The 46,799-nt window shown below is 62.7% G+C and carries 43 protein-coding genes and 1 pseudogene (1 of these 44 cut by a window edge); 24 read left to right on the plus strand and 20 right to left on the minus strand.

The window, feature by feature from the left end:
* On the plus strand, positions 1-1,315 hold the 3' portion of the coding sequence (locus QTH90_RS28960; RefSeq protein ID WP_286668026.1) for a TonB-dependent receptor. The gene continues 761 nt to the left of window position 1, outside the view; the window shows 1,315 of its 2,076 coding nt (coding positions 762-2,076); the start codon falls outside the window, past its left edge; its stop codon occupies positions 1,313-1,315.
* Between the two features lie 296 nt (positions 1,316-1,611).
* Positions 1,612-1,827 (plus strand): hypothetical protein, encoded by a 216-nt coding sequence (locus QTH90_RS28965; RefSeq protein ID WP_286668027.1) that lies wholly within the window; start codon positions 1,612-1,614, stop codon positions 1,825-1,827.
* Positions 1,828-1,877: 50 nt separating this feature from the next.
* Here QTH90_RS28965 and pstS read toward each other — a convergent pair whose 3' ends face one another.
* On the minus strand, positions 1,878-2,915 hold the full coding sequence (pstS, locus tag QTH90_RS28970; RefSeq protein ID WP_286668066.1) for a phosphate ABC transporter substrate-binding protein PstS: 1,038 nt from the start codon (positions 2,913-2,915) through the stop codon (positions 1,878-1,880).
* A 308-nt stretch (positions 2,916-3,223) separates the two neighbouring features.
* On the opposite strand from pstS, the gene QTH90_RS28975 reads away from it, so the two are divergent.
* Entirely contained in the window at positions 3,224-3,673 is a 450-nt protein-coding gene (locus QTH90_RS28975; protein WP_286668028.1) for an ester cyclase, read from the plus strand.
* Between the two features lie 65 nt (positions 3,674-3,738).
* Positions 3,739-4,056, plus strand: a complete 318-nt coding sequence (locus QTH90_RS28980; protein WP_286668029.1) for a hypothetical protein — start codon at positions 3,739-3,741, stop codon at positions 4,054-4,056.
* Here QTH90_RS28980 and QTH90_RS28985 read toward each other — a convergent pair.
* Positions 4,053-5,204 (minus strand): cytochrome-c peroxidase, encoded by a 1,152-nt coding sequence (locus QTH90_RS28985; protein WP_286668030.1) that lies wholly within the window; start codon positions 5,202-5,204, stop codon positions 4,053-4,055. The two genes, QTH90_RS28980 and QTH90_RS28985, sit on opposite strands and share 4 nt — an antisense overlap.
* 205 nt (positions 5,205-5,409) lie before the next feature.
* On the minus strand, positions 5,410-6,765 hold the full coding sequence (locus QTH90_RS28990; RefSeq protein WP_286668031.1) for an alkaline phosphatase family protein: 1,356 nt from the start codon (positions 6,763-6,765) through the stop codon (positions 5,410-5,412).
* A gap of 307 nt (positions 6,766-7,072) precedes the next feature.
* On the opposite strand from QTH90_RS28990, the gene QTH90_RS28995 reads away from it, so the two are divergent.
* The 3 genes from QTH90_RS28995 to QTH90_RS29005 all read left to right on the plus strand — a co-directional run bounded on the left by QTH90_RS28995 (position 7,073) and on the right by QTH90_RS29005 (position 9,005).
* The gene (locus QTH90_RS28995; RefSeq protein WP_286668032.1) at positions 7,073-7,306 is read left to right on the plus strand and encodes a hypothetical protein; all 234 of its coding nucleotides are present in this window, start codon (positions 7,073-7,075) and stop codon (positions 7,304-7,306) included.
* A 198-nt stretch (positions 7,307-7,504) separates the two neighbouring features.
* Complete coding sequence (locus QTH90_RS29000) at positions 7,505-7,810, plus strand: hypothetical protein (protein ID WP_286668033.1); 306 nt, start codon at positions 7,505-7,507, stop codon at positions 7,808-7,810.
* Between the two features lie 115 nt (positions 7,811-7,925).
* A complete protein-coding gene (locus QTH90_RS29005; RefSeq protein ID WP_286668034.1) occupies positions 7,926-9,005 on the plus strand; it encodes a flavodoxin family protein in 1,080 nt (359 codons plus the stop codon).
* A gap of 228 nt (positions 9,006-9,233) precedes the next feature.
* Here QTH90_RS29005 and QTH90_RS29010 read toward each other — a convergent pair whose 3' ends face one another.
* The 5 genes from QTH90_RS29010 to QTH90_RS29030 form a co-directional block, all read right to left on the minus strand.
* Entirely contained in the window at positions 9,234-11,894 is a 2,661-nt protein-coding gene (locus QTH90_RS29010; RefSeq protein ID WP_286668035.1) for an excinuclease ABC subunit UvrA, read from the minus strand.
* 367 nt (positions 11,895-12,261) lie between these two features.
* On the minus strand, positions 12,262-12,660 hold the full coding sequence (locus tag QTH90_RS29015) for a VOC family protein (RefSeq protein WP_286668036.1): 399 nt from the start codon (positions 12,658-12,660) through the stop codon (positions 12,262-12,264).
* A gap of 1,242 nt (positions 12,661-13,902) precedes the next feature.
* The gene (locus QTH90_RS29020; RefSeq protein WP_286668037.1) at positions 13,903-14,358 is read right to left on the minus strand and encodes a hypothetical protein; all 456 of its coding nucleotides are present in this window, start codon (positions 14,356-14,358) and stop codon (positions 13,903-13,905) included.
* 939 nt (positions 14,359-15,297) lie between these two features.
* Complete coding sequence (locus tag QTH90_RS29025) at positions 15,298-17,325, minus strand: AsmA family protein (protein WP_286668038.1); 2,028 nt, start codon at positions 17,323-17,325, stop codon at positions 15,298-15,300.
* Positions 17,326-17,542: 217 nt separating this feature from the next.
* Positions 17,543-18,154: a low affinity iron permease family protein gene (locus QTH90_RS29030; protein ID WP_444814777.1), complete on the minus strand. Its 612-nt coding sequence runs from the start codon at positions 18,152-18,154 to the stop codon at positions 17,543-17,545.
* Positions 18,155-18,648: 494 nt separating this feature from the next.
* Here QTH90_RS29030 and QTH90_RS29035 point away from each other — a divergent pair, with 494 nt between their 5' ends.
* Entirely contained in the window at positions 18,649-21,984 is a 3,336-nt protein-coding gene (locus QTH90_RS29035) for a PAS domain-containing protein (protein ID WP_286668068.1), read from the plus strand.
* Between the two features lie 295 nt (positions 21,985-22,279).
* Here QTH90_RS29035 and QTH90_RS29040 read toward each other — a convergent pair whose 3' ends face one another.
* The gene (locus QTH90_RS29040; protein ID WP_286668039.1) at positions 22,280-22,885 is read right to left on the minus strand and encodes a chemotaxis protein CheB; all 606 of its coding nucleotides are present in this window, start codon (positions 22,883-22,885) and stop codon (positions 22,280-22,282) included.
* A 97-nt stretch (positions 22,886-22,982) separates the two neighbouring features.
* Entirely contained in the window at positions 22,983-23,210 is a 228-nt protein-coding gene (locus QTH90_RS29045) for a DUF3606 domain-containing protein (RefSeq protein WP_286668040.1), read from the minus strand.
* 261 nt (positions 23,211-23,471) lie between these two features.
* Here QTH90_RS29045 and QTH90_RS29050 point away from each other — a divergent pair, with 261 nt between their 5' ends.
* The 10 genes from QTH90_RS29050 to QTH90_RS29095 all read left to right on the plus strand — a co-directional run bounded on the left by QTH90_RS29050 (position 23,472) and on the right by QTH90_RS29095 (position 32,092).
* Positions 23,472-23,966: a PA2169 family four-helix-bundle protein gene (locus QTH90_RS29050; protein WP_286668041.1), complete on the plus strand. Its 495-nt coding sequence runs from the start codon at positions 23,472-23,474 to the stop codon at positions 23,964-23,966.
* A gap of 77 nt (positions 23,967-24,043) precedes the next feature.
* On the plus strand, positions 24,044-24,223 hold the full coding sequence (locus tag QTH90_RS29055) for a DUF3606 domain-containing protein (RefSeq protein ID WP_286668042.1): 180 nt from the start codon (positions 24,044-24,046) through the stop codon (positions 24,221-24,223).
* Between the two features lies 1 nt (position 24,224).
* Positions 24,225-25,112 (plus strand): non-homologous end joining protein Ku, encoded by an 888-nt coding sequence (ku, locus tag QTH90_RS29060; protein ID WP_286668043.1) that lies wholly within the window; start codon positions 24,225-24,227, stop codon positions 25,110-25,112.
* Positions 25,113-25,136: 24 nt separating this feature from the next.
* Positions 25,137-25,484 carry a hypothetical protein gene (locus tag QTH90_RS29065; protein ID WP_286668044.1) on the plus strand — a complete coding sequence of 116 codons (348 nt, stop codon included), beginning with the start codon at positions 25,137-25,139 and terminating at the stop codon, positions 25,482-25,484.
* Positions 25,485-25,735: 251 nt separating this feature from the next.
* On the plus strand, positions 25,736-27,082 hold the full coding sequence (locus tag QTH90_RS29070) for a sensor histidine kinase (protein WP_286668045.1): 1,347 nt from the start codon (positions 25,736-25,738) through the stop codon (positions 27,080-27,082).
* Positions 27,083-27,667: 585 nt separating this feature from the next.
* Positions 27,668-28,069 carry a DUF3597 domain-containing protein gene (locus QTH90_RS29075; RefSeq protein WP_286668069.1) on the plus strand — a complete coding sequence of 134 codons (402 nt, stop codon included), beginning with the start codon at positions 27,668-27,670 and terminating at the stop codon, positions 28,067-28,069.
* A 188-nt stretch (positions 28,070-28,257) separates the two neighbouring features.
* The gene (locus tag QTH90_RS29080; RefSeq protein ID WP_286668046.1) at positions 28,258-29,136 is read left to right on the plus strand and encodes a YihY/virulence factor BrkB family protein; all 879 of its coding nucleotides are present in this window, start codon (positions 28,258-28,260) and stop codon (positions 29,134-29,136) included.
* Positions 29,137-29,257: 121 nt separating this feature from the next.
* A complete protein-coding gene (locus QTH90_RS29085; RefSeq protein WP_286668047.1) occupies positions 29,258-30,232 on the plus strand; it encodes a hypothetical protein in 975 nt (324 codons plus the stop codon).
* A 189-nt stretch (positions 30,233-30,421) separates the two neighbouring features.
* On the plus strand, positions 30,422-31,189 hold the full coding sequence (locus tag QTH90_RS29090; RefSeq protein WP_286668048.1) for a histidine phosphatase family protein: 768 nt from the start codon (positions 30,422-30,424) through the stop codon (positions 31,187-31,189).
* A gap of 6 nt (positions 31,190-31,195) precedes the next feature.
* Positions 31,196-32,092, plus strand: coding sequence for an NAD(P)H-hydrate dehydratase (locus QTH90_RS29095; RefSeq protein WP_286668049.1), 897 nt, complete (start codon positions 31,196-31,198; stop codon positions 32,090-32,092).
* A 330-nt stretch (positions 32,093-32,422) separates the two neighbouring features.
* Here QTH90_RS29095 and QTH90_RS29100 read toward each other — a convergent pair whose 3' ends face one another.
* The 3 genes from QTH90_RS29100 to ligD all read right to left on the minus strand — a co-directional run bounded on the left by QTH90_RS29100 (position 32,423) and on the right by ligD (position 37,006).
* The gene (locus QTH90_RS29100; protein WP_286668050.1) at positions 32,423-33,265 is read right to left on the minus strand and encodes a tetratricopeptide repeat protein; all 843 of its coding nucleotides are present in this window, start codon (positions 33,263-33,265) and stop codon (positions 32,423-32,425) included.
* Positions 33,266-33,274: 9 nt separating this feature from the next.
* Positions 33,275-34,210, minus strand: coding sequence for a non-homologous end joining protein Ku (gene ku, locus QTH90_RS29105; protein WP_286668051.1), 936 nt, complete (start codon positions 34,208-34,210; stop codon positions 33,275-33,277).
* Positions 34,211-34,387: 177 nt separating this feature from the next.
* Entirely contained in the window at positions 34,388-37,006 is a 2,619-nt protein-coding gene (gene ligD / locus QTH90_RS29110) for a DNA ligase D (protein WP_286668052.1), read from the minus strand.
* A 198-nt stretch (positions 37,007-37,204) separates the two neighbouring features.
* On the opposite strand from ligD, the gene QTH90_RS29115 reads away from it, so the two are divergent.
* Positions 37,205-37,978 (plus strand): exodeoxyribonuclease III, encoded by a 774-nt coding sequence (locus tag QTH90_RS29115; protein WP_286668053.1) that lies wholly within the window; start codon positions 37,205-37,207, stop codon positions 37,976-37,978.
* 12 nt (positions 37,979-37,990) lie between these two features.
* Here QTH90_RS29115 and QTH90_RS29120 read toward each other — a convergent pair whose 3' ends face one another.
* The 4 genes from QTH90_RS29120 to QTH90_RS29135 form a co-directional block, all read right to left on the minus strand.
* The gene (locus QTH90_RS29120; RefSeq protein ID WP_286668054.1) at positions 37,991-38,743 is read right to left on the minus strand and encodes an alpha/beta hydrolase family protein; all 753 of its coding nucleotides are present in this window, start codon (positions 38,741-38,743) and stop codon (positions 37,991-37,993) included.
* A complete protein-coding gene (locus QTH90_RS29125) occupies positions 38,740-39,186 on the minus strand; it encodes a hypothetical protein (protein ID WP_286668055.1) in 447 nt (148 codons plus the stop codon). Before QTH90_RS29125 ends, QTH90_RS29120 begins: the two co-directional genes overlap by 4 nt.
* Positions 39,179-39,559 carry a phage holin family protein gene (locus tag QTH90_RS29130; RefSeq protein ID WP_286668056.1) on the minus strand — a complete coding sequence of 127 codons (381 nt, stop codon included), beginning with the start codon at positions 39,557-39,559 and terminating at the stop codon, positions 39,179-39,181. Before QTH90_RS29130 ends, QTH90_RS29125 begins: the two co-directional genes overlap by 8 nt.
* A 206-nt stretch (positions 39,560-39,765) precedes the next feature.
* Positions 39,766-40,452: a hypothetical protein gene (locus QTH90_RS29135; RefSeq protein WP_286668057.1), complete on the minus strand. Its 687-nt coding sequence runs from the start codon at positions 40,450-40,452 to the stop codon at positions 39,766-39,768.
* Positions 40,453-40,823: 371 nt separating this feature from the next.
* On the opposite strand from QTH90_RS29135, the gene QTH90_RS29140 reads away from it, so the two are divergent.
* A complete protein-coding gene (locus QTH90_RS29140; RefSeq protein WP_286668058.1) occupies positions 40,824-43,259 on the plus strand; it encodes a catalase in 2,436 nt (811 codons plus the stop codon).
* Between the two features lie 52 nt (positions 43,260-43,311).
* Here QTH90_RS29140 and QTH90_RS29145 read toward each other — a convergent pair whose 3' ends face one another.
* Positions 43,312-43,524 carry a hypothetical protein gene (locus QTH90_RS29145; protein ID WP_286668059.1) on the minus strand — a complete coding sequence of 71 codons (213 nt, stop codon included), beginning with the start codon at positions 43,522-43,524 and terminating at the stop codon, positions 43,312-43,314.
* A gap of 73 nt (positions 43,525-43,597) precedes the next feature.
* Between QTH90_RS29145 and QTH90_RS29150 the strand changes: the two genes are divergently transcribed.
* The 3 genes from QTH90_RS29150 to QTH90_RS29160 all read left to right on the plus strand — a co-directional run bounded on the left by QTH90_RS29150 (position 43,598) and on the right by QTH90_RS29160 (position 44,779).
* A complete protein-coding gene (locus QTH90_RS29150) occupies positions 43,598-44,101 on the plus strand; it encodes an SHOCT domain-containing protein (protein ID WP_286668060.1) in 504 nt (167 codons plus the stop codon).
* Positions 44,101-44,400 carry a hypothetical protein gene (locus QTH90_RS29155; RefSeq protein ID WP_286668061.1) on the plus strand — a complete coding sequence of 100 codons (300 nt, stop codon included), beginning with the start codon at positions 44,101-44,103 and terminating at the stop codon, positions 44,398-44,400. Before QTH90_RS29150 ends, QTH90_RS29155 begins: the two co-directional genes overlap by 1 nt.
* Before the next feature lie 97 nt (positions 44,401-44,497).
* On the plus strand, positions 44,498-44,779 hold the full coding sequence (locus QTH90_RS29160) for a hypothetical protein (protein ID WP_286668062.1): 282 nt from the start codon (positions 44,498-44,500) through the stop codon (positions 44,777-44,779).
* A gap of 77 nt (positions 44,780-44,856) precedes the next feature.
* Here QTH90_RS29160 and QTH90_RS29165 read toward each other — a convergent pair whose 3' ends face one another.
* On the minus strand, positions 44,857-45,255 hold the full coding sequence (locus QTH90_RS29165; protein ID WP_353506647.1) for an alpha-ketoglutarate-dependent dioxygenase AlkB: 399 nt from the start codon (positions 45,253-45,255) through the stop codon (positions 44,857-44,859).
* Positions 45,256-46,007: 752 nt separating this feature from the next.
* Here QTH90_RS29165 and QTH90_RS29170 point away from each other — a divergent pair.
* A complete protein-coding gene (locus QTH90_RS29170; protein ID WP_286668063.1) occupies positions 46,008-46,430 on the plus strand; it encodes a hypothetical protein in 423 nt (140 codons plus the stop codon).
* A gap of 179 nt (positions 46,431-46,609) precedes the next feature.
* Here the strand turns inward: QTH90_RS29170 and QTH90_RS29175 are convergent.
* A pseudogene (locus tag QTH90_RS29175) lies at positions 46,610-46,799 on the minus strand (hypothetical protein); the annotation flags it as partial.

Here is a 46,799-nt window from a genome sequence, read left to right on the forward strand (position 1 = left end):
CGAGCTGTCGCGCTTTGGCTCGCTCAACCCGACCGATGGGGGCGAGTCGCAACGCGTGAGCCTTTCGGGCAAGTGGTTCGACAAGAGCGCGGACGGCGAAACCCAGGTCAATGCGTACGCCATCGGCTATCGCTTCGACCTCTTCTCGGACTTCACCTATTTTCTCAACGATCCGGTCAATGGCGACCAGTTCGAGCAGACCGATCGGCGCAACGTGTTCGGCGCGCAAGCCTCGCACACGCGGCCCGACAAGATCGGCGGACTCGACGGCGCGCTGAGTTTCGGTGCGCAATGGCGCGGCGATCGAATCAACGAGGTGGGTCTCTACGACACACTGGCGCGCGAGCGCCTCGCCACCGTGCGCAACGACAAGGTGTCGCAAGACCTCTTCTCCGTCTACGCTCAACAGCTCGTCTATTTCAATGATCGCTGGCGCGGATACGTCGGCCTGCGCGGCGACGTGCTGCTCTACGACGTGCAGGGTCGCGAACCGGTCTACGGTGCGCTCAACAGCGGCAGCGGCCACGACACGCTCGTGAGCCCGAAGGCAGGGCTGGCTTTCACGCTGACACCCGCGAACGAGTTCTACCTCAACGCGGGCGGCGGCTTTCACAGCAACGACGTGCGGGGAGCGACCATCACGGTCGACCCGCAGACTGGCTTGCCGGCCGATCGCGTGCCGGCACTCGCCAAGGGCAAAGGCGCGGAACTGGGTTGGCGATTCCAGCCCAACGACGACCTGACGACCACGATCGCGCTGTGGGGCCTCAGGCTCGATTCCGAAGTGGTCTTCGTCGGCGATGCCGGCACGACGGAACCCGGCCGTGGCAGCGATCGCCGCGGCATCGAGGCGACGCTGCGATGGAAGATCAACGACGCGCTGCGCCTCGACGTGGACGCCGCCTTGTCCCGCGCGCGCTTCCGGGGCATTCCGCCGGAAGGGGAGGGGAACTATGTCGACAACGCCGTCGAACGCGTGATTGCCGCAGGCGTGACCTACATCGAAGGGCCGTGGACCGCATCACTGTGGCTGCGCCATCTTGGTCCTCGGGCGCTGGACACGCTCAACACCGTGCGTTCGAGTGCCAATACGCTGCTCAATCTTGGTGCGCGCTACGCGGTCAACAAGCACCTGACTCTCGGTCTGGACGTCTTCAACCTCGCGGGCAAGAAGGGGAACGACATCGAGTACTTCTATGCCTCCTGCACCGCCCGCGAAGTCGTCGCCGGCACATGCGGGGCAGGCATCGAGGACCGACATATTCACCCCATGGAGCCTCGGAGCGCGCGGTTCAGCGCGAAGTGGACTTTCTAGAACCGGCGGCTACTGCATGTGCGCCAGGTCGCGGACTTCCGACCGTATCGCGGCCGGATCCGCGCCATGCGGAGGAGGGCGCGCTGGCCAAGGGAGTTGCGACTCGAAACAAGGATCACCACGAAGCGCTTTGCGACCATTGAGAACTGTTTGAAACGAATGACAAGCGGTAGCGTAGAGGGGAGGAGGGCATCTCCGCAAGAGCGCTACAGCCTGAATGACAAGGAGACGCAAAGCTCAACGGTTCAGGCGGCTCGGCCGTCTTCCATCATGGACATTCGCCAGGGGAACATTCGATGAGCAAGGAATTGGACAGGCTGAAGCATCTCGTCGCCAAGATGCAGGTGCGCTACGGTGAAATCGATCCCGACGTGCAGCAGCTGGTCGAGGATGTGAATGCGCTCGAACAGCATGAAGCGCGGGAACACCGGGCTTTCGAAAATCAGGCGTCGCCGCCCCTAGGCAGCCGGGAACAGCGTTCGGGCATCGGCGCGGGCTCCTGGAGGAATTGATCAGGCCGGCGCTCGCATCCCGTACAGGCACCGGTCGTGCTTACTCTCAGCTACTTGTGAGCTACCGCCTTGCCCGAAGCGTCCTTGATCTCGCCCCATGAAGTCGCGATCACGCCCTTGACCTTGTCGGGCATCGGTACGTAATCGAGGTCGGCGGCGGTCTTGTCGCCGTTCCTGTATGCCCAGTCGAAGAACCTGAGCGTGGTAGTCGCTTGTGCAGGCTTGTCTTGCGCCTTGTGCATCAGGATGAACGTGGCGCCAGTGATCGGCCATGAATCTTTGCCCGGCTGGTCGGTTAGCACCTGGTAGAAGCTTTTCGACCAGTCAGCGCCTGCCGCGGCGGCCTTGAATGCTTCGTCGTCGGGAGAGACGAAGTTGCCGTCCTTGTTCTGCATCTGCGCGTAGGTCATCTTGTTCTGCTTCACGTAGGCGTATTCGACGTAGCCGATCGAGTTCGGCAGTCGGTTCACGAAGGCTGCGACGCCCTCATTGCCCTTGCCGCCGGCGCCTGCGGGCCAATTGACCGCGGTGCCGTCGCCGACCCTGCTTTTCCACTCGGGATTTGCCTTGCTCAGGAAGTTCGTGAACAGGAAGGTCGTGCCTGAACCGTCGGCGCGGCGCACTGGCGCGATGGTGGCATCCGGAAGTGCGAGCGAGCTGTTGAGGGCCTTGATCGCCGGGTCGTTCCACTTAGTGATCTTGCCGAGGTAGATGTCGCCGAGGACCGTACCGCTCAGCTTCAGTTCGCCGGGTTTGATGCCCTGGATGTTGACCACCGGGACCACGCCGCCGATGACAGTCGGGAACTGCATCAGGCCCTTGGCCTTCAGTTCGTCGTCGGTCAGGGGCATGTCGGAAGCGCCGAAGTCCACTGTCTTCGCCTCGATCTGCTTGATGCCCGCGCCGGAGCCGACGGACTGGTAGTTGATCTTGGCGCCGGAGGCCTTGTTGAAGTCCGAAGCCCACTTGGAGTACAGCGGTGCCGGGAAGCTGGCGCCAGCGCCGGTGGCTTCCTGAGCCAAGGCTGGAACTTGAATCAGAGCCGAGACGAAAATCGCCGCAGCTGTTGACTTGGTAAACGAAATCATGGTGGCTCCCTTTCGACGTGCTGATTCCGTATTCTTCAGCGCGCCTGTGGCAGAACTATGACGCTGTCGAGACCCCGCGAATTCCAAGGTCGGCGACCAGCATCGCATCCTGCGGCGACGTCAGTTCATTCTTCGTCGTGATCGCAGTCCAGGAACGTAGGGCGATCCCCGGAGTTCCAGTCCTTGCGATCGAATTTGGCTTTCGCTGATTGCGCTGTCGAGGGGATTCGGACGCAAGAACCGGAGTGCGCTTCTGATGCCCCCCGCCTAACGTTCGCCTTACCACTCTCGACACAAGGAGCTTTTCCATGACCATTGAGCAAGACAACAAGGCCATCGTCGGCCGCTGGTTCACCAACTTCTGGGGCAAGACCTGTGACCTCGGCATCGTCGACGAAATCGCCGCGCCCGACATGCTCTTGCACTATTCGCTGCATGAGCCGCGTCGCGGCCGCGAGGACATCAAGGCCTTCATGACGGATTTCCGCAAGGCATTTCCCGACCTCAACTTCTGGGGTGCCGCGGACCTGATTGCCGAAGGTGACTGCGTGGTCGGCCGCTGGGAGGGGGGCGGCACTCACACCGGCCCCGCGTTTGGCGACTTCCTGGTTGGCGGCCTGCCGGCGGCCACGGGCCGGAAGATGCATTTCACGGGAACGACGGTGCTGCGCTTGAAGGACGGAAAGATCGTCGAAGAGATCGGCCTGGATGACGGCGTCAAGGCGCTGACTCAGCTCGGCCTCATAAAGGCCGTCTGAAAAGGGAGGGGGGCGTGCGCCGCACTGCGGGCGGCCGTTACGTGTCCGCTCACAAGGAGCAAGAGATGTCCATCAATACGACCCAAACCAGTGCCTATGCGAAACTCGGCAACGCGTGGCTTCGCGATCAGACTGATCGACTCCACCAGAGGCATTTGCAGTTCCGGCGACACTTCCGTCTGGATTTCGACGTCCTTTTGGCGCGAGCAGCCAACCCGACCCAAGCGCCTCGACCGACCGAGTCGGTGACCGTGCGTCAGCGCGAGTCGAGAGATCCGATTCGGCGCACGAAGATCGAGGCCATCGATCACTGTGCGCAACTCGAGGCTCGTTACTCCGATCGCGTCGTAGAGGTACTCGCAGCGAGCCCTGCACCGGCTTAGGGTGCACGACGATGCTTGCCCATGCCCAACCGGGCCGGCTGCGCATCTTCGTCGCTGAGCGTGCTCAGAAAGGCGACGATAGCCTGCACCTCCGACTCGGTCAGAGCCGGCGCTTCGCCAGGCTTGCGGTCCATCGGCGGAGTGAGTTGATCGACATTGCCGCGATGTTCTGGCGGCAGGTCATCAAATCGCTCGACGCCTTTACCTTTGCTCGGATACCAGCGGGCCGCGTGCACGTCGCGTCCAGCATAGAAGCGCACGGCATCTGCCAAGTTCTCGAACACGCCGTTGTGCATGAACGTTGATCGCGTGGCCACATTGCGCAGGCTGGGCGTCTTGAACATGCCGCAGTATTTCTCGTCCGAACCTAGGCTGCCTGGCTTTCGCAGCGGGCCGCACAGGCCTTCGTCAAAAAAGTTCGGATCCGCATTCGCGGCCAGCTTGCGGTTGCGCGGCACGCCCAAGGCGGCAAAGGAATAGTCGGTGAGCAGCGGCGGCGCGCCATTGGCGCCCGGTGCCACGGTGTGGCACGAAGCGCAGTTCCCCTTTGCCGGATCGACGAATACGCGCAGGCCCCGTGCTTCTTGCTCACTCAATCGGGCTCGCCCTTTGAGGTAGTTGTCGAACTTGCTGGTGTAGGGCGCGAAGCTGGGATCGTCCAACTCGAAGCGTTCGAGCGCCGCTGCCAGTCCATCGACGGCTTTTACATCGTCCGCCAGCGCCGCAGCGCCGAACACGCGAGCGAACTGGTCCGCATAGGGCGCGGCGCGCAGCCGCGCGGCTAGTGCCGCATCGTCGCGATTGGCCATCTCTGCCGGATCGAACAATGGCGCGCGCGCCTGCTCGCGCAAGTTGTCGAAACGACCGTCGCGGGCAAACCCGCCAGTCGGGACCGAGTCGATCTCGATGGCGCGTTCAATCGGGTCGCGCTGATGTTCCTTGTACCAGACCGACGTGCGCGGCAGCACGTAGCGCAGCGAGGGAACGGTACGCAGGCCTAGGCGGTCCATGGACTCGCCGCCCGGCTGTATCGGACGACCGTCCGGCGGGCCATAGGCGTGCTCAGGGCTGTGGCAGCTGGCGCAAGACTGGCGTCCCGACGCGGAAAGAGATGCATCGACAAACATCTGGCGGCCCAGCGCGGCCATGGCCGCTCGGTCCTCTGCAGATGCTGGCCGTGTGGACTGCGGCTGTGCTTGTGCCGGCATCTGTGGTTGCGCCTGCGCCGCGGGTGGTGGCGAGGCGGGCTGCGGGGTCGGGCCGCAGGCAGCCAGGGCAATGAAAAGCGCCGCGCATGGCGCGGCGCTCAAAGCGAGTTGCTTTATCTTCAAGAGCGAATCACCGATCAGTCGGTCAGTTGGCGAAAACCTCGGGCGTGGCAAAGGAAGCCAAACCCGGCTGGTTCGCGTAGCCGAGGTACTCGGGCAGGTTGAAGATCTGCTCGATGCTGCGCAGCAGCGAGTAGTGATTGTGCGGTGTGTCGACCACCGTGCCGGCCTTGATGAACGGCGAGATCATCACCGCGCCGGTGCGGCCACCGCCCTGGGCAGGGAAGACCAGGTCGTATTGAGCCGTCGCCGAGACCGGGAACGTTTGCGTGTACGGATAGCTAACGTTCGGGCCGGCCGGCTGGCTGCAGCAGGCCTCGTCGCCGAAATTCACCGTGTAGTGCATCTTGCCGTCGCCGTCCGTGGTCACGACCACACCGCTGGCGGCGTTCTCGTCGAAGTTGATGATCAACAGGCCGTCCTTCTTGAACGCCGCGGATTCCATGATCTTCGGGACCCACACCTTCAGGAACGCGTCGATCTGCGTCAAGCCGCCCGGATTGCCATCGGCGCAGCGATGGGTGCCGTCCGAGGCGCCAACGCCGGTGCCATCGCCGTCGTGTCCGTCGTTGCAGACATTGGGCGTGATGAACGTGAAGTTCGGCGTGCTCTCGATCTTGGCCAAGTCGGCCTCAAGCTTGTCGAGGGCGACGACATTGGTGTCGCAGTCAGGCGAGTCGATGATCGAGTGGAAATACACGAATGGGTTGTGGCGCGACGCGTACTGATCGCCCTTGGGGACCGCAGCGCTGGGGGCCAGCTGCTTATTCGTCTGATCGGTGGTGCCAAGGACAGGATGCCCGCAGGTCGCGCTCTCGCGGGTTGGGTCATTGCCCATGTCTTCCATGTAGCCGCGCCAGGTCAGGCCCTTGGCCTTCAGCTGGTCCGGCAGGGTCTTGACCGACGCGGGATAGACGCAGCCGGTTCCGATGGGCAAGCCATCGGCGGTGGTGCCGGTCTGCACGAAGTCCTTGTATGTCGTGCAATCGCCGGTGGTCTCGGGCGTCACAGGCTGACCGCTGATCATCGCGATGTAGTTGGTCAGGCTCGCGTGGCCGGTGCCGAAATATTGCGTGAACAGCGCGCCCATCGAGGGCAGCGTCTTTTGCAGATACGGGTCTTGCGTGCTGCTGCCGAACGTGTCTGCGTAGCTCTTGTTTTCCAGGGTGATCACGAACACGTGCTTCACACGCTGCGCACCGGTCTCGGCGGGCGGTGTGACGGTGGTGTCGGGGGGCGGATTGGTGGCGGTCTGGGTGCCACTGGTGTTGAAGGCACTGCTGCTGTCGCCACCACCACAGGCGACGATAACCGCGGTCACCGTCACTGCAGCCAGGCTTGCGCCTATCCATTTCAGCCAACTCTTGTTGGTACGACTCATTCTTAAGTTCCTAGTTGTTTTCATCGAGTGCGTAGCGCTCGCCGCGCATAGCGGTGCAAGAGGCTATGACAGCCAGATGACGGTCGCGTGACGCAGACAGGCGAGATCGTCTTGCGAGGCCAGCCGCCTGTCGCTCGCGTGACAACGGGCGTTGGCCGCTAGAGAACCAGCACTTTTGTAGGTTGAAGTACCTTGAGGCGGACGCGCGCGGGGCAGCTGTTGCACATACGGTCGTCTTCGCAGGACACTGAGCTCGTCGGTTGGCATGAGGAGTCCGTTCACGGGCAGGGTGACGCACATGGAGGTCTTGAAGAAGAACTTCGATTACAAGGGACACGAGGTGGTCATCGTGACCAGACTCGATGGCGACGCATGGACTTGGCGATACACGATTGACGATCTGCAGTCGTTCGCAGCGGCCAACGTGGGCCACTGGACAGAAGCCGGCGCCTTGATGGAAGCGGCCGCGGATGCCAAGAAGCACATCGATGAAATGTCCGACGGGTCCGGCGGCAAGGGGGACTCCGGCCATGCCGCTTGAACCACTGGCCAGGCCTTGCCGCGCATCGGCGGTCGCAAGAGTGGAATCCCTGCCTTGTGCAGCGCGACTGTCATCCCATATGCGCTGAAGACGCCGACTCGATCTTCACCTCGGGAACCAGCGACGGCACGCGACTTATTAACGTCGTCGTCACTTTTCTCGCGAACAAGTCTGGTACGGCGCTTGCAGGAGACTGACATGCTGACGATCGACCAAAAGGAAAGAATTCTTCGCCAGGCAGGCGTCGCGGTTCCCGATTTTCCGCCGGGCCACGCAAGAACTGCTGCGCGAAATCCGGACGTGGGCGAGAAGGCCATGTCATCCAAGGCGCGAATGCCACCTGAGGCGCGTCAAGAGGCAGTCGCGCAATGGGCCGCGAGCATCGAAGCGCTGTACGTTGAGTACGTGGCCAAGCGCGCGGCAAAGAGTCTGCGCGATGCCGAGGATGCGCGCCGCCTGGGCATGCTTCGCGAGGCCGCGCAACGAGGTCCCGACCACTATTGATGCAGCGGGCGCGGCCAGACGGTGGAGCTTGCCGCCCCGACGTAGTTGCACACCTACCGCAACTTGGCCTTCGCGCTGCATTTTGAAGGGGCATCGCTTCACTTAGATTGCCGGAATGACCCCAAGAATCCGAAAGGGACAGGCGCCCGAAAGGCTGCACCGCGCCGAGTTCCATGATCGATTCATGCAGCCCTATCAGGATCCTGCCTTCAAGGCGGAATCCGAGGCGCTCAAGCGCATCGAGCTCATTGCCTGGGAGGCCTATGAGGAAGGGCGTAAAGCACCCGTCACGAGCAAGGCCGGACCGGGTTATGTGGACCCGGACTACGACCTTTCCGTCGACTGGATCGATGCCAGGGCGCGTATCGATGCAGCGCAGGCCCAGTGGAGCGAGCCAGAAACACGATCGCGCGTCCTACTGGTCAACGGATCGCCGCGCAACGATGGCACCTGTCCAGGAGAAATATCGAAGTCCTGGCGGCTGACCGAACTTGCGCGAGAAGTGCTTGTCGCCGCCGCCATTGAGGCGGACGTGTTGGACCTGAGTCTCGTCACGTCGGAATACGGCAAACAAATCCATCCCTGCAAGAGCTGCGTTTCGACCGCCATGCCGCTGTGTCACTGGCCCTGCAGCTGCTACCCCAATCATTCGCTGCGTCAAACCGGCGACTGGATGAACGAGATCTACGAGCGCTGGGTGGCGGCGCACGGCGTAATCTTGATCACACCCACGCACTGGTACCAGGCGACTAGTCCGCTCAAGCTCATGATCGATCGCCTTGTGTGCGCCGACGGCGGCAACCCTGATCCGACCAGCACACACGGCAAAAAGGTCGATGAGGCCAAGGCGCTTGAACTGGACGGCGACGGATGGAGCTTTCCCAAACACCTTGCCGGCCGTGTCTATGGCGTGCTGGTGCATGGTGATGTGGCAGGCATCGAAAGCCTGCGCCGCAACCTTTGCGATTGGCTCGATTGGATGGGCCTCGTCGACGCCGGCGTCCAAGCGCGGCTGGATCGCTACATCGGCTACTACGAGCCATACGCCACGAGTCACGACTCGCTCGACGAGGATGCCGACATGCAGGAGGAAACCCGCAATGTGGCGCGCGCCGTCGCCCGAGCAGTGGGTGATCTGCGAGCCGGAAAGCTCACTGTGCCGGACCGCGCATTGACGCGGCCGAGACCCAAGTAAGCCACTTTCTGCGGGGTGTTTCGTGTGCGACGGATTTGGTCGGTGGGGCCGCGCAGCGTTCGTGATTGGTTTCCCAACACGAACACGAGCGGATGCCGGCGAGCCCAGCACTAGGTTGAGGGCGAAGCACTTGCAGCACGGCTGTTGGGATGTTCTCGGGGTTGACTCTTGATTTCTCGTCGCTGCGGGAGGTCGCGGAGGCCGTCGCAGGCTGTGTGAGCGCATTGATCAGGGCGATCTCGACCCCCGTATCGACGAGGCGTCCAAAAAAGGGGCGAGATAGCGCGCCGTGAGACTTCTCGCCGTAGCCGCGACGTGGGAAGGCGTCCCAGCGACCACGACGCGACCACCTTCGTGTCCTGCACCCGGGCCCATGTCGATGACCCAATCGCATTCCGCCACCACGCGCATATCGTGTTCAACCACGATCACCGTGTTGCCTGCATCGACCAAGCCGTTGAGTTGCGCCATAAGCTTGTCAACATCCGCGGGATGCAGCCCGGTCGTGGGTTCATCAAGCACGTAGAGTCCGTTGCCGCGTTGCGCGCGCTGAAGTTCGGTGGCGAGCTTGATGCGTTGGGCCTCGCCGCCTGAAAGCTCCGTAGCCGGCTGGCCCAAGCGCAAGTAGCCAAGGCCGATCGCCTGCAAGAGCACCAACGGCCGCTCCACCGCGGCCTCGTTGACGAAAAAAGCGACTGCTTCGTCGACGGTCATGCCGAGAACTTCGGCAATGTTCTTTCCCCGCCAGTTGATGGCAAGCGTTTTCTCGTTGTAGCGTGCGCCGTGGCAGGTCGGGCACGGCGCATAAACGCTGGGCATGAACAGCATTTCCACGCTGACGAAGCCCTCGCCCTCGCAGGTTTCGCACCGGCCTTTGGGCACGTTGAACGAGAACCGACCTGCGTCAAAGCGCCGCGCCCTGGCCGAAGGGGTTATCGCGAACAACTTGCGCACATGATCGAAGAGCCCGGTATAGGTCGCGAGGTTCGAGCGCGGCGTGCGGCCGATAGGCTTCTGGTCGACATGCACCAGCCGGCGCAGCGATTCTGCGCCGGCAGCGATGTGGCCCGTGACCCGGTCCTTCGCTGTCGATTCGAGGTCGACTTCGTCGTCGTCCCGCGACGCATCTTGACCCAGATGCGCCGAGATTAGTTCGGTCAACGCCCGCGTCACCAGGCTTGACTTGCCGGAACCCGACACTCCGGTGACGCCGGTGAGGACGCCTAGCGGAAACTCGATGTCGAGCTGGTTCAGGTTGTTGCAGCGGACGTGTGCGAGGGCAAGCCAGCCGTCGGGCTTGCGCGGTCTCCGGGGCGGCATCGGTTCCGTATCGAACAGGTAGCGCGCGGTGTGCGAGCCTTTGATCGCGCGCAGCTCTTCGGGCGGGCCGCTGAACAGAACCTGGCCGCCTTTTTCTCCGGCGTCGGGGCCGACATCGATGAGCCAGTCGGCGCGTCGCATCAAGTCGAGGTCATGCTCTACTACAAACAACGAGTTGCCAGCGCTCTTGAGGCGGGCCAACGCTGACAACAGAGCTTCGCTGTCCGCAGGGTGCAGGCCGGCGGAGGGCTCGTCGAGCACGTAGACCACGCCGAAAAGATTCGAACGGATCTGCGTTGCCAGCCGCATCCGCTGGAGCTCGCCCGGCGACAGCGTTGGCGTGACCCGGTCGAGCGAAAGGTAGCCGAGTCCGAGGTCGAGCAAGGTCATGATGCGCTCGAGTACGTCATGTGCGAGACGTTGTGCTGCGATGCGCTTTTCCTCAGAGAGAGCCGGCGTACGACGCACATCGGGCGAGGCAAGATGGGCCGACCCACCCGCCGCCACGCGTTTCGCCGTGTCGCGCTTCGCAGCAGCACGGCTTAGCACTTTCGCGTCGGTTGCTTTGGAGAAGGAGCCACTTGCCGCAGGCGCCAGCACTCGAGCGAGTTCCGCGAGAGGCAGCTGTGACAGCGTCCCGATGTCATAGCCCGCAAAAGTTACGGACAAGGCCTCGCGCTTCAGCCGCCTGCCATTGCAGGTTAGGCAAACGCTCGGCTCCATGAACCGCGCGACGCGCATCTTCATGAGGTCGCTCTGGGTAGTGGCAAAGGTGTGAAGCACGTACTTCCGCGCGCCGGTGAACGTGCCCTGGTAGCTCGGCTCCATCTTGCTACGTAGCGCGGCCCGCGTTTCGGCGGGCGTGAAACCGGCGTATACGGGCACCGTTGGCTGCTCCTCGGTGAATAGGATCCAGTCACGTACCTTTTTCGGCAACTTTCGCCACGGTGTGTCGACGTCATGACCGAGCGTCACGAGAATGTCGCGCAGATTTTGTCCGTGCCACGCGGGCGGCCATGCCGCTATCGCGCGTTCGCGGATGGTCAGTGAGTCGTCCGGCACCATCGAGCGTTCCGTCACTTCGTAGGTCCGCCCCAGTCCGTGGCACGTCGGGCACGCCCCCTGCACGGTGTTAGGCGAGAAGTCCTCTGCATACAGCATCGGCTGCCGCGGCGGGTAGGTTCCGGCACGCGAATAGAGCATGCGCAGCGAACTTGAAATCGTCGTCACGCTCCCGACGGACGAGCGACTGCTGGGCGTGCCGCGTTGCTGCTGCAATGCCACGGCGGGCGGCAACCCTGTGATCGAGTCGAACTCCGGCACTCCGGCCTGGTCAATCAACCGGCGTGCGTAGGGTGCGACCGATTCGAGGTAGCGCCGTTGCGCTTCCGCGTAGAGCGTGCCAAAGGCGAGTGAGGATTTTCCCGAACCCGAAACGCCGCTAAACACGACCAGCGCGTCACGTGGCAGGTCGACGTCAACGCTTTTCAGGTTGTGCTCGCGCGCCCCACGTACACGCACGTACGCGTCTGGCCGTGTGACTGCCTCGCTGATTCGGGGATTGCTCATGGTACGACCACCTTGTCTGGGCTGCTTGCAGCTCCTAGGCCGTGAATCCTTGCATGGCTACGGAACCCGCGTTGTCAGTCGCCGCCGCGTCTACGCCGGCGACTCTCTTTCCAACGAGGCCGGCTGGCGATCCGAAGCCAGAAGTTCTGATCCGTCACGGACGGGTAAACCGCAAGGGCCTGAAGCGCGAGATGAGTAAGCGTTGCTCGACTGGAAAGCGACGGGAAGCTCTGCGTGAGTTGACCGCTGCCTCCAGCAAACCTCATACCCCGCAAGACAGAGTCCTCCCGGGCGTTGAGGGACGGCGCTTCACGCCTGTTACCACTCGATCGAGATCCAATGTCGTGAAGTAGGCCGAAGCATCGCTTCAAGTGTCCGCGGCTGAGCCCGGCACTGGATTGCTGATCTCGACCAGGTTGCCATCCGGGTCTCGGAAGTAGACGGATAGAAGCTTGCCTGTGGCTCCCTCGCGCTCGCCGGGGCCAGCGACGATCTCGATCCCCTGCGATCGAAGTTCCTCTGCAAATTTCACGACAGAGTCGGGCGTCAATACGCAAAAGTTTCCGCTGCCTGGTACGGTTGCGCGCGCAATGTCGGGGACTGAGCCAGCTTCTTGCAGGCTGATCTTGTTCGATCCGAAATGAAGGGACCACTTGCCGGGCCGTTCTTCCCGCGCCTCCATCCCGAGCAGGCGCTGGTAAAACTCAAGCGTCCGCTCCACGCGCGCGACACAGAGAACGATGTGATCCAGACCAGCAATTTTCATGGCTGCCCCTTTAAACGCGACGCGTCGCGCCGTCCATCGGCGTTACGTTTGTCCCATCTCGAGACATCTGAACTCGAGTTGGACGAGGTCCTCCTTGAAGGCGAACTCGCTCCGGAACCGGAGCGAACCGCCTGGGCGGTGATGGCCCTTATCGTGCTCCCGAGCCCTGAACTTCGCCCGCGTCCCGCATCGTAGTGAACTCGTTGACGTTCAGGAACTCGTAGTGCGGGGCCCGTCGGACGACTCGATCGACGCATTGTCCGTGGAGCTTCCCGTCCAAGGCGGTTTCACCAGGGACGACGGGTGTACGTCGCAAGGTGTTCTTCACCGAGGCTCTTGCGCGTGTCCGCGTGTGTATCCGTCGTCATTGCGTGGTTGAGACGTTTGGCAATCAACTTCACAAAGCCGACGTGAGCCTTGGCTCTATATCGGGCGTTGGGTAGAGGAAGGGGCGGCTTTCGTCCTTTACGGGAGTATCAATGAACTCGCTCGCTCTGCCTTCCTCTAGGCGGATGTCATCGTCGTCGCGTGGGTCGGCGTGGCCTGCGCGACGGCATCAGCCAGTGCGGACCAAGCCCAAGGTCGGTGGATCACTGCACGGCCACGCCAACTTTGTTCCGAGATGGCTCGAGACGAATTAGTTGAGCTTATGGCCCGACTGGCAACTGAAGGTTGCGCGCTTTCGATGAGCGACGCAATCTCATGTCTGGCCGAGATGCTTGCCAGGCTGCGTCCGACGCTCGAGAACGCCGACTACGACACGCTGCTTCTCATTGGTGCGGCCATCTGGCGATACGTACTACTCGAGGAGGCCCGCACCGCTCCAGGCCTTGGCTCGGGCGGCACAGGGTAGTGGTCCCTCGGACACGATCAGAAGAAGCAGAGCCTTGCACGATGGGCATCCAGTTTTCAGATCGACAGCATTGCGATGGTCCGTCATTGGCCGCATGCCGGGAGTCCAGACGACCATGTACGGAGAACCGCTAGCGCTTCGCTTCAGACTTAGAGGGCTGAGCCCGTGACCCTCGCCTTGCGAGCTATGGGGGTGAATGGAGTCGGATTCGGCAACCCCACGCCCTCTCGCTGTAGGACCCTCTCGAGCGATGTCGGGTCGGTCGATCCTGTGCCGTCGACGGCCTGCCCAGCACTCTCTCCATCTGGCGGACGTCATTGACGGTCCAGGCCAGGACTTTCAGGCCAAGCGCCTGAGCTTCCTGGACCAGCGAAGGTGAAAGCGGAGCATCAGAGATCCACTGCAGCTTCGGCCGCACTTTGTCGCGCCTTCCAGGAGCCGAGCAGCAGCACCTCCCCGGAATTTCCCACCGTCAGTTGCACATCCGGCGTTGTCCATGCCCGGCTGGGTCCTCGGTCCAAGGCGGGGCGCCCGTACTTCTGCGTGAGGGCCCGTTCGACATGCACCCAGTCACCGGGGTCCTTCATGTCGATCCAGACGCTCAAAAGCTTGCCACTCTCGATCCGAAGAAAGGTCGCCTGGATCGGCCGGGAGGCCAGCTTGCCTCCATGCTGGATGCACGAGAAGCCGCCATCGTTGCGGTATTTCTGCCATTGGACGGGGCAATCATCCATGGCCTGGCCGGGCGCAAATCCTTTCAGCGAGTACGGCCCTGCGGGAGCAGAGATGTTCACCAAGGACGAGGCGAAAGCGACGGCTGTGCCTAGCAAGCCTGCGCCGAGCACACCCCACCTGCAGCGAAGCAGTCCGGCGGAAGACGAAGTGCGGAGACGCGATTCCATAGGCCGCATGGTAGAGGCCAACTGCGCACCGGCAACAAAAACTCAGGGAAATGGCAATATTACCGGCCGGTTCCTTCCTGCCATCGTGTTTGATGATCTGCGAGCGACACGCCCGAAGCGTAGGCGTCGAAGGTGATCTATCGCGACGGAGCTGGACAATCGTGGGTGGACTTGTCGCGCGCCTGGGCTGCGCTGGCTCAAGGAGGCGCTTGACGGCGGCAGGACTCTTAAAGATCTGAGGCGCCAAACGTGAATCCGGGACGACCCGAGAAGCGTTCACATGGTCAGGCCAGACGGGTTGGGCGAACCTCTTTGTGGGTCCGCCCTACAGGCCGCAGGCGGCAATCTTCCAGCTCGCTCCGTGAGCCCAGAGGCATGAATTCAGAATCGGGCCGTTCCTACCGCGCTGTCTCTCACTTTGAATCGGTTTGCGCCTTCTTCGCGTCCGCTGCGGGGTGCCTTGGCTTGTTGTCCTTTGACATTGAATCCTTTCCGGTCGGATCGGCAGGCATTGCACTGGTTCCAGAGCCGAGACCGCTCCTTGTTGCTGGCAGCGTTTTGGGGCTTTGAATCCTTATAGCCGTTCACGGAAGGATTTTGTGGACTGGTTCCCTCGCTTCGCGGCGCTGTTTCGCTCGCGGCGGGCGCCCCGGTTCGACCAAATGCCAAGCCGCTACCAAGTAAGAGGACGGTCGCAAGGGCCAATGACGTCGATGAGCGCATGTGAGTCAGTCTCCTTGGCGGTGTCGAGACTACTTTTTGGCGCTGAGGACTTATTGCCTGCGTACTCGCCGATCCTCTCTATCTAAGGGCTTGCCCCTACGGGTCTGCTTCTCAACCGACGTGCCGAATCGGATCGATCGGTTCGGGACTCTGGGAATATCAACGCCGTCGTTCCGGACCACGCGCCTGCCCGACGGCGCCGCGGACCCGCTTTTCCACTTCAGCGCAATCACTGCTCTCGCCCGGACCCGTCTCGATGAGCGGCAGCAAAGCCGCCAGCGGGTTGAGAGTCGCCAAAGCAATCGCACCGCCTGCGCGCGCGAGAAGGGGGCCTTTCTCGACCTGGAACTCGGGATCCTTGAAGCTCCCATGCAGGCGCACGGGCGTGCGCAGGGAGAGAATGCCCACTTCCTTAGGCTTCGGCGCCACCGTCACCTCGAAGCGCTCACGCGCCAGATCGAACCACCCCTCGCCCAGAACCTGGGTCTGCTCGGTATCGATGACGAAAAGACTCGCGTCGCCGCGCCCGTGCTTGACGTCAAAGGCGACCCCGCCGCATCGCACGACGATGTCGTGATCGCCTCCGACGAGAAGTTGAAGTACCTTGCCGCCGTTGAGCCCGCTCAAGGCGTCCAGCAGATTGGAAACCTGGCCATTGACGATCGTGGCCGACATCTTCCCGTTGGCAACGGCCGCCGCGTCGGCGATTGAATTGCCGCGTCCCTGCAATTGAAGCCGTGCACCCAGTCGTCCCGCACCCTTGGCCAAGGTCTTCGAATCAGGTATCAAGCGGTCCACGTGCACGCTTTGCAAGTCGACCTGGACGTCGGATCGGATGATCGGCTCGCGCGCATCCAGCGTCACGCGTCCAGCGATCTTGCCGCCGGCGAATCCGAAATCCAGGCGCGGCATCTTCAGCACCGAATCATGCAAATGCAGCGTTGCATCGAGGCTTTCCAGTGGAAGCGCATCGGGTACAACCAGTTTGGCCGCGGTCAGCGTGACATCGGCATCGATTTTTTGCAGGCGACTGCCCTCGAACTGACCCGCGGGCAAGATGCGAGCGGGAGTTACGGCCTTGTCCTTCTGCTTTGCGGCAGGGCGGCTCGCGGTGTCCGACTGGGACAGGTTGGGCTTGCCGCCCGTTTGCTTCGTCTCGATGCCGATCAACGGGCCGAGATCCGCCATATTCAGGAGCTTGCTGTGCAGGTCGGCGGTTAGCAGTGGCCGCGGCTCTCGTTCTACATACGCCCCCTTGCCGGTCACATCGGTGGACCCGATCTTTCCGGAGAGATCGTCCATCGTGTAGCGGGGGCCGTTCTGTATCAGATGGCCCTGTAGCCGGTATGGCGGCGAGGCCGGCAGGGGCAGGAGCAGGAAGGGATAGAGATTGGCAAGTGTTCGTCCCTCAATGAGCAATCGGACGTCAATGGCCGAAATGTCTGCCGCATCGGCGATCGTCCCTTCGATTTCGACCTTCGTCGTACTGGCGTTCAGTCGGCCCTTGATCGGAAAGGGGACTCCCGACTCCTGAAAGCTCAGAACCTCGCCCGTGAGCGCCTGGCCGGAAAAGGTGGCATCGTGATACCTGCCGGCAAAGGCATATTCGGTTGAATAGCGCGCATTAACGGGCGGCGCATCCGCATCCTTGACCTTCTCCCGAGTTGTCTGATCGAATGTCGACGCGCGCACGTCCAGCTCGAAAGGCTCGCCGTGATCGATGTAGCGCAGTCGACCTTGGTCGACAGACAGTGTGCTGATGCGAAGCCTGCTCGGCTCGTCGCTCTCGGACGGCTTTGCAAGCGTCCAGTTGCGCCGGTCATCAGCGAGGCGTTCAAACACGAGGTCGGGTCGGGTGAGTGCCACGCGCGGCACCAGGATCTTGTCGGGGAGGTCGCGCAGAGACACTGAGAACTCGACCATCTCCGCCTGCGCCATGGCCTTGTCTGTTGCCCAAGGCGCATTTCCAAAATACACGTCTCGCATACGGATGGTTGGCGTCCAACCAAGCCGAACGTGCAGGTCAGACATCCGGAATTCGCGTTCCGTCTTGCGCGAGATGTAGCGCTCGATAGGCGGCCGGACCCAGTTCCAGTCGAAAAGCGCCAACACAAGTGTAAGGAGGGCGAGTGCCGCACCGGCAATGGCCCAGCCGCGATGGCGAGCTACGGCTGTTTTAGCGAACATCAGAACACCCTACGAAGCACCTGCCTGCAGGACAGGCAGCCTCATCCTCTCCTCTTGGAAATCCCGCGCAGTCGGTCGCCACGAAGGCGCAATGTGGGAATACGCCGCGGCTGCATCGGAAGCTGGTTCTTTGCAGATCCGGTGCGGAACGGAATCGGCGGCGTGAACCTCGGCGGGTCCGGACGGCATCCAAGCTGCAAGCGCTCGGAAGCTGAAGCTACCCAGCTGTCGATGCCAAGGTCCTACCGTCAGCGGAGCTTCCAGCCGTATGGCGCTCCTCGGAAGAGCGTCCTGCCCGAAGAGATTGCTCCTGATATTCCTCCGCCCGGCGGTCGGTTGGCATTCCCTCTTCATCGATGGAATGTGTCTCTTTTCCTCTGCCGCCATGTTTGGCGCGCGCTGCCAAGCGAACATAGAACTCGGCGACGTCTCTCAGATCCTGCTCGTCCAGGTCCTCGATCCCAATCATGCGATTGCTCGCCTGCTTGCTTGCAGCAAGCAGCTCGTTGAGCTTCAGATGCAACGCGATACTGTCCTTGTTCTGGCTCTGTTGGATCATGAATACCATCAAAAACGTGACGATGGTGGTGCCCGTGTTGATGACGAGTTGCCAGTTCTCGGAGTAGTCGAAGAAGTGCCCGAGCGCCGCCCAGACGGCTACGGATAACAAGGCGAGGGCGAACGCGACGGGGGATCCGGCCCAGCGGGTCACCCGCGAGGCGAAGCGATCGAAGCCCGTCAGGATTGCCGAGTGATTGGCATACGCCGCAGTGTTGGTCGTTGGCATCGAACCCAACGAGTCGTCTGCAGGCTCGCTGACCTTTGACATTTGCTGTCCCTTTTCAAGCTTGTAATGTGATGGCGAGAAAGTCCGATACGTGAGAGGAGAGTGGTTCGGGCGTGCCGATTGCGCTCGACCTAGGGGGTCACACTACCTTGCGGCATTCCTCTTTCGAAGATTTCATAGCCGCGTTCTTGGAAAAAGTCAGGGCTTTCATGACCTCTCCTGCGACGACGCAGCTTCCACACCGGAAGGCAGGGGGACTGTCGGTCTTCAATTGCCGTCGGAGTAGGAGTTCTCCCACTCTGGAGTGCCCGCGGCCGCACATAGAATCCGCCCACGCCGTCGGGCGACGCACGGCGCAGTACTCCCTTTGCCACAGGTGACACGTGCCCGATTTCAAAGTGCTCCGCGAGGCAGCGGCCCCTTTCCTCCATGGCGACACTGGGATGGCGGCCCTCATCCGGGCATTCGACTGGCGCTCGACCCTCGGTCCGATCGAACAATGGCCGCCGAGCCTCAAGACCACCGTCGGTTTGCTGGTGCATTCGCCGATTCCCATCGTGCTGCTGTGGGGCCCCGACGGCATCATGGTCTACAACGATGCCTATGCGCGATTCGCAGGCCGTCGGCATCCGCAGATCCTGGGCGCCAAGGTGCTCGAGGCGTGGCCCGAAGTCGCGGAGTTCAACGCCAACATCATGAAAGTGGTGATGGCAGGCGGCACTCTGACCTATCACGATCGCGAACTGGTGCTCGACCGCCGCGGCGTGATGGAGAAGGGCTGGATGGACCTGGGTTACTCGCCAGTGATTGCGGAGAACGGCAGGCCGGGTGGCGTGATCGCGATCGTCGTCGAGACCACCGAGCGCGTGTTGGCTCAGATGCGCGCGGCAAGCGAGCGCGACCGCCTCGCACAACTGTTCGCGCAGGCTCCCACGTTCATGGCGTTGCTGGAGGGCCCCGAGCATTGCTATCGCCTCAGCAATCCGGGCTACGACCGTCTCGTAGGCGGTCGAACGCTGTTGGGTCGAACGGTGGCGGAGGCATTGCCCGAGGTGGTGGGCCAGGGCTTCACGCGGATCCTCGATCGGGTATACGAAACGGGCGAACCTTATTCGGCCGTGAACTCCAAAGTGCTGCTGCAAGACGAGCAGACGAAGGGCCGGCGTGAGTACTACCTGGACTTCGTCTACCAGCCTGTGAACGACGATGAGGGCCACACGACAGGCATCTTCGTGCAAGGCGTGGACGTGACGGAGCGAGTGCGAGCTGAACACCGCAGGGAAGTGCTGATTGGCCTGACCGACGCTCTCGCCAGTCTCGAGGAGCCTGAAGAGATCGTCCAGCGGGCCTCTGAAGCCCTTGGAAGGGCGCTGTCCGCGGACCGGGTTGGCTATGCCACGATCGATGCGAGTGCCGAGACAGTGCACGTCAAGGACGGCTGGAACGCGCCAGCCATCGCCTCACTGTCGGGATCCTTCAGCTTCGGTGACTACGGCACCTTCGTCGACAATTTGAAGGATGGCCGGACGGTGGTCGTTGCAGACGTCAGCACGGACGAGAGGACTTGCTCGCATGCGGCAGCCTTCGCCGGACTGCGCGTGGCCTCTTTCATCAACGTCCCGATCATCGAACGCCAGCGCCTCGTGGCGCTGATGTTTGTTCACTACGAGCAGGCGCACGATCCGCCCGAACAGGACATTGCCCTGGCGCGCGAGGTGGCTGCGCGCACGCGTTCCGCTGTCGAGCGGGTGCGCGGAGCCCGTGACCTGCGGCTGAGCGAAGGGCGCTTTCGCTTCCTTGACGAACTCAACCGCGGCGTAGGTACGGCGCAGGATGCCGACCAGGTCCTGTCTCTGACCACGCGCATGGCCGGTGAGTCCATGAAGGTGTCGATCTGCGCATACGCCGATATGGACGAAGACGAGGACAGCTTCACGATACGAGGCGACTGGGTCGCCCCAGGCATGACTACGATCGTGGGGCGCTACCGTCTGACGGACTTCGGCAGCCTCGCTGTTGATCGACTGCGCGCGGGCCTGCCCCTGGTCATCAACGACAACATGCGAGAGATTGCTCCGCATGAAGCCGCCACCTTTCAGGCCATTGGGATATCGGCCACGATCTGCATGCCGTTGGTCAAGCTAGGAAGACTCAAAGCGTTGATGGCCGTTCACGACCGACAGCCTCGAATCTGGACGGACAGCGAGATCGCGCTGATTCGCGAGGTGACCGAGCGTTCATGGGCGCACGTGGAACGCGTAGCCGCGGAGGCCGGGGTCAGGGCCAGCGAGGAGAACTTCAGGACGCTGGCGCGCGCCTTGCCCAACCAGGTCTGGACCGCTTCGGCGGAGGGCAAGCTGGACTGGGTCAATGACACCGTCTATGGTTACACGGGCACGCCGCCTGGTGAGCTGGAAGAACAAGGGATGACTGCAATTGTCCATCCGGAGGACCTTGCCACTGCCCGCGACCTCTGGGTCAAGGCTGTCGCTAGTGGCCAGACCTACCAGACGGAATTCCGCCTGCGGCGCCACGATGGGACCTACCGGTGGCACATCGGACGCGCGGTTCCATCGGTGACCGGCGGGCGCGTGGTCCGTTGGATCGGGTCCAACACCGACATTCAGGACCAGAAGGAAACGCAGACGGCGCTGGCCGATCTGAACGCGGTCCTGGAGCAAAGAGTACGGGAACGCACAGGGCAACTGGTCGAAGCAGAAGAAGCGCTGCGCCAGGCACAGAAGATGGAAGCGGTCGGGCAACTCACCGGCGGTCTGGCGCACGATTTCAACAATCTTCTGGCCGCGATTGGCGGGAGCCTGGCGCTCATCAAGCGCCAACTACCCGCTGACTCGGCGCGCCTCGAGCGCTACATGGAGACGGCGGAGGGGGCGGTGCGACGAGCGGCGTCGCTCACCCACCGTCTCCTGGCCTTCTCGCGCCGGCAGGCGCTGGACCCGAAGCCGACGGACGTCAACCGCCTCATCGCCAGCATGGAGGATCTGATCCGCCGCAGCGTCGGTCCGGACGTGTCCGTGGGGTTCGTCGGCGGCGATCAGCTCTGGGTCACGAAGATCGACCCTTCGCAACTGGAAAATGCGCTCCTCAACCTGTGTATCAACGCACGCGATGCGATGGCGCCCCGTGGGGGCCGGTTGACGATCGAGACCGCTAACAAGTCGATGGATGACCGCGCGGCGCGTCGGCAGGACCTGAAGCCCGGTCAGTACATCTCGCTGCGCGTGTCGGACACTGGAGCGGGCATGAAGCCGGAGATCATCCAGCGCGCGTTCGACCCATTCTTCACGACCAAACCGATCGGGCAGGGCACGGGCTTGGGCCTTTCCATGGTGTACGGCTTCGTGCGCCAGTCAGGCGGCCAGGTCCGCATCGATTCGGAAGTCGGGCAGGGCACTTCTGTTTGCCTCTACCTGCCGCGTTTTGCCGACAGCGTGGAAGCCCCGATGCTCGCTCCGTCGGCGCCCGTTTGCGAAGGGGGGACCGGCGAAACCGTCGTGCTGATCGATGATGAGCCCGCAGTTCGGATGCTGATATCGGATGTGTTGAGGGAGGCGGGCTATGAAGTGGTCGAGGCAGGCACGGGTGCAGATGGCTTGCGCCTGATGGATCCGGGACGGCGCGTGGACCTGCTGATCACCGATGTGGGCCTGCCCGGGGGCATGAACGGGCGACAGGTCGCCGATGCGATACGCACGAGCCGTCCGAACCTGAAAGTGCTGTTCATCACGGGCTACGCCGAGAACGCCGTAATCGGCAACGGACAGCTGGCGCCCGGCATGGACCTCCTGACGAAGCCCTTCGACATCACCGAGTTGGCGGCCAAGGTGCGAGCCATCCTGGATCGCGCTTGAGGGCGTGATGTAGGCAAGCCGGAAACGCCGAGACTCGGGCAGGACCTACACGATTGAGAATTATTCCGTGTACACCGATGTGCATGACCCGGCGTGACGAACTCGTTCAGACCATTCAGCTGCTGTCCAGACAAGAAGCTCTTTGGCAGCCGCCAGCTTCGGAGTGGCTGAGGCAACTGGACGACCGGGCGAACGCTCGCTCCGTACCAGATCGACCACAGCCGACTCCCGTTGACCGAGCGACGGCGGCAGTCGACAAGCGAAGGGGCTAGCGTTCGGCCATCGCGGCGGCGCGTCACGGCAATGTCAAGGCGGTCGGGACGTGTTCGCCGTCAATCAGCTTGCGCAGTAGTTCGGCGATGTCGTCGAGCGGGAGGCAATAGTGCGCCTGCGACGCTCGCGTGGTGCTGCTCCGTTGTTTCGCCATCGTTGCCGGTTCGATGGCTTCGTCTGTAGCCTCTAGCACCCCGATACCGCCGGCGGCGTTGATGGCCCGCAGTCCTTCGATTCCATCGACGTCGCTTCCGGCAAGAACGACGCCGATCACGCGTGGTCCGCACACGCGGGCGGCAGACACGAACAAACGGTCAGCTGCGGCTTTGGATTGACGGACGCCGGAGTCAACCGGCAGGCCGAGAACGCCAGTCGCTTTGACAATGAGATGGCGGTCATCGGGCGCCAGATAGACGCGGCCTGCCTGAGGTCTAGTGCCCTCGATGCCGTACGCAACCGGCTGCGACGTGCAAGCCCCGAGCATCTTGACGGCTGATTCGGCGCGGTCGGCCGAAGTGTGTAGCTCGGCCAAGATGGGCGCCTGAAATGACGAAGGCAATTGGTCGATGAGCCTGCAAAGCCTCTTGAGGCCAGCGAGAGAGCCGCCTATGACTACAAGATCTCGCATGGCTCAGACTCCTTCCATGGCCATTGAACCGATCCCCGTCGAAACTGCAAGAGCGGTCGCATACCGGCGCTTACCCGATAAGCGTTGGGTTCGATTCTTAGCTCCCCGTCTTGCGGACTTGTTCTTCATTCGTGGTGCTACGCGATCCCTTGAGATGCATCTCAACGTCGGTCGCGCGATCGCCGACAGCCGCGACGGCCTCCCTGAGTTGGGCCTCGGACACGTCGAGTTTCCGCGTCCACTCTGTGACCGAGGCGTCAGAGTTCAGGTCGATGCTGCTGGGGCCGGTGGAGTTCGGGGCGATGGGAATGTCGTTCGATGACATAAGGCCTCCAAGGTAGCGGGAAAGAAACCAACGGAGACCACACTAGCGCGGCGGCGATCTGCGGCGTGTAGGCTCGCGCGGACTTGAGGGTCGGCGCCCGCCTCAGCTCGCGTTGCTGCTTCGCCCGTCAATCCCTACACACACCGCATCTTCCGGCTGACGGTTTGCGGCCTTGCTCTCGGGGAAGGTAGCGCCAATCCGGGCAAACGCTCGGGTTCGTCAACCAGCCTCCTCTGAGGCCCTTTCAAAAGGAATCCGACCATGGCAGCCGACAATGACATGCGCGCCCCCACAACCGCGCCTCTTAGCAAGGACGAGGTAGTCGACGTCCTGAATGATCTTTTGGAGAACACACGCGACGGCAGCTACGGCTTCCAGGCCTGCGCCGAAGAAGTCCAGTCAGCGCCGGCCAAGCAGCTGTTCTTGAGCCGTGCCGAAGGATGCCGTCAGGCCGAAAGCGAACTGCTGCAGCTCATCGCATCCTACGGCGGGAAGCCTGCCGACGGCGGTACGGCCGCGGGAGCGTTGCATCGTGGCTGGGTCCACGTCAAGGGCTCCCTCGGCGCAGACAGCGAACTCGCGATCCTCGAATCTTGCGAACGCGGGGAAGACACTGCCGTTGCGCGATATCGAAAGGCGCTCAAGCAGAACCTGCCAGCTGATGTACGCAGCGTGGTTGAGCGACAGGCTGCCGGCGCACAGCGCAATCACGACCAGATCCGGGATTTGAGGAATGCCGCTCGCGCGAAGGACTGAGCGCAGAGCGCAGGAGAAGACCGGTGATTGAAGCCACTCCGGCAGGAGGATTGTTCAAATTTGCAAAGGAGAACGTCATGCCAGACGACTTGGACAACCGCGGAGCACAAGACCGCGGCCGCATCAACATCAACGAGTCGCACGAAGTCCGCTACTGGACGCAGCGTCTCGGAGTGACAGAGGAAGATCTCCGCAAGGCAGTTGCCGAGGTGGGCGTCTCGGTCGACAGGGTCGCTGAGCACCTTGGAAAGCAGTGAGATGGCCACAGGTAGCAGAACACTCTGGAAGGGCGCAATCACCTTCGGACTGGTCCACATCCCCGTCGGCCTCCATACCGCGACCACCGAGGAAGGGGTCGATTTCGACTGGCTCGACAAGCGGACCATGGATCCAGTCGGCTACAAGCGTGTGAACAAGAAGACCGGCAAGGAGATCGACAAGGACAACATCGTGAAGGGCGTCGAGTACGAAGACGGGAAGTATGTGGTTATCTCGCCCGACGAGATCGAAGCGGTGTATCCGCGCACGACCCAGACCATCGAGATCCAGCGCTTCGTGGAAGCGAACGCGATTCCTTTCGTCTATCTCGAGCGGCCCTACTACGTGGCACCGATTAACAAAGGCCAAAAAGTGTATGCGTTGCTGAGAGAGGTGCTGCACAAGACCGGCAAGATCGGCTTGGCCAAGGTGGTGATCGCCACCAAGCAGCATCTGGCGGCACTCGTACCCAGCGAGAAGGCGCTTGTTCTCAACCTCCTTCGCTGGGGCGACGACGTGAAGTCCCTTGAGGGCCTCGATCTTCCAGCTGCCGGCATCAAGGGCGCGAAGCTTGGCGCGGCGGAAATGAAGATGGCGGAGCAACTTGTGAAGGACATGTCGGGCGAGTGGAAACCCGGAGATTTCAAGGACGAGTTCAAGCAAGAAGTCATGAAGCTGGTGGCCAAGAAGGTGAAGGCGGGAGACACTGAAACCGTGATCCAGCCGGAAGAGGAGGCTCCGTCGGAAGGCGCGGAGATCATCGACCTGACCGAACTGCTTGCCCGCAGCCTCAAGGGCGGAAAAAGATCGACGGCCGCCGCGCGAAAGACACCGCGCAAGACGACAACCCGGAAGACCTCGGCAGCGAAGGCGCGCAAGACAGCGTGAGCGGCCAGCGTGTAGGCCCCCGTGATGAGAGCGTCTCCTCCGATCCGCCGAATCGCCGTCTATGTCGACGAGACCAAGGACGGCATGTACAGATGGATACTGATCGAGCAGGTGGAGAAGCCGCGGCGGTGGATGGAAATCGAGTCGTCATCCTCGGCGTCAGAATCCTACCGTGACGCCATGGCCGCCGGCCTTTTGGTCCTTCAGCGGATGATAGATAACCTGGATCAGGGGCCGCGGCAATCCGACGGCAGGCTGGGCGCGCCCGGCAAGACCGAAGCGGCTAGACCTTTGTCCACCGTGACGAACTCTTCAGAGACCGCGCGGCGCAATTCGGGAAGTCATTTCGGCTTCGGCGATCTGCCGGGTTAGTTGAGGGCGTGTCTTCATGCGTGCAAGTCAGATCTTGACTGGTTGACTGCGACCACCGCGCGCGGCGCGCCGCGTTCAAGGCGGACGGTGCATCTGCATCCTCTTGGAGCGCGTGATCGTATCCAGAACTTGGCCCACGAGCGGCGACGATCGATCGGTCGAATTCCCCATCGCGCTATCATTTGCTGCATCGACCTGGGCGTCAACGGCGGATGAGCACGGCCGCCGCGGAGCCGGGACGGAGCCTGTTCATGCGCGCCGCCCCAGTCGGGTTCATGCTCTGCCGCGAGGAAATCGTCATGCTGACCCCGGAAAATCTGTCTGGTTTGCTGCGCGAGATCGACGCAACCGCACTGCTGCCGTCTCGCCCGCGACGCACACCGGACTGGCGAGCCGAGGCAGAAGCGTGGGAGCGCTTGACGGACGTCTTCATCAACAAGTCCGCGGGGCTTGCGCAAGCGCTCGTTGACACGGCCTTGAACCTCACAGGCGCGCAGGCCGCCGGCATCAGTGTCGACGAACCGGGTGCACATCCGCACGTCTTTCGCTGGGTGGCCACGGCTGGCACCTACGCCTGTTACCTCAACGGGACCATGCCATATGACTTCAGTCCTTGCGGCGAAGTCGTCAAGCGAAATGCGCCCGTGCTCATGCGAGAGATGCACAAGCTCTACGCGTACGTCAGCGAGCTGCACAAGGCGCCCCACGAAGTTCTCCTGGTGCCGTTCCATCGCGATGGCGTGCCGGTCGGCACCGTGTGGATCGTGCACCATAACGACGAACAGCTTTTCGACGCGGGAGATTTGCGTATCGTCCAGAAGCTTACGCGCTTTGCTGGCGCAGCGGTCGATCACGCACGCCATCTGCAGCGGCTCTCGCATGCCAACGAAGTGATGCGAGAGGTCGACCTCCGCAAGGATCAGTTCATGGCGGTCCTGGCTCACGAGATGCGCAACCCGCTAGGAACAATCAGTCTCGGCATGCAGGTCATCAAGCGGGCCGGAGACGACCCGCAGCGCCGCGTCGCAACCATTGCTTCCGTCGAGCGCCAGGTCAACCAACTCTCGTCATTGGTGCGCGACATGACGGATGCCGCGGCCATCCGCAACGGGAAGTTGACCCTCTACGTTTCGAACGTCTGCGTCCAGCAACTCATTGCCAGCGCGATCGAGACTTGCCAGGAGGCCATGCAGGCGAAACGGCAGCGTCTCGATGTTCGCGCGCCCGATCAGCCATTGCTCGTGAACGGCGACGCGGCTCGCCTGACTCAAGTCTTCGTGAACCTGCTGAACAACGCGATCAAATACACGCCTGACGAAGGCGAGATCTCGGTCGTGGCGACGCGCCGCGGCACTGACATCGAGGTGTGCGTGACTGATTCAGGGATCGGGCTCGACGCGGTGGCCCTGCCAAAGGTCTTCGATATGTACATGCAGGTGCCGATGAACGACAGACCTCCCGACAGTGGCTTGGGCATCGGGTTGGCATTGGTGAAGGAACTCGTAGAGATGCACGATGGCGCTGTTGCTGTCACCAGCGCTGGACTGGACCAAGGGACCAGCTTCCGCGTTACGTTGCCGGACGGGGCGGCCGCGTAGACACCGCAAGACATCACGCCATATTTGACGGCCGGCTTCAAGCGCCGAGGCTTGGTTCTCTGGTTGTGGCCTGCGGCCAGACGAAGCGCCTACGCTCGAGCGAACCACAGCACCTTCAGGAAGTGTCCGCGATCGGTCATTTCTTGTGACCGCCCGAGAGAAAGTCAAGCCCCTCTTGTCCCCGTCCTCGGTGAATGACTCTGTGGATAACCTGAGGCGAAGCGAGCCGAAGCCGCATGCCGCTTGGCTTCCATTGCAATGCTCAATGAACGGGCAATGGCATGCATTCGTGAGCTGCTGTAGGCCAGACCCTACAGCACGCGAGCTACCAAGTCAGGGGGCCGGAACTCCGCCGAAAGACCCGAGTTGACAACCGCGAGGCGGCGCGAAGAAGCACTGTTACTGAATCGCGGGTTCCGGCGAGCGGCGCAGCTCTACGCGCTCACGAGCTTGCTGGATGAAGACGACAGCCATCAGAGGGAGTGCAGGCGAGATGGTGAGGGATCTTCACTCTTGTCGTGGCGGCGGAGTCCGACACCACGGATGGACGAGACCATGCACTCTTTCGTTTTTATGGAGAAAGTCATGGGAATCCTCGGCAATATCTTCGGGAAGCTCTTCCCGTCCTCGCATCCAGCCAACGCCCCGGCAGCGGGTGCGGCGTCGCCGTCGAACGCGAGTGCGTCCGCTCCTGTCGCTAGCGCGCCAGCAGCGCCTACCGCGATGAGCGAAGTCGACGTCGAAGGGATGCTGGACGGTCTGGCGGCGAAATCGAGTGAAAAGCTCAACTGGAAGACCTCGATCGTGGACCTGATGAAACTGCTGGGCCTCGACAGTTCGATCGCCGCCCGGAAGGAACTTGCGAAAGAGCTCCACTACACCGGCGACACAAACGATTCCGCTGCGATGAATGTGTGGCTTCACCGCCAAGTGATGTCAAAGGTGGCTGCCAACGGAGGGAAGGTACCTGCGGACCTCAAGGATTGAAGGCGCTTGTTGGTGAAGCCGCGCGGGTGTCGATCGACGAGGGCCATGGAGTCTTGGATTTCCCCAAGCTGTTGCTGGAAGCGGGAAAGCCTGATGCGTCATGTACCGCGCACCGCGCCATCACAAGTCCGGGGCCCCACATGGGCGTTCCTCCCGGCGGGAGGAGACACCGTCGAGCCTCTCGCCTCATGAACCGGGTTGCTCTGACATGGTGTCGGGTGCGGGAAGCCGCGCTTTCCACGCCCGGCCTGCGCGTCGTCCTGCTGGCCATGCGCAACTACGTTCTCCACCAGAGCGCGAACCAGGCTGGAAGCATGGCCTTCTCCTCGGTGTTGGCGATGTTCCCGCTCTTGATCTTGGTGTCCGCCTCAGCAGGCTTCTTCGGGCAGCCCGGGGATGCCGCGGCGCTGGCCGCGCGAGTGATGGACTATGCGCCGCAGGTGGTGCGCGATGCCGTGCAGCCGGTCATCGATCAGGTGCTTGCCCAACGCAATCAGGCTCTCTTGACGATCGGCGTGATTGCGACGCTCTGGACAGCCTCCTCGGGTCTGCAAGCGGTGCGCACGGCCCTCAACCGGTCGTACGGCATCGCGCGCGGTATTCCGTTCTGGAAGGCGCGTATCAAGGTCACCCTTTTCACGGTAGTCGTGGGCGCCGGTATCCTGGCAGCGTTCAGCTCCGTGATCATCATGCCCATCGTGTGGCAGGTACTGGAAGCGAACGTGGGAGCGGGGCAGGAGGTTCTTTGGCTGCGCAACAGCGTGCGCTACGGCTCAGCCTTCTTGGTGCTGAGCTTTCTGTATGCGCTTCTGTACGGATGGCTGCCGGACGTCCGCCAGCGGCTGGCCTCCGTGATACCCGGGGCCGTGGTCGGCGCGGCGCTTTGGGTGGGTGCTGCCGCCACGCTGTCTTACACACTGCGCACAGCGGGCAAGCTCGCGTTGGTCTATGGCGGCTTCGCCGGCGTGGTAGCAACGCTGGTCTTTCTGTACATCAGCGCCACCACACTGATCTTTGGCGCGGAGATCAATGCAGTGCTGCACGAACGCGAGGGGCTTTCCCCGTGACGATACCTCAGCCCGAACGCACAAGCCGTGGGGTAGGCGGCCTACTCGGAGCAGAGGGCGTGGCCGACCGAAGCGGGCGTAGCGAAGGACCACATTCGCTGCTCAATAGGAAGACCGACCAATGACCAACTACGCAGACAACACCGTACCTGGAAGTAGAAGCGCAAGGATCCCCGGTTTGCCCGTCGAGAGCGGGTCCACTACGAGCGGCGTTTCGTGGGCAGCGATCCTGGCGGGCGCTGCCGGGGCCGCATCGCTCTCGTTGATCCTTGTGCTGCTCGGCACCGGGCTTGGTCTCTCCTCGATCAGTCCATGGACGGGTCAAGGTGCCAGTGCGACCACGATCGGCGTCGCCACGATCCTCTGGATTACTTTTACCCAGATCGCGGCGTCGGGGCTAGGTGGGTATTTGGCCGGGCGCCTTAGGACGAAGTGGGCGGATGTTCAAACGGACGAGGTCTACTTCCGCGATACCGCCCATGGCTTCCTGGCGTGGGGCGTGGCCACGATCCTGACGGCGGCGCTGCTGACGTCGACGATCGGAACCATCCTGGGTGCGGGTGCGCAAGCCGGCGCGTCGGCACTCGGTGGAGCGGCCACGGCAGCCACAGCCACTACAGCAGGCGTTGCAATGGCTTCGAATCCACCCGCTGGCACCGGAGGTAGTTCAAGCTCGACGGACTACTATGTCGACTCTCTGTTCCGCAAGGATGCTCCCTCATCATCCGCGGACGCCAGCCCGATCGAGAGCAACGGCGCTGGTCGAGGCAGCGGACCAATCAACGCAGAAGCCAGCCGGATCGTTGTCAACGCCATTCGCACCGGGTCGCTGCCACCCGATGACGCCAAGTACGTGGCCCAGCAGGTTTCCGAGCGGACCGGGCTGAGCCAGCAGGATGCGGAACGGCGCGTGAACGACACATACGCCAAGGCACAAGCCACCCTCAAGGAAGCAGAGGCCAAGGCCAAGGCTGCTGCAGACGCAGCGCGCAAGGCATCTGCCTATGCGTCGTTGTGGCTTTTCGTTTCGCTCCTGATCGGCGCTTTTGTCGCGAGCTTCGCCGCGACCTTTGGTGGCCGTCGTCGCGATTTTTGATTCACGAGGTAGGAGAATTTCATGCGCTCACTTTTGCTATGGTTTCTTGGGGTGCCTATCCCGGTCATCATCCTCATTGCGCTTTTCTTCCGATAGCAAGAGCACGACGGAGATAAAAGAAGTGTCGGACGAAGCTCGTGGCAGTAGCTTGGCAAGCGATATGTCCGGCATCCTGGAGCGTCCTTTGCCATGAGCACCGCTTGGCCAAGCCAGCTATGGATCGTCCGACACGGTCAGAGCGCGGGCAATGTGGCGCGTGACGCGGCGGAATCGGGTGGCCTGGCTGTCATCGAGCTCGCCTGGCGAGACATCGACGTCCCGCTTTCTGAACTTGGCGTCCAGCAGTCGATTGCGGTAGGGGACTGGTTCGCGAGCCTTCCGCCGAACGACCAGCCCGAGGTGATCATCTGCTCCCCGTACGAGCGTGCGCGCCAGACCGCGCAGCTTGTTGCCGAGCGGGCGCGCTTCGCCAAGGCGACCGCGGCCCTGCGCCTCGACGAGCGGCTTCGCGAGAAGGAATTTGGGATTCTCGATCGCCTCACGAAATTCGGCATCCAGCAAAAGCATCCAGACCTGCACACGCAGCGGATGCATGTCGGGAAGTTCTATTTCAGGCCACCCGGCGGAGAAAGCTGGTGCGATGTCATCCTGCGCTTGCGCAGCCTCATCGAAATGATCACGCGTGAGTACTCCGATCGCCGCGTGCTCGTGGTCGCCCATCAAGTGATCGTGAATTGCATGCGCTATCTCCTTGAGCATCTCGACGAAAAACAGATCCTCGAGATCGACCGGCAGGGTGACGTTCCCAACTGCGCCATCACCTCCTACCATGCCGTGCGCAGCCGTGACGACGCCGACGCGCTGCAGCTGAACCTGGTGAACTTTCTCGCACCGCTCAAGGAGACAGCCACGCCGGTGACCACCGCTGCGGACGTGCCCTCCGCGGCAAAGCCCTGAACGCCGATGGGAAGTGCAGCGTCTCGTCCCGAGCGCCTGACCGCCTCAGTCCTGGCTCGATGGCCATTGCCGGAGCTGGCCGAAGACGCGGACAAGGAGGTCCGGGGTCACGTGCTGATCATCGCGGGGAGCGAAGAGATTCCCGGGGCCGCCTTGCTGTCTGCCGTGGCAGCCTTGCGCGCAGGCGCGGGGAAACTCACGATCGCGGCCCCCGCGTCTATTGCCAAGGGGCTGGCGTTCGCGGTCCCAGAGGCCCGCGTTATCGCACTTCCCGAAGCCCGAGGAGGGTTGCTCGTTCGCGGCAGGCAGGCTCTCGCGTCGACTGCCGCCAGCGTCAGCGCGCTGGTTATCGGCCCCGGCATGCAAAGGGAAGGCGCCGTCGTCCGTTTCGTTGAGGCTGTCATTCCGATGTTTCGCCACGCGACATTGGTGCTCGACGCCTTGGCCATGTCGGTCGTGCGCGGCGCTGCGCTCGAACAGCCCGCTGTGCTGACGCCGCACGCTGGCGAGATGGCGTACCTGAGCGGACTCAGCAAGGAGGCTGTCTGCGAAGACCCGGTCGGGGCGGCCCGTGAGGCCGCTGCACTTTGGAATGCATGCGTAGCCTTGAAGGGCGGGAGCACCATCATTGCGGCGGCGGAGGGCGGACTGTGGCAGTTCGATGGAGGAACCAACGGGTTGGCTACGTCCGGTTCCGGAGACACCCTGGCGGGGTTGATCGGCGGTTTGGCCGCGCGCGGCTTGCCGCCTGTCGCTGCCTGCGCCTGGGGTGTGGTGGCCCACGCGAACGCAGGAGCGGCGTTGTCGCGCTCGCACGGTCCCCTGGGCTATCTCGCGCGGGAGCTCCCAGGCGAGTTCCCTGCAAGCCTCCACTCGCTCAGCAAGGGCCGCCCGTCCCGCTAGGGAGCTCGCGACCGTCATCCCTTGGTCCCAAGGCGAGTGGGGCGCCCGCCTTGTCGCTCATACCCATACGGCTTCTTCCGACAACTGAGTCTTTTGCGCGCCAGCACTTTGACCTTTTTTAAAGGAGCGGCGATGAAAAGCGACAACACGCGGGTGCTTCGGTGGATCGTCATCGCCGTGGTAGTGCTCCTGGTCGGAGCTTTGAGCTACAACTTCCTGGCTCGCGAGAAGACATCGGAAGCGCCTTTGACGAGGCCGAGCGCCGACTCATCACAAAAGTCGCCGGCCCCGTCCAAGTGACGCGGGCGTGGGAAAGCCAACGCCGGCCAGCTAACGGGAAAGGCGCCGGTAGGCGCTGTAGTGCCGTATTGCACGCTGGCGGTGACCCAGTTCGTCGTACAGCCGGCCAGCGTTGAAATGAGCGTCCGCCAAGTCAGGGTCGAGTTGCAACGCGCGGTCGTAGCTTGCCAGCGCCTCGGGGAAGCGGTGGAGATCCTCCAGCGCGACGGCGCGGTTGAAGTGCAGCAAAGGCTCTTCGGGACGATGCTCAATGCCTTGGGCCAGAACGCGCACAGCCTCCTTGCATTCCCCCTTTTCGCAAAGCAACGCACCGAGATTGAGATACGCGTTCGTGAAATCGGGTGAAGCGGCGATGGCCTGAGCGTACGCGTGCCGGGCCGCACCTGGGTCGACACCTTCCAAAGCTTCAGCGCGGGCGAACAATTCCTCCGCCGACGCTTGCTGACGACCGGCGGCCCGGGACCCGCGCGCAATAGGCCGGGGCTCCGCCGCGCCTGCTTTGGCTTTCGCCTGTGGCGCGCCGTCGAAATTCATCAGCAACTGGCCCGACTCGGCTTCCCACTGCGCATCGCGGTCCCGCACCGCGATGTCCTTGCCGACCGCCATGATCCGCAAGCTCGTCAAGGGCGCCTCGGACGGCAATTCATCTTTCAGGCGACGCAGGGAACGAAGAATCTTGGCGGTCGGGATCTGTGCTGCTCTCAGTTCATGAGCGGTCCGAAGCAGGACGACATCCTGAAACGAAAAAAGATACGCGCGACGCGGGCCTCTTCGAGGCTTCACGAAGCCCATCTCGACCAGACGAACGATGGCGTTGCGGGAGAGGCCGAGCATCTCCTGAACGCGTCGGATCGTGTGCGATTCCAGATGCACCCCCGACGATCATTTCCTTGCGCGGCTGCGCGCCGGCGCTGCCACCGGCTCAACCACGTCGGTCTTGGGCGCACGGCGCGCCCCCTTACGCTCCTTTCCCATCGCGCTCACGTTGTCTCCTGTCGCGATCTTGCCGGCAGGGGGCGACTTCGCGGCCGAAGCCGGGCTTCGTTTCAGGCTGGCCATCAGAGCGGCGGTGAGGTCGATGACTTGCCCCCCAGTCTCCTCGCTACCTGCGTGCGGCGATGCGACGACTTCCTGGCCAGCGATCTTGGCGTCGATGGCGGCGAGGATGCGCCTTTTTTCCTCGTCCTCGAACATGGTCGGGTCATAGCTGTCCTGCGAGATCTGGTCGATGAGCTGGAGCGCCAACTTCAATTCCGCCGGCGTGGGTTCGGTGAGCTCGATGTCGAGGTCCTCCAGTGAACGAACCTCGTTCGCGTAGAGCAGCTGTTGCAGCACGAGCCCATCCTCAGCGGCGCGTACCTGGACGACATATTGCTTACCCTTCCAGGCCCATTTGGCCAGCGCGCATCGTCCGCTCTCCCTCATCGCGGCGCGCAGCAGGCTGTAAGGCTTGCCACCGCGCTTGTCCGGCGCGAGGAAGTAGGCCTTGTCGTAATACAGAGGGTCGACCTCCTTCTCGGGGATGAACGCCACGATGTCGATCACGTGGCTGGCGTCTTCCTCCAGTGCCTTGAGTTCCTCGGGCTGGAACAGGACGTATTGATCCTTCTCGAACTCATACCCCTTGATCATTTCGCTTCGCGGCACGACGGTCTTCATGTCCTTTTCGGACACATACTGCTGTTTCACCCGGCTGCCATCCTTCGTGAGAAGGTTGAAGCGGATGGTTTCCGATGACTCGGTGGCCGAATAGAGCTTCACCGGAATCGAGACGAGCCCGAAGCTGAGCGACAGCGATGCAATGGAACGTGCGGCCATGATTTCCCCGTGTCGAAGCGGCGCGGTCCGGCCGCAGGAACTGCAAACTTGCCACAAACAGGCGGCAGGGGGAAGAGGACAGCGCTTGCATCCTCTGTATCGTGGGCCCGGTCAACGCTCATCCAGAGTTCGTGCAGGTCCGCTCGGATGGAAAGAACCGGGACAGCGAATTAATGGTCAGGCTGCCGCTCGGCCTGTAGCGCGCGCCTTGCCGGGCGGCACATAGCCCAGGATCTTCATAGCCGCGGCGAGCGGCTGCTTTTTCTTCCAGAACCCGACCCAGGGATCCACGCTCTGGAAGGACAGGTGCTCGCGCGCTGTCGCAACGTTCCATTGCGAACCACTCTTGAGCGTCGACAAGTCTTCCCATGCGATTGGCATCGACACGCCAAGCCCGGGCCGGGCGCGAGCCGAGAAGGCCGATGCCGTCGTGGCACCGTGCCCGTTGCGCAGGAAGTCGACGAACAGCTTGCCCACGCGGTTCGAAGGCCCGCTCTTCGCCACGAAGCGCGTCGGAATCGCCCGGGCAAGATGCTGCACGATCGCCTGTGAGAACCCCTTCACCGCTTCGTAGTCGTAGCGAGGTGCGAGCGGCACGACGACGTGCAAGCCTTTGCCGCCGCTGGTCTTGAGCCAGGACTCCAGACCGAGTTCGGAGAGCAGGGTGCGGACCAGCACGGCGGCCTCCTGCACGTGTTGCCACGAGGTGCCTTCGCCCGGGTCCAGGTCGAAGATCATCCGGTCAGGCTGGTCGATGCTCCGGGCGGTCGAGTTCCAGGTATGGAATTCGATGACGTTCATTTGTGCCGCACTGGCCAGCGCCTGTGCAGTTCCGACCTCAAGCAGCGCACCGTGTCCCGGCCACAGCGACGGGTCCAGCTCCCGGATGCCAGGGATGCTGATCTTCTCGTCGTGCTTCTGGAAGAAGAGTTCACCCTGGACGCCGGACGGGCCACGTACGAGGGAACAGGGCCGGCCCTTCAGGTGCGGAAGAATCCACTCGGCCACGGACTCGTAGTAGCGCACCAGGTCAAGTTTGGTGAGTCCGGAACTCGGGTCGATGACCCGGTCCGCGTTGCTCACCTTGATCCCGCCAACAGCCGTCTTGCCTGCGGTCTTCACGGGGCCGGAGCCACCTACTGACCTGGCCGTCTCGCGCACGATGGCCGAAGCCGGCTTGTCGTCACGGAGCGCCACGTACGAGGCATGTCGAATCTGGTTGTCGGGAGTCCATTCGCCAAACGACACCTCCGCCACGACACGCGGCTCAACCCAGCGCTCGCTGCCGGCTGCCCTACGAGACCAGCGCCCCGGCGTGGCAACCCCGGCCGCAAACGGTGCCTTCGGAATCTCGAGCTTCGACAGCTTGCGTTTGAGCGCCGCGGCTTCTTCGGCGCTCCAGCCGGTCCCCACGCTGCCTACGGATACGAGCTCGCCGCTGGGCGCGTGCACGCCCAAGAGCAGGCTCCCGATCTGGGGGGAGCCGTCGGTACGGTCCGTGTAGCCGGCGACGACAAACTCCTGCCGCTGTTGGCACTTGAGCTTCAGCCAGGTCTCGGTGCGTCGGGAGGAGTAGGGTGCATCGGCGCGTTTGGCGATCACGCCTTCCAGGTTCATGCGGCAGGCTGAGCTCAGCACCGAAGCCGGATCGGCCTCGAAGGCCGCGCTGTACCGGACGTGCTCCGTCCCTTTTTCATCGAGGAGCGCCTTGAGGAGTTGCCGGCGCGACACGAGCGCGACGTCCCGCAGGTCGTGGCCTTCAAAGTACGGGGTGTCGAACAGGAAATAGACGATCTGGTCGCTACCGGTTTTGCCATCGAACGCCTTCTGCAGCGCATTGAAGTTGGGTAGACCTTGCGCGTCGAGCACCACGATCTCGCCGTCGAGCCATGCCGACTGCACGCCGAGCTGTTCGAGTTCGTGCACGAGGCCTGGCATCTTGGCCGACCAGTCGTGTCCTCCGCGCGTGATCAAGCTCGGTTTGCCGTTGCGGATCCGCGTCATGATCCGGTAGCCGTCGAACTTGATCTCGAAGAGCCATTGCCCAGCGGCAGGGACGCCCGTGGCGAGGGTCGCCAGCTGAGGCGCCATCTTGGCAGGGAGTGCGGCTTCGACCGCACCGGGAATCCCATCTCGCGCCGAGGCGCCGTTGCGTCGTGGCTTTACTTTGGATGAGCTTGTGGCCGTAGCCTGGCCGGTGCGCGTACCGGCCGTGGAAGTCTTGCTCAGCGGTTTCGCGATGACGCTATCGGGCAGCGCGGTGACGACGTCATATTCGGCCTTCGGACGCGCGAATTCGTCGCGCTTCTTGAACAGGATCCATGGCTCCTGCTTCTCGCCGCCTTTGGCGATCTTCACGAGTTCCCAGAGGCCGGCCATCTTCTGACCAAAGAGTCGGAATACGAGTTTGCCCTTGCTGAGACCCTCGTGGGCATCGCCCACGGGCTCCCACGTGCCGTTGTCCCATACGATGACGGTGCCGGCTCCGTACTGCTTGGGTGGAATCGTTCCTTCGAAGGTGCCGTACGACAGCGGGTGGTCTTCGACATGGATGGCCATACGCTTGTCGCTGGGGTCATAGCTCGGGCCCTTGGGCACGGCCCACGAGACCAGGACGCCGTCGAGTTCCAGACGAAAGTCATAGTGAAGACGACTCGCCGCGTGCTTCTGGATGACGAAGGAGAGAGCCTTTGACTTCCTGGACTGCCGCTGCCCGCGCGGCTCGGACGTCACCGAGAAGTCTCGCTTGGACCAGTACCGTTCGAGCGGATCAGAAGGGGTTTCGCGTGCGGCCATGGGTGCAATCTACGGGGCGAAATGCCCGCTGTCGAGCGCGCCCGGCGCGCGCCATCGTGTCGGACGGCGCAACGGCCGCTCCGGCCCGGTCGATGACCTTGTGCGCTGACAAGGACGAACGTCGCTTCCCCACAGGATTCGCGGCAATGCTGGATAGGATCTGTCGGCCTCGTCTATTCCCGATCCACCGCCTGTGAAATGAAAATCGCTACCTACAACGTCAATGACGTGCGCAAGCGCATTGATCCCTTGCGCGCGTGGCTGGACGTGACTGCCCCAGAAGTTGTCTGCTTGCAGGAGCTCAAGTGCACGGAAGCTGAGTTTCCGTATGACGCGATTAACGCGATGGGCTACGAGGCCTTGGTCCATGGGCAGAAAAGCTGGAACGGCGTGGCCATCCTTGGCAAGGGCGTTGCTCCTCTCGAAATCCGGAGGCACCTGCCGGGCGACACGGCCGACCGTCAGGCACGGTACCTGGAAGCTGCCGTCCTGGGATTGGTGGTCGGGTGCCTCTACATGCCGAATGGCAATCCTCAGCCCGGTCCCAAGTTCGATTACAAGCTCGATTGGTTCGAGCGGTTCAATCAGCACGCGTCCTCGTTGCTGGCCTCCGGGCATCCGGTGGTGCTCGCGGGGGATTACAACGTCGTGCCTACTGATGCCGACATCTACGCGACCCGTTCATTCAAGGACAACGCTCTCTTGCAGCCGGCCCCAAGGAAGGCCTACCGGGATCTGCTCGAATCGGGGTGGATTGATGCGCTGCATCGTCAGTCGCCTTCGAAGTCTCTGTATACCTTCTGGAGCTACATGCGCAACCGGTGGCCGCGAGATGCCGGAATGCGGATCGACCATCTGCTGCTGAGCCCCACTGTCGCCCGACGAATGCGGACGGCGGGGATCGACCGCGAGGTGCGCGGTCTCGAAGGCGCCAGTGACCATGCGCCCGCGTGGGTCGAGTTGAGTGGATGAGCTCCGGCATGCTTATCGCTGGCGCGGCGTGCGCGCCCCGAGAATCATCTCGGTGAGCCAGGCGGAGAGCAGCCCGTCGTAGGTGCGCTGGCTTCGCTCGTCGCTAAGGCCATGGTCCGCGCCTTCGATCATGCGATGGGTGATTGACTTGGCACCCTGCAAGGCGCGGACGTAGCTGGCGATCCCTTCGCGCGGAACCAGGTCGTCGCGGGTGGAACCGACGACGAAAGCATCCCCTCGAAATGCCTGGCACGCACGTAGGGCGCGGTCCGAATCGGGCGGCCGGACTTGCTCCCGGTACGTCCTTATCGCAGCCCGATCGAGTTGCTTCTTTGGAACGTCCCACCCGTCATCCGGATACAAGGCGGGAACCCGCAGTGCCATCCATCGCACGTCTCGTGCGGCGCTGGCGATGGCTGCGAGGTAGCCGCCGTAGCTGGTGCCGATCAATGCCATGGCCTTTGGATCGACTGTCGTTTGACGCGCGAGCAGGTCGAAAGCTGCCAGGACGTCGCACAGGTTGTCATGCCGCGAGACGCTCGCCCTGACATCCTGGCGTTGCCCGTGACCCCGCAGATCGAAGGTCAGACACACGCAGCCCAGCGCTGCGAGGTCCTCTGCCCGAATCTGATAGTGAGCCTGATCGCTGTCCCAGCCATGGACGATCAGAATGCCGGGCAGCGAAGTCGGCGCGGCCACGATCACCCCTTGCACCTCTTCAGTGCCCCCGACGGAAATGCGGACTTGCTTGGTAGTCGGAGTCATCCGGCGGCAGAAATGTTGTCAGAAGGCTCCGTTGTTGCGCGGCCAGAAGACCGAAGTGCGGTGTGTATCGCCCCCGATAGATCTGAGGCACGAAAAAGCAGCGCAACTGCCGCCCCGACTGATAGCAGTCGCCAAGGCTTGAGGAGCACCAGCAGGCCGCCGGCGCATGCGCTGTAGGCCATAAGCTTTGCAGGGTGCCGATGGGCGAATCGAGACAAGCTGGGCTCCATCAACTCGAGTGCGGTGCTCGCCGGGTGCCGGCGCCACCACCGAGCCAGAAATCCCAGGCGGTCACTGCTCACGCGATGAGGGGTCGGAAGCGCTTGCGCTTCTGTGGTTCCAAGAGGGCCATCGATCTGCTGGTAGCCCATGGCGGCCAGCAGTTCAGCCCGGGACAGGGCCAGCTTATCCTTCGGAGTAAGGGGCTTGAACGAATCATTCATCCTTCAACTCCTTTGCAACTCGCAGAAGCTGTAGATCGCGCTCGACTTCGTCGCGCACATCCTTGATGTCCTGCCGTACCGATGATCGCGACGCCATCACTGCGCCAACAATCACGCCGACCCATGCGACCCCCGGCACTGCGACCAGCACCCAGTGAAAGGTCCCGTGAAAAACCCCGAGCATGACGCCGAACCCTGTCAGTCCAAGGGCCAGCAAGAGGGTTACGGCAGCCGCCACCCCTGCCGTGGCCTGAACAACGAGGCCCTTGCCGGCGTCTGCGGCTTCGCACTTGATCAACTCGGCATAGTTTGCCAAGTGGTCGAGCAGCAGGTCGGGGCGCTTCAACGCGGCCTTAAAAAGTGGATGAATCATCCGGCGCCTCCTGCCAATGTCAGGCCAAGGAAAGTTCCTCAACGCGTTGATACCCCTTGCGGAAGGCCCCGGCCTGTCATCCGGCCTGCAAAGACCTTGTAGGCGATGCCGACTGGACCCAATGTTCGAGGCGGTTCGCCAGGCGGTAGCAGAACGAATGGCGGGGCGACCGACGGACGTACCGCGCAGCCTGTGTACTCTTCGAATCAATGCATCTCTCGACTGCAGAAGACCGCCGCTGATCTTCCAATGGGATCGCTGCAGAACGCGGCCACGTAGCCCGCTGCGCTTGCGTGCAAGTAGCGCGAGCCGGTCGACCGATTCAGGAGCGTCTGAAAAGTGAAGTCGGCCTTGCCAATCTCCGCCATCAAGTCGGACCGGTTGAACTCGAGCGACAGCATCGCGGTTGGCGCTTTCGCTGGCCCGAATGTGATCATCTCCGGGGCCTTGGCGATGAACCGGATCGTCTGCTGGTTGAGATCGGGAAAGTAAGCCTTCAGGCCGTGCGAAACGGCTAGTGCATCGCGCGCCAGGTCGGTCACAACACTCGCCGGATATATGGGCGAAGCCTCAACCAACGTGATCTCCAGCGCGCCGTCACCGGGAGCATTCGTAAGCACGGACTGTATACGGGGGTGGAGGTCGTCAATCGTCAAAGGCGCGACGCGTACGAGTGGCCGCGGAAGGCGGCCGGCGTCCTCGGTCCGCCGGAACGCAAATGAGCAGGTCAGCAGGATTGCCGCCATCACAATGACGATGAGGAGTTCGGAGCGTGCCTTGGCGAGCGGGCTCGCTGCCTTGATTGGCAACTCCAGCGGTGGCCGCGAACTGACCCGTTCCCCCGTCTGCGGTTTGCGATCGTTTCCGAAATCCGGATGCGGACCGGGCCTCATTTCTGACCTCGGCTTTCCTCTTGTTCCACCCAAGGGGCCGCCTGCCGGCAGGCCTGCGAGTTGGCGCAATTCGCCCCCTGGTCGAGTGACGAACGTGAGCTAGCCATGCGCGTTTCCTTCCGGTACTTGTCAGCGTCGTTCCCGTTTCGGGCGTGCGCTGTAGGAGGGGACCGGCAATGCAGTTGCGAACCATCGCAGTTTCTTAGCCCCCGCCCCTCAGGCCGGCTCCGATTCAGTAAGAGGCTCCCCGGTGCAGAGGCTCAGCAAAAGCCAAACATTTCCTACAAGCTGCTGCAGGTGCTGGGCCTACGGTCTTTAAGCGATCTGCCCCACCGTTCCTCTCCACACTCCGTTACCACGAGGCATTCTTCATGGCCAAAAAGCGTCCCACTGCTGCCGCTCCTGCAGACTCAGAAATCCTGGCCGCGCGTGCGGCCGCCCGAAATACCGACAGCGGGCCGGCCAATCCGGCGCCTCCCGCGGCAGGCATCGGCGATCTGCCAGCACAGAAATCGATCGAGACGCAGAAACTGGCAGCGGCCATGCCCGACAACTCGAACAAGCCGCTTGAGTACGGCGAGGCCAACGCAGCAACGCCACCGGTCGGGCTCAGTGTCAGTCCGCCGTCGCGATTGTCCGGAGGCAGTTCCTTGTCTGAGGCGAACGCGTCCGAGAAGACGGGAGCTGCGGCGCCCGAGGGTGCCAACGCGACCATCGGGCCGCTGGACCGCGTGAGGGTCGACGCCTCCGGCCAGCGCCTGACCACCAATCAGGGTGTGCCGATCGCGGACAACCAGAACTCGCTCAAAGCCGGTGCACGAGGCCCGGTGCTGCTGGAGGACTTCATCCTTCGCGAGAAGATCACCCACTTCGATCACGAGCGTATTCCAGAGCGCATAGTGCACGCGCGCGGATCGGGCGCGCACGGATTTTTTGAGTGCTATGAGCCGTTAACCCAGTACACCAAGGCGGCGCCGTTCAAGGAGGCGGGCAAGGTCACGCCCGTCTTCGTACGCTTCTCTACGGTGGCCGGCGAGCGCGGCTCAAAGGACACTGCACGCGACGTGCGAGGCTTTGCCGTCAAGTTCTACACCGACGAAGGCAACTGGGATCTGGTCGGCAACAACATGCCGGTGTTCTTCATTCAGGACGCCATCAAGTTTCCGGACCTCGTCCACGCGGTCAAGCCTGAGCCGCACCACCAGATGCCGCAGGCTGCCAGCGCGCATGACACCTTCTGGGACTTCGTCTCCCTGATGCCCGAGTCCACCCACATGTTGATGTGGCAGATGTCGGACCGCGCTATCCCACGCAGCTTCCGCATGATGCAAGGTTTCGGCGTTCACACCTTCCGGCTCGTCAACGAAGAGGGAGTGGCAATGCTCGTCAAGTTTCATTGGCAGCCCAAGCTCGGGACCCATTCGCTGGTTTGGGAAGAAGCGGTGAAGATCTCTGGCGCTGACCCCGACTTTCATCGACGCGATCTGTGGGAGGCAATCGAGGCGGGTGAGTACCCGGAATGGGAGCTCGGCTTGCAGATCTTCACTGAGGAACAGGCTGATAAGTTCAGCTTTGACATTCTGGACCCCACCAAGATCGTGCCGGAGGAACTGGTGCCGGTCCAGGTGGTCGGCCGCCTGGTGCTCAACCGCAATCCCGATAATTTCTTTGCCGAGACCGAGCAAGTCGCCTTCTGCGCGGCCCACGTTGTGCCGGGCATCGATTTCACCAATGATCCGCTGCTGGCGGGTCGCATTCATTCGTATGTGGATACGCAGATCAGTCGGCTCGGCGGTCCGAACTTCCACGAGCTGCCAATCAATGCGCCGGTTGCCCAGGTACACAACAACCAGCGCGACGGCATGCACCGTCAGGCGATCCATCGCGGCCGGGTCGCCTACGAGCCGAACTCGCTGGCCGGAGGCTGCCCGTTCCAGGCGGGCGCTGCGCAGGGCTTCGCAAGCGTGGCCAGCCGACTCGACGCCAAGGAAAGTGCTGACAAGGTACGCATCAAGCCGGAGAAATTCGCGGATCACTACACCCAGGCCAGACTGTTCTTCGAGAGCCAGACGGAGGTCGAGAAGATCCATATTGCCAATGCGTTCCGCTTCGAGTTGTCAAAGGTCACTGTGCCGGCAATCCGCCAACGTGTTGTAGCCAGCCTCGCGAATGCGTCGCCGGCGTTGGCGGCGCGACTGGCCGCAGACCTCGGCATGGAATTGCCGCCAGCGTTGCCCAGGGCGCTGAAAAATCCGACCCCGCCTGAAGTCGAAACCTCCCCCGCGCTGTCGCTCACGGCCCGTCCTGGCGACGGCGGTATTCGCACCCGCAAGGTCGCTGTGCTTGTGGCCAACGGCGTCGAGGGCACGTCTATCGGAAAGGCCGTTTCTGCACTTATGGGCGCCGGAGCGGTGCCGAGGCTGGTAGGTGCTCGGCTCGGGACCTGCATCGGAGCAGGGGGGGAGAAGCTGGAGGTGGACGCGACGATGGAAAACAGTCCGGGCATGCTGTTCGACGCGCTGATCCTGCCGGACGGAGAGAGCGGCGTCGAGGCCCTGGACGCCGACGCACATACGCTGGAATTCCTGAGGCTTCAGTATTGGCATTGCAAGCCGATACTGGCTTTCGGCGCCTCGCAAGCGCTGTTGGCCGAGGCGCAGATTCCCATGACGCTTGCGGACGGCAGCCCTGACGAAGGCTTGATCCTGGCGAATGCGACAGACGCCGATGAAGCCGTCACCGCCTTTATTTCATCCATGGGCGCTCACCGACACTATGGGCGTGAGAACGAACCGCCCGTGGCCTGAATCGGTTGCCGCATATGCAGATTCAATCCCAATCCAGTTCCATGCCGCGTACTCAAGGGGCCTCGGCGGGCTGGCCTGTCGCCTGGAGGAGGCTTTGACTGACATCGCTGGTCGCCATGGTTTTGAGCTCGAGACTGCCCAAGTGATGTGGGAGGCCGTCACGCTCGGCCAGGGCGGCATGGCCCAGTTCGGCCATCCTGCGCTCGGCGGCAGCGGACAATGGATGCGCGGCGGCATGCTCATGATCGGTGACATGTTCGACCATGGGCTCAAGGCACGAGTGAACGCGCTGTGCGAGGGCTCGGCTTTACGCAGAGCACCCGCAGTGGCGCCGGCCGATGAAGGAGCCGGCCGAGGCCGGAGCCGAATGGTGGCCAAGCGGCCTTCATGGTCCGTCAAGCAGCGGGGCGCAGAACGGCATCCGCTATGCCTATTTTCCCGCTCAGCATCGCTTGGCGATTGAACGCTCGGGCAAGGTGGAGCTCTATGACACCGGCGATCACCTGATCGGCGGCGTCTCCCAGCAGCAAGGCGGTCGCGAATCGCTGACATTCGCGAGTCAGCAAGGGCTGGTCTCGCTGACATCGCTCAAGCGGTTGGACGAGGCGCACTCGACAGTCCGGCCTGCCGCTGAGCCTGTCGCGTTCTCGGCCCCGTCGGTAAAGGGGCCGCCGCAAGCTCCGATAGATCCATCGAGCGGCGCAACGGCCGAAACCAAGAGCGACCGTGGCGCTGTGCAAACTCTGGACACTATTGAACGACTCGCAGGCCTTCGCGAACGTGGCGTCCTGACGGAGGCTGAGTTCACTGCCAAGAAGACGGAACTCCTCGGGAGACTTTAATGGAACCCATGAAGCCGATGCAACCGATGGCTCCGATGCCACCTATGGAGGAGAAAGATTGGTGGCCGCCCGGCCTCGGCAGCCCGGCGAGTGTTGGCGCCCAGGACGAGTGGCGATATGCATTCTTTCCTGGCGAGCGTCGACTCGCGGTGGAGCACAACGGCAAGGTCACTCAATACGACACGGGTGACCATGCAATTGTTGGCGTCAGTCAGCGCCAGGAGGGTTCGGCCGCCGCGCCTGTCTTCACCAGCCAACACGGCGTGGTAACCCTCGCCGTGCTCAAACCGATTTCATAGTGGGAGCGAGGACGGCTTTCGAAATGCGCTTTTGCTGACATTCAGTCACCCTTCGTACAACAAGAATCAAGCGACAGATCCTTGAAGGGGAGTCGCAATGTTCGACAGCTACAAAGACAGGATTCAATCCTATTGCGAGGAGGCGGGTATCGAGGTGCCTGTCGGATTCGGCCGCCACGCGACCGGCCGCTACGTGGCGATCGACGAGGAGTCCCTGCCCCACAAGCTGGTAGCAACGACTTGGCCGAATCGCAAGGAAGCAGTGAACTATCTGCTCAACCTGGCGGTGGGCAGGAGGATGCGAATTCTCGACTTTAAAGATCGTTGCGAGCTAAGCTTCGACGGTAAGGCGAGCCTGCTCAAGTGCGGCACGTTCTGAGGTATGTCGCCCCGCCGCATCAGGCGTCGGTATGCGGCAGGTCGAAATGCCATGTCGGAAGGGTATCGCCCGTTGCGTCACCGTCCACGAGCTTCGCCAGGGCGACGGGCGGTCCTCAGCGTGATCGAGTAGCGAAGCGTATGTGACGGCACAACCGCGTGCTGCCATTCCCATCTCGCCGGACCCGTGATTCGATAAATGGATCGGGGAGCGATCGCAACACGAAGTCTACCGCCCAGCGGATCGATCCGGGACGAACGAGGTGTGTAGCGTCGGAACTCCATCTCGCCTTCGCCCGCCAGCGAGACACCGACTACATCTTCGAATTCAGGCACGTCCCTGTGCCAACCCAGTGGCGTCCCCGGCGAATACTCCGCGACCAATGCATGGACAAATGCCTCGGGCGGTCGGCCAAGCCAAGCCGAGGCCTCTTCGATGAGGGGCGCCAGTTCCGCCGGCATCGGCGGGGAGGGCATCAGCCGGTTGGCATCGAAGTCGTGGTGGCCGCCAAAGCCGATCCCGCGCCTGCGAGCGACATACTGTTGTAACGCATCGGGGCCAATGGAAGCAGTCGGATCCAAGCGATCAGGCTCCGTTCCTCCGCAAGGGACAGAAAGTCCGGCTCGTACGCCCACCCCTCTGGCGCGGCGTCGTCCTGGTCCGGTCCGAACAAGTCGTCTTGCTTCATGGGGTCAGACATTTCGCACCCGTCATCTCGAAGTGGATTTCAGCACACTGTCGCGATTTCCGAGGCGATCGTGTGTTGCCGGACCGATTCCTACTCATCTTGCGCATCGATCCGATAGCGGGCGACATCCGTTGTTCTAGTTTGAACGTCCAACGTCTGAAAGGAGTTCGAAATGAAGTCGAGAGATGATGAATGGCGCGGAGGTCGCGACTGGCGAGACGACCGGAACTGGGAAGGACGGAGTCGAGGGCAGAGGCAGCAGGAAGCCTTCCAGGGTCGCACCACTCAAATGGGTGGGTCGGAACCACGGGAACCGCGATGCGGTCTGGCGGCTTGATGAGGACCGGGGCTTGCGCGAGCGCTCGGACCCCGCCCGCGATGACAGCGCCCGGCGCCAAGGCGACGACTATGAACGCGGCTACTGGGCCAACGATTTCAATCGAGGCGACACGAGCGCGTCGGACTACGGCCGCATGCTCCATCGCCGCGACAGCTGGCGCACCCACGGTGAGGGCTCGCGAGCCGGCAGCCCGCGTAACTATGGCGGCTCGCAGCGAGCAGGGTGGGGCGGTGCCCGGTTCGGGCTACCCAAGCGACTACGGTGAGGATGACTGGAACGTGCCGAGCGGTCCGCGCACATGGGGCAGCGGCGTGGGCAGCGGCGTGCAAGGCCGAGGCATGAGGGTGAGCCGCCATTCGGATCCGGACTATCAACAATGGCGCGACGAACAACTGGAGCGATTCGTCGACGACTTCGAGGCGTTCCGGCGGGAACGCTACGGAAAATTCGCTGAGGAGTTCAACACCTGGCGCAGCAATCGCGCCGGCCAGAGGGCGTCGAGCGAAAGTTCCAGCGGGGCAGCGTCCAACGCCACTAGTGGTCCACGCACGACTGCCAGCGAATCACCGTCTGCGGCGAACGCGAGCCGCCCCGACACGTCTTCCTCCAAACAACAAGGCTAGCCGGGTATATCGGCGACGGCCTGGCACTCACGACCGCACGTAAGGTAGTCGCGAGCCAGTGCCCGTCGCCGACAGCGGCCTCATCGTTGCCATTTGCGCCGCGCAAGCAAGCGCCATCCCCGATTGGCGCTTGTGGCAGCCAATGCCAGATGATGAACTGGCTGGTAAGCCCGCGAAACTCAGCCCCCTTGCTCACCCGCGGCGCGGATCTCCACGCGGCGATTCGGCTCGAAGCAGGCAATAAGCGCAGTGCGGTTTCTGGCCTTGCCTTGGGCCCTGCAATCGGCTTCAGTGATCTTCAGCTCCGAGAAACTGCGGCCTTCGGTCGTGATGATGTTGGCCGGCACGCCTTGGGCGACCAGGTAGTCA

Origin of the sequence: Variovorax flavidus, from assembly GCF_030317145.1 — a bacterium.
In the GTDB taxonomy this organism is placed as follows: domain Bacteria; phylum Pseudomonadota; class Gammaproteobacteria; order Burkholderiales; family Burkholderiaceae_C; genus Variovorax; species Variovorax flavidus.

Coding starts and splice junctions, on each gene's coding strand:
- QTH90_RS28965 (WP_286668027.1), top strand. CDS start 1,612: ATGAGCAAGGAATTGGACAGGCTGAAGCATCTCGTCGCCAAGATGCAG.
- pstS (WP_286668066.1), bottom strand. CDS start 2,915: ATGATTTCGTTTACCAAGTCAACAGCTGCGGCGATTTTCGTCTCGGCT.
- QTH90_RS28975 (WP_286668028.1), top strand. CDS start 3,224: ATGACCATTGAGCAAGACAACAAGGCCATCGTCGGCCGCTGGTTCACC.
- QTH90_RS28980 (WP_286668029.1), top strand. CDS start 3,739: ATGTCCATCAATACGACCCAAACCAGTGCCTATGCGAAACTCGGCAAC.
- QTH90_RS28985 (WP_286668030.1), bottom strand. CDS start 5,204: ATGGCCGCGCTGGGCCGCCAGATGTTTGTCGATGCATCTCTTTCCGCG.
- QTH90_RS28990 (WP_286668031.1), bottom strand. CDS start 6,765: ATGAGTCGTACCAACAAGAGTTGGCTGAAATGGATAGGCGCAAGCCTG.
- QTH90_RS29000 (WP_286668033.1), top strand. CDS start 7,505: ATGCTGACGATCGACCAAAAGGAAAGAATTCTTCGCCAGGCAGGCGTC.
- QTH90_RS29005 (WP_286668034.1), top strand. CDS start 7,926: ATGACCCCAAGAATCCGAAAGGGACAGGCGCCCGAAAGGCTGCACCGC.
- QTH90_RS29010 (WP_286668035.1), bottom strand. CDS start 11,894: ATGAGCAATCCCCGAATCAGCGAGGCAGTCACACGGCCAGACGCGTAC.
- QTH90_RS29015 (WP_286668036.1), bottom strand. CDS start 12,660: ATGAAAATTGCTGGTCTGGATCACATCGTTCTCTGTGTCGCGCGCGTG.
- QTH90_RS29025 (WP_286668038.1), bottom strand. CDS start 17,325: ATGTTCGCTAAAACAGCCGTAGCTCGCCATCGCGGCTGGGCCATTGCC.
- QTH90_RS29030 (WP_444814777.1), bottom strand. CDS start 18,154: ATGTCAAAGGTCAGCGAGCCTGCAGACGACTCGTTGGGTTCGATGCCA.
- QTH90_RS29040 (WP_286668039.1), bottom strand. CDS start 22,885: ATGCGAGATCTTGTAGTCATAGGCGGCTCTCTCGCTGGCCTCAAGAGG.
- QTH90_RS29045 (WP_286668040.1), bottom strand. CDS start 23,210: ATGTCATCGAACGACATTCCCATCGCCCCGAACTCCACCGGCCCCAGC.
- QTH90_RS29050 (WP_286668041.1), top strand. CDS start 23,472: ATGGCAGCCGACAATGACATGCGCGCCCCCACAACCGCGCCTCTTAGC.
- QTH90_RS29055 (WP_286668042.1), top strand. CDS start 24,044: ATGCCAGACGACTTGGACAACCGCGGAGCACAAGACCGCGGCCGCATC.
- ku (WP_286668043.1), top strand. CDS start 24,225: ATGGCCACAGGTAGCAGAACACTCTGGAAGGGCGCAATCACCTTCGGA.
- QTH90_RS29065 (WP_286668044.1), top strand. CDS start 25,137: ATGAGAGCGTCTCCTCCGATCCGCCGAATCGCCGTCTATGTCGACGAG.
- QTH90_RS29070 (WP_286668045.1), top strand. CDS start 25,736: ATGCGCGCCGCCCCAGTCGGGTTCATGCTCTGCCGCGAGGAAATCGTC.
- QTH90_RS29075 (WP_286668069.1), top strand. CDS start 27,668: ATGGGAATCCTCGGCAATATCTTCGGGAAGCTCTTCCCGTCCTCGCAT.
- QTH90_RS29080 (WP_286668046.1), top strand. CDS start 28,258: ATGAACCGGGTTGCTCTGACATGGTGTCGGGTGCGGGAAGCCGCGCTT.
- QTH90_RS29085 (WP_286668047.1), top strand. CDS start 29,258: ATGACCAACTACGCAGACAACACCGTACCTGGAAGTAGAAGCGCAAGG.
- QTH90_RS29090 (WP_286668048.1), top strand. CDS start 30,422: ATGAGCACCGCTTGGCCAAGCCAGCTATGGATCGTCCGACACGGTCAG.
- QTH90_RS29095 (WP_286668049.1), top strand. CDS start 31,196: ATGGGAAGTGCAGCGTCTCGTCCCGAGCGCCTGACCGCCTCAGTCCTG.
- ku (WP_286668051.1), bottom strand. CDS start 34,210: ATGGCCGCACGTTCCATTGCATCGCTGTCGCTCAGCTTCGGGCTCGTC.
- ligD (WP_286668052.1), bottom strand. CDS start 37,006: ATGGCCGCACGCGAAACCCCTTCTGATCCGCTCGAACGGTACTGGTCC.
- QTH90_RS29115 (WP_286668053.1), top strand. CDS start 37,205: ATGAAAATCGCTACCTACAACGTCAATGACGTGCGCAAGCGCATTGAT.
- QTH90_RS29120 (WP_286668054.1), bottom strand. CDS start 38,743: ATGACTCCGACTACCAAGCAAGTCCGCATTTCCGTCGGGGGCACTGAA.
- QTH90_RS29125 (WP_286668055.1), bottom strand. CDS start 39,186: ATGAATGATTCGTTCAAGCCCCTTACTCCGAAGGATAAGCTGGCCCTG.
- QTH90_RS29130 (WP_286668056.1), bottom strand. CDS start 39,559: ATGATTCATCCACTTTTTAAGGCCGCGTTGAAGCGCCCCGACCTGCTG.
- QTH90_RS29135 (WP_286668057.1), bottom strand. CDS start 40,452: ATGAGGCCCGGTCCGCATCCGGATTTCGGAAACGATCGCAAACCGCAG.
- QTH90_RS29140 (WP_286668058.1), top strand. CDS start 40,824: ATGGCCAAAAAGCGTCCCACTGCTGCCGCTCCTGCAGACTCAGAAATC.
- QTH90_RS29145 (WP_286668059.1), bottom strand. CDS start 43,524: ATGGTCGAACATGTCACCGATCATGAGCATGCCGCCGCGCATCCATTG.
- QTH90_RS29150 (WP_286668060.1), top strand. CDS start 43,598: ATGAAGGAGCCGGCCGAGGCCGGAGCCGAATGGTGGCCAAGCGGCCTT.
- QTH90_RS29155 (WP_286668061.1), top strand. CDS start 44,101: ATGGAACCCATGAAGCCGATGCAACCGATGGCTCCGATGCCACCTATG.
- QTH90_RS29160 (WP_286668062.1), top strand. CDS start 44,498: ATGTTCGACAGCTACAAAGACAGGATTCAATCCTATTGCGAGGAGGCG.
- QTH90_RS29165 (WP_353506647.1), bottom strand. CDS start 45,255: ATGCCCTCCCCGCCGATGCCGGCGGAACTGGCGCCCCTCATCGAAGAG.
- QTH90_RS29170 (WP_286668063.1), top strand. CDS start 46,008: ATGGCGGCTCGCAGCGAGCAGGGTGGGGCGGTGCCCGGTTCGGGCTAC.